The following is a 56745-nucleotide window of genomic DNA, read 5'->3' as shown; positions in this document are numbered from 1 at the left end:
GACCCGGACCCGACCGACCCGGACCCCACTGACCCGCCCGCCGGCACCAACCTCAGCCTCGGCGCGGGCGCCGACGGTTCCTCCAAGGCCTCCGGCACGAGCTACGGCAACGTCGTCGACGGCAGCACGAGCACGTACTGGTCGCCGTCCGGCTCGACCGGCTCCGTCTCGGTCAAGTGGGGCTCCGCCACCAAGGTCTCCAAGATCAACATCCGGCAGGCCTCGGGCTCGGGCACCATCAACTCCTACCGGGTCGTCAACCACGACACGGGCGCCGTCCTGGCCTCCGGCAGCGGAGCGGGCGTCGTCAGCTTCTCCGCGACCTCCCTGAAGAAGATCACCTTCGAGATCACCAGCGCCTCGGGCACCCCGAGGATCGCCGAGTTCGAGACGTACGCGAGCTGACACGTGCCGGGGGCCGTCCTCACGGCGGCCCCCGGCCTCAGTCGGCCTGACGCGCCACGAAGCGGGCCCACGTCGCCGCCGCGAGGGTGAGACGGGGGCCGTCGGGGGTCTTGGAGTCCCGGACGTGGACGGAGCGGGGGGTCACCGCGACCTCGACGCAGTCGCTGGGATTGCTGCTGTCGCTGTAGCTGCTCTTGAACCAAGTCAGTTCGACGTCTTCTCGGCCCGTGTCCTTACGGCTCATGTCTCCCCCAGCACTTGTTCGATGAAGGCCAGCGACTCCCGTGCGGTCAGCGCCTCGGCTCGGATGATGCCATAGCGCAGTTCGAGGATCCGGAGCTGCCGGGGATCGGTGACGGGGCGGCTGCCGAACTCGTCATCGGCTCGGCCCACTGCCGTGCCGTCTCCGAACTTGAGCACTTGGATCCGCCCTCCCGTTCCGGGGTGGTCCCCGCGGTCGGTCGGCATCACCTGGACCTCGACGTGTCGCAACTGTGCCAACTCCAGCAGGTGTTCGAGCTGCCTGCGCAGGACCATCGTGCCACCGACAGGCCGTCTCAGGGTCACCTCCTCCTGTACGAAACTCAACTCCGGGGCGGGGCGCCGGTCGAAGACGGCCTTGCGGGCCGTCCGGGCGCCGACCGCCCTGTCGAGCTCGTCCTCCGACAAGGCCGGCCGTCGCGTGCTCAAAAGCGCTCGGGCGTACTCCTCGGTCTGCAGAAGCCCGTGCAGGTTGTGGCTGCCGTACGAAAGCAGCTCCACGGCCTGGGACTCCAGCTTCGCCAGATCCCGCACCTTCTTCGGGTACCGGACCTTCGCCACGTCCTCCTTCATCGCCGCGAGCAGCCCGCCCGCCCCCAGCACCTCGTCCGCCCTCTCCAGGTACTCGGGCCGGGGGATCCGCTTCCCGCACTCGACCTTGTAGACGAGGTCCTCCCCGTACTTCACCGCCGCCGCGAACTCGGCGACCCGCATCCCCGCGGTCTCCCGGCGCAGCCTCAGCTGCCGCCCCACCGTGGCGACGACCGCCACGCCCCACTCGTCGTCCGGGTCGACCTCCCACCCGGGCTCGTCCGCCCGCGCCTCGTCCCCGAGGCGCACCGCCTCACCGTCCACCGACATCCGCACCCCTTCGCCGTACGCGTCATATCGCGAGGCGCCCCACGGTAGGCGGGCCGACGACGCCGAGTGGGGCGAACGGACCGGCGGCACGCCAAAGGGTGACGCGCGGCCGGCCGGCCCTCGGTGTCCTGGGCCGGGCCGCGGGCCGTGGCGCCCCCGACGCGGTCGCCGGAGCCGTGACCGTGCCGATCAGGAGGGCTTGGCGGGGTACCCGGTGAGCATGTTCTTCTTCTTCAGCAATCGGATCGGCTGCGTCGGGTCGCTGCTCATCAGCGCGGTGGCGACCGTCATCCTGTTCCTGGTCCTCACCCGCTGACCCCGCTGACCGACCGCCGGCCCGGGACCGCTCCGGACGGGACGGAAGGGGTCCTGCTCCGGGCCCGTCCGGGCCCGGAGCAGGACCCCTTCCGCTCGACGCCGTCGGCGTCCGGCCTCAGGCGGGACCGGAGCGCTTCCTGGCCTCGTCCTTGAGGCTGCGGCCGGAGTCCTTGGCCTGGTCGGTGACCTGACCGGCCTGGCCGCGGGCCTCGTCCTGGGTGGTGCGGGCCGCCTGCTGTGCGGTGTCCTTCACCTCGGCGGCCGCGCTCTGCGTGGCCTCCTTGGCGCCCTCCTTCAGGTGCTGCGCCGACTCGGTGGCGGCCTGCTTGACCGGCTCCAGCGCCTCGGCGCCGCGCTCCATCAGCTCGGTCGCCTTCTGCTGCTCCTTCTCGGAAGCGGGGATCATCGAGGCGGCCAGCAGGCCGACGCCGAAGGCGACCAGACCGGCGGCGATCGGGTTGCCCTGCGTCTGGCGGCGGGCCATCTCGGGCGTCTGCTGGATGGCCTCTCCCGCCTGGCCGGCGACCTCGCGTGCCGAGTCGGCCGCGCGCCCGGTGCCTTCCTGCACCGAACCGGCCGCCGAACCCGCCGCCGACTGCACCGAGCCGGCCGCCGACCGGGCGGTGTCCGCCACGCCGTGCGCCGTGTGGGACGCGGTGCCCATGACGCGGTCACGGACGCCCGACACCGTGCGGCGCATCCTCGCCTTGCGACGGCGGGCCATGCGGCGCGGGCTGGCCCGGTCGGCGAGCCGGTCCACGTCCGCGGACAGCTGGTTGCGGGTGGCCGCTATCTCGGCCCTCATTTGGTCGGGTGACGTGCCCATTCCGCGTCCTCCTTCAGCGTCTGGACGGTGTGCTCGGGCTTGGGCGAGACGGTGCGCATCTTCGCGCGGCCCTTCTGGTACAGCACGGCCGCGGCGACGGCCCACAGCGCGGCGATGATCAGCGCGGCCCAGCCGCCGTCCATCACGTTGGCCAGGCCGAACATGGCCGCCAGCGACAGGAACAGCAGGACCATGTAGCCGGCGAAGCCGGCGGCGCCGTACATCCCGGCCGCCTTGCCCGCCTTGGTGCCTTCCTCCTTGACCTCGGCCTTGGCCAGCTCCACCTCCTGGCGGAAGAGGACCTGGAGGTCGGAGGTCACCCGGGAGAGCAGCTCACCCGCAGACCGCTCCCCTTCGTACGGCTCGGCCGAGCGGGCCCGGGACAGTGGCGACAGCGTGGCCATCTCATACCTCCGGGAACGGGCGGCCCGTCGTGCCGAGGTTCGGCGGAGCGGGCGGCGCGGTCCCCGGCGGGGGAGCGGCCGGCAGGGTGCCGGCGGCCGGTGCCGCGGTGACCTGCCGCTGTCCGTCCCCGTCGGTCCGGGACGCCGTCTGCGCCACCTTCGCCAGGCGCCCGACGGCCAGCCCGGCCAGCAGCGCGCCGCCGAGGAAGGCGCCGGGGCGGCGCCGGGCGAAGCCCTGGAGGTCGGCGACGAGGCCTTCGACCCCCTGCCGCTCCAGATAGTCGGCCGCCCGCATCCCCTTGTCGCCCGCGCGGGCCGCCAGGCCGCGGGCGGGCGAGTCGTTCTCCGCGTGGGCGGCCAGACCGGAGAAGTCGTTCGCCCACTGCCGCAGCGTGCCGGCCGCCCGCTTCGTCTGCCCGTCCGCCTCGTCGATCGCGCGGGTGCGCAGGTCCTCGATGACCGTGCCGGCCTGCTGCCGTGCCTCGCCCACGACGGTCCGGGCCTGTTCCGCCGCGGTCCCCGCGACCTGCCCCGCGGCCTGCTTGGCCTGGCCGGCCGTCGCGGAGGTCTCTGCCTTGACCTTGTCTCCGGTGCTCCCGGATCCGGTTCGTACGGACTCACTCATCGGCGACTTCCCCTCATCGGATGTGTGCGTACGGCCCGTGCCCGGTGACCCGGTGTGGGCCGGAACGCGCGCTCCGGACCGCACACGTGGCCGTCCGTCCCAGCCCGAGTGGCCATTTGTCATGGTTTGACACACTGGGCGGGCAATGTGTGTGGCACGGTCGGGCGGCGCCCTGGCTCCAGGGGGCAGGGTGATCCCTGAAGTGCTCACATGATCGTGGTACAGGTCCTGCACCATGACGGTATGGCCCTCAAGCGCACCAACGTCCAAGCCGATGACGGCGACCTGTTCCCGATCAAGGAGGCGGCCGCCCGCCTGGGAGTGTCGGAGGCGGAAATAATTCGCGAGGGTATCCACCGGATCGCCTTGGCGCACCGCGTGTGGGACGAGCCGTTCGTCTCCGACGAGGAGACGTTCGACCTCGGCGGTCCCGTGGACGAGGACGAGATCCGGTCGGCGGTGATCCGGGGCCACGCGGAGCGCGAGCGCCGGAACCGGGGCGACGCGGCGTGATCGCCATCGCCGACACCTCCGGCATCCTCACCCTGTTCAACCGGTCCGACCCGGATCACCATGCTGCCAGGAAGGCCGCGGACCAGTGCGGCTTCCTCGTCGCCAGCCCGCTCGCGCTCACCGAGGTGCACCAGGTGGCCACCAGTCGCGCCGGGCGCGGGGCGGCTGATGGAATCCTTCGCTCCCTCACCGGGCGTGTCCGGCAGATGCGGCTGGTCCTGGCTCCGCCGACGCCGGAGATCATGGATGCCGCGCCGGCCGTCCGGGCACGCTACGCGTCGCTGGACCTGGACCTGGTGGAAGCGGTCAACGTCGCCCTCGCCGCCGAATACGGCACGGACGCCATCCTCACCAGGGACCTCCGGGACTTCCGGGCGCTGCGCCCGGCGGGTGGCGACTTCTCCTGTTTCCGGATCCCTCCCGACGATCTCTGACCGGCGACGGCGGGCCTACCCCTCCGCCGGACCCCCCAGCACCTTGTGCAGCGGCTCCGTCGCCCGCCGCCGGTACTCCTGCACCGCCCAGCCGTTGCCGTCCGGGTCCGTGAAGTACATGAAGGTGGCGCCGTCGGAGTCGGCGTACCGGACCGGGTCGGAGACGTCCAGGCCACGGGCGGTCAGCTCCGCGCGGGCCGCCTCGATGTCGGCGACGCAGAGCTGGAGCCCCTGGTAGGAGCCGGGGGGCGGAGTGGGGCCGGGGGTCGACTTCCACAGGGTGTCGCCGAGGGCGATCGAGCAGCCGGAACCCGGCGGGGTCAGCTGGACGATGCGCATGCCCGGCATGACCTCCTGGTCGATGTCGACGTGGAAGCCGACCTTGTCCCGGTAGAAGTCCCTGGCGCGGTCGATGTCGCTCACGGGGAGGGGGATCACTTCGAGGGTCATGTCCATGGAAATCCGGCTCCTTCGTCGACGTGTCCGCTCCGCGCTCGGCCGGACCGCTCCCGGCCGGCCGGACGGTTTTCCCCACCGAATACGAAAACCGCCCGCCGCGCCACCGAAATGCCGACAGCGGCATACCGCCGCGGGCCGGGCCGGGACGGTGCACTCCCGATAGGCTCGTGGCCGTACGACCCTGATCCGAGGCATGTGCACCAGGCACAGGCGCAAGGCACGAGGGAGGCCGGGGATGACGTCGGCGCCGGGGCGCAGGAGCAGTACCTTCACACGGCTGCTGCGGCACGGCTTCACCGATCCGTCCGCCGCCGAGCGACTGCTCGACAGCGACGGACTGGCGCTCGTGCGCAACGACCCCGTGCTGCTGGACGCCTTCGGCTCCACCGCCGACCCCGATCTGGCGCTGCGGGGACTCGTACGGCTGCTGGAGGCGCAGGACGGGGCCACCGACCGCCAGGAGCTGCTGGACACCCTGATAGCCGCCAAGCCGCTGCGGGACCGGCTGCTCGGGGTGCTCGGCGCGTCCGAGGCGCTCGCCGAGCACCTGGCCCGGCACCCGAGCGACTGGCAGGCCCTCGTCACCTACGAGCCGCACGACCTGCACCCGGGCGTCGAGGAGTTCGAGCGGGGCCTCGCCGGCGCCACCGACCCGGTCTCGCTCCGCGTCGCCTACCGGCGCTGTCTGCTGTCCATCGCCGCCCGTGACGTCTGCGGCACCATCGAGGTCGCCCAGACCGCCGCCGAGCTCGCCGACCTCGCCACCGCCACCCTGCGGGCCGCCCTCGCCCTCGCGGAGGCCGCCGCGCCCGAGGACGCCGCGCTGTGCCGGCTCGCGGTGATCGCGATGGGCAAGTGCGGGGGACACGAGCTGAACTACGTCTCCGACGTCGACGTCATCTTCGTGGGCGAGGCGGCCGACGGGGCCGACGAGGACAAGGCGCTGCGCGCCGCGACCCGGCTCGCCTCGCACCTGATGCGGATCTGCTCCGAGACCACCGTCGAGGGCTCCATCTGGCCCGTCGACGCCAATCTGCGTCCCGAGGGCCGCAACGGGCCGCTCGTGCGCACCCTCGCCTCCCACCTCGCCTACTACCAGCGCTGGGCCAAGACCTGGGAGTTCCAGGCGCTGCTCAAGGCCCGCCCGGTCGCCGGAGACCGGGCGCTCGGCGAGGAGTACGTCGCCGCCCTCCAGCCGCTGGTGTGGCAGGCCGCCGAGCGGGAGAACTTCGTCGCCGACGTGCAGAAGATGCGCCGCCGGGTGGTGGAGAACATCCCCGCCGCCGAGGTCGACCGGCAGCTGAAGCTGGGCCCGGGAGGCCTGCGGGACGTCGAGTTCGCGGTGCAGCTGCTCCAGCTGGTGCACGGCCGCTCCGACGCCTCGCTGCGCAGCGGCACCACCCTCGACGCGCTGAAGGCCCTCGCCGCCGGCGGCTACGTCGGCCGTGCGGACGCCGCCCAGCTCGACGACGCCTACCGCTTCCTGCGCTCCATGGAGCACCGCATCCAGCTCCACCGGCTGCGCCGCACCCACCTCGTCCCCGAGGACGAGGCCGACCTGCGCCGCCTGGGCCGCTCCCTCGACCTGCGCACCGACCCGGTGGCCACCCTGACCCGGGAGTGGAAGCGGCACGCCTCCGTCGTACGGCGGCTGCACGAGAAGCTGTTCTACCGGCCGCTGCTGGACGCCGTCGCCGCGCTCGCCCCCGGCGAGGCCCGGCTCAGCGCCGCGGCCGCGCGGGAGCGGCTGATCGCGCTCGGGTACGCCGATCCGGCCGCCGCGCTGCGCCACCTGGAGGCGCTGGCGTCCGGCGTCACCCGCAAGGCCGCCATCCAGCGCACCCTGCTGCCCGTGCTGCTCGGCTGGTTCGCGGACTCCGCCGACCCGGACGCCGGTCTGCTCACCTTCCGCAAGGTCTCCGACGCGCTCGGCAAGACGCCCTGGTACCTGCGGCTGCTGCGCGACGAGGGCGCCGCCGCCGAGAACCTGGCCCGGGTGCTGTCCGCCGGCCGGCTCGCCCCCGACCTGCTGATGCGCGCCCCCGAGGCGGTGGCCCTGCTCGGCGACGGCGGCGGGGGACTCCGGCCGCGCTCCCGCGCCCACCTGGAGCAGGAGGTCCTCGCCGCCGTCCGCCGCGCCGACAACGCCGTCCAGGGCGTCACCGCCGCCCGCGGGGTGCGCCGCCGCGAGCTGTTCCGCGTGTCCGCCGCCGACATCATCGGCTCCTACGGCACCGAGTCCCGGCCCGCCGAGGCCGACCAGGGCGCCCTGGTGGACCTGGTGGGCGGCGCGGTCTCCGACCTGACGGCCGCCACCCTCTCCGGCACGCTGCGCGCCGTCGTCCGCGAGGGCTGGGGCGACACGCTGCCCACCCGGTTCGCGATCATCGGCATGGGCCGCTTCGGCGGGCACGAGCTGGGCTACGGCTCCGACGCGGACGTCCTGTTCGTGCACGAACCGCGCGACGGCGTGGACGAGCGGGAGGCCGCCGAGGCCGCGGGCAAGGTGGTCGCCGAGATGCGCCGCCTGCTGCAGATCCCCAGCGCCGACCCGCCCCTGATCGTCGACGCCGACCTGCGCCCGGAGGGCAAGTCAGGGCCGCTGGTGCGCACGCTCAAGTCGTACGAGGCGTACTACCGCCGCTGGTCGCTGGTGTGGGAGCGGCACGCGCTGCTGCGCGCCGAGCACGTCGCCGGGGACGAGGACCTGGGCCGCCGCTTCACCGAGCTGATCGACCCGCTGCGCTACCCGGCCGCCGGGCTCGACGAGGAGGCCGTCCGCGAGATCCGGCGGCTGAAGGCCCGCATGGAGTCCGAGCGGCTGCCGCGCGGCGCCGACCCCAAGCTGCACACCAAGCTCGGACCGGGCGGACTGTCCGACGTGGAGTGGACCGTGCAACTGCTCCAGCTGCGGCACGGCGCGCGGGAACCCGGCCTGCGCACGACCCGCACCCGGCAGGCGCTGGCCGCCGCCCGCGCGGCCGGGCTGATCTCCGAGGAGGACGCCGCCACCCTCGACGAGGCGTGGGTGCTCGCCACCCGCGTGCGCAACGCGGTGATGCTGGTCCGGGGCCGGGCCGGGGACACCTTCCCCACCGCGCCCCGGGAGCTGGGCGCCGTCGGCCGTTACCTGGGCTACGGCTCCGGTCACGCCGGCGACATGCTCGACGCGTACCGGCGTACGGCGCGGCGGGCGCGCAGCGTGGTGGAGGAGCTGTTCTACGGGGGGTCGTGATCCCCCGGCGAACCCCGCCGTGCGGGCCCGGCCCCCCAAAGCCGCCCCGGCCCGTCCTCCGGGACCGCGTCGCCCCGTCCCCCCGGCGAAGGCGGCGGTCCGGTCGTCGTCCGGGACAGGGGGCCGAGGCCCCGGGGGAGCGCCGCCCGGTCCTGCCGGGCTAGCCCTGCTTCGGCACCGGGATCCGCTCCGGCCCCCGTTCCCTCCGCTCGGGCACCCGTCTCGGCAGGGCGTGCGGCCGGCGGCCGTACCAGAGCAGCGCGACGCCGTAGCCGAAGGCCAGGCAGAGGACGCCGCCCACCGCGTCCAGCCAGAAGTGGTTGGCGGTGGCGACGATGACCACCAGGGTGGCCACCGGGTACGCCAGGCCCAGCACCCGTGCCCACGGGACGCGGGTCAGGGCGAAGACCGTCAGGCCGGACCAGACCGACCAGCCGATGTGCATCGAGGGCATCGCGGCGTACTGGTTCGACATGTTCTTCAGGTCGCCGGAGGCCATCGAACCCCACGTCTGGTGGACCAGGACGGTGTCGATGAAGTCCTGGCCGTCCATCAGCCGGGGCGGGGCGAGCGGGAACAGGTAGTAGCCGACGAGGGCGATGCCCGTGGTGGTGAAGAGGACCAGGCGGGCCGCCCCGTAACGGCCGGGATGACCACGGTAGAGCCACACCAGGACACCCAGCGTCACCACGAAGTGCAGGGTGGCGTAGTAGTAGTTCATGCCGACGATGAGCCAGGTCACCGAGTTCGCGGCGTGGTTGACGGACTCCTCGAAGGCGAGGCCCAGTTGCCGCTCGAGGCGCCAGATCCAGTCGGCGTTGCGCAGCGCCTCGGCCCGCTGTTCCGGCACGGCGTTGCGGATGAGCGAGTACGTCCAGTAACTCACCGCGATCAGCAGGATCTCGAACCACAGCCGGGGCCGGCGGGGGACGCGCAGACGACGCAGGCGACGTGGGCCCGTCTCCTCCACGACGGGACGCGCTGCGGCCTCTTCCCGGCCTTCCAGCGTTCTCACCGTCGTGTCGTCCATGGGTCCGAAGTCTGCCAGAAAAGACCTCCGCCTCGGATCATCCCCCGGTCGGTCCCGGCCCGCACCTCCTCCTCCGGGGACAGGCCCGTGCCCTCCTACCGCGGTAGTGCGCCGAAGGCCCCTTCCCTCCGACCTAGGGACGATTCCGGTCCCCGGGGGCCGAAGCGGTCGAACCGCGCACCACCAGCTCCGGCATGAACACGAACTCGCTGTGCGGCGCGGGCGTCCCGCCGATCTCCTCCAGCAGGGTGCGCACCGCGGCCTGGCCCATCGCCGGGACCGGCTTGCGGACCGTGGTCAGCGGCGGGTCGGTGAAGGCGATCAGCGGGGAGTCGTCGAAGCCGACCACCGAGATGTCCTTCGGCACGTCCAGACCGCGCTGCCGGGCCGCTCGTATCGCGCCCAGCGCCATCATGTCGCTCGCGCACACCACCGCCGTGCAGTCGCGGTCCATGAGCGCGCTGGCGGCGGCCTGGCCGCCCTCCAGCGTGTACAGCGAGTGCTGGACCAGCTCGGTCTCCACCGTCTCGGCGCTCAGGCCCAGTTGCTCCTGCACGGCGCGCACGAAGCCCTCGATCTTGCGCTGCACCGGAACGAACCGCTTCGGCCCGAGCGCGAGGCCGATCCGGGTGTGCCCGAGGGAGGCGAGGTGGGTGACGGCGAGCGCCATCGCGGCCCGGTCGTCGGGGGAGATGAACGGCGCCTGCACCTTCGGCGAGAAACCGTCCACGAGCACGAACGGCACGCCCTGCGCCCGCAGCCGCTCGTAGCGCTGCATGTCGGCGGTGGTGTCGGCGTGCAGTCCGGAGACGTAGATGATGCCGGCCACCCCGCGGTCCACGAGCATCTCGGTGAGCTCGTCCTCCGTGGACCCGCCCGGCGTCTGGGTGGCGAGCACCGGCGTGTAGCCCTGGCGGGTCAGCGCCTGCCCGATGACCTGGGCCAGCGCCGGGAAGATCGGGTTCTCCAGCTCGGGCGTGATCAGCCCGACCAGGCCCTCGCTGCGCTGCCGCAGCCGCACGGGCCGCTCGTAGCCGAGGACGTCGAGGGCGGCGAGCACGGACTGGCGGGTGGTGGCGGCGACGCCCGGCTTGCCGTTGAGGACGCGGCTGACGGTCGCCTCGCTCACCCCCGCCTGAGCAGCGATGTCGGCGAGGCGTGTGGTCACAGGACTGGACTGTAGCTGCCGCTTCTCCCCTTGCACACCGATCGGACGCCTGGTGCGCGCCGTCGAACGGCCCGCTGCGGGCTGCTGGGTCATCGCGATCCCTCAAGTCGTGGTCGGCGTCCGCTCCGCAAGGGATGATTCCCCCGGCGACAACGGATGGCAAGTGCTTGCAGAGTCTTGCACAACAGTCCGAACCCCTGTCGTACGGGCGGAAACCCGGATTGCCGAGCGGTCGAGAACAGGTCACGACGAGGTAACTCTCGGCGTTGCTTGCAAAACTTTTCTGCAAGGTCTTTCGAAAAGATTCCCGCGCTGTTACGTTCACGTCGCCCGGCGGCTCCATCGGCGCAGTCGGCACGTTTCGCAGGACGGCAGACGGGGCCGCACCTGCACTCACGGGCTTAACCCTCAAGGAGAACTCATGCGGCGTGGCATAGCGGCCACCGCGCTGGTGGCGTCCCTCGCCCTCGCGGCGACGGCCTGCGGCGGGGACAGCGACAGCGGCGACTCGGCCGGCGGCCCGACCACCATCACCTGGTGGGACACCTCCAACGCGACCAACGAGGCGCCGACGTACCAGGCCCTGGTCAAGGAGTTCGAGGCCGCCAACAAGGACATCAAGGTCGAGTTCGTCAACGTCCCCTTCGACCAGGCGCAGAACAAGTTCGACACCGCCGCCGGTTCCAAGGGCGCCCCCGACGTGCTGCGCTCCGAGGTCGGCTGGACCCCCGCCTTCGCCAAGAAGGGCTTCTTCCTGCCGCTGGACGGCACCGAGGCCCTCGCCGAGCAGGACAAGTTCAAGCCCAACCTGATCGAGCAGGCCAAGTACGAGGGCAAGACCTACGGCGTCCCCTTCACCACGGACACCCTCGCCTTCGTCTACAACAAGGAACTGTTCGAGAAGGCCGGCGTCGAGGTCCCCAAGACCTGGGACGACCTGAAGAAGGCCGCCGCCACCATCAAGGACAAGACCGGCGTCGACGGCTACTGGGCCTCCACCGCGGGCTACTACGCCCAGCCGTTCCTCTACGGCGAGGGCACCGACATGGTCGACGTCGACGCCAAGAAGATCACCGTGAAGTCGGCCGCGGCCGAGAAGGCCTACGGCACCTGGCTGGACCTCTTCGACGGCAAGGGCCTGCACAAGGCCGACGTCACCGCCGACGCCTACGCCCACATCCAGGACGCCTTCATCAACGGCAAGGTCGCCTCGATCATCCAGGGCCCGTGGGAGATCACCAACTTCTACAAGGGCTCCGCCTTCAAGGACAAGGACAACCTCGGCGTCGCCACCGTCCCGGCCGGCTCCACCGGCAAGGCGGGCGCCCCCACCGGCGGCCACAACCTCTCCGTCTACGCCGGCTCCAGCAAGGAGAAGCAGGAGGCCGCGCTGAAGTTCGTGAACTTCATGACCTCGGCCAAGGCGCAGGAGACCATCGCGCTGAAGAACTCCACGCTGCCCACGCGTGACGACGCCTACACCGACAAGGTCAAGGCCGACCCGGGCATCGCCGGCTACCAGACGGTCCTCGCCGCCGCCCAGCCGCGCCCGGCCCTGCCCGAGTACAGCTCGCTGTGGGGTCCGCTGGACGACGAGCTCCCGCAGATCGCGAGCGGCAAGGAGTCCCTGGACAAGGGCCTGGGCGACGTGGAGACCGCGTTCGCCAAGCTGGTGCCGGACTTCAGCAAGTAATGCCCGTGCGGCCGCCGGCCCCGCTTCCAGGAGGGGAGGGTCCGGCGGCCGCCGGCCTGTGTGCCGTACTCCTTGATCATCCAGAAGGTGCCGAACCATGACAGTCGCCATCGACCGCGCGACCGGCAAGCGCCGCGGTGACCGCGCGCCCCGCCCCGGCCCGGCCGGCCGCCTGAAGCGCAGTTTCCAGAAGCACTGGTACGCCTACGCCATGATCGCGCCGGTGGTCCTGGTGCTCGGCGTCATCGTGCTGTACCCCCTGGCGTACGGCTTCTACCTCACCCTCACCGACGCGGACAGCCTGAACTCGGCCCGCACCATCGGCGTCAACGAGATCGAGGCCACCTACACGTTCATCGGCATCGACAACTACGCCGACATCCTGTGGGGCGAGACGGCCTACGACCGCTTCTGGTCGCACTTCATCTGGACGATCGTGTGGACGGCCGCCTGCGTCGGCCTGCACTACGGCATCGGCCTGGGCCTCGCCCTGCTGCTCAACCAGAAGCTGCGCGGACGCACCCTCTACCGGCTGATCCTGATCCTGCCGTGGGCCGTGCCGACCTTCGTCACCGTCTTCGGCTGGCGCTTCATGCTCGCCGACGCCGGCATCATCAACACCGCCCTGGACACCCTCGGCCTGCCGACCCCGGCGTGGCTGGAGGACACCTTCTGGCAGCGCGTCGCCGCCATCACGGTCAACACCTGGTGCGGTGTGCCCTTCATGATGATCTCCCTGCTCGGCGGCCTGCAGTCCATCGACGCCAGCCTGTACGAGGCGGCCGAGATGGACGGCGCGAACGCCTGGCAGCGCTTCCGCCACGTCACCCTGCCCGGCCTGCGCTCGGTCAGCTCCACCGTGGTCCTGCTCGGCGTCATCTGGACCTTCAACCAGTTCGCCGTCATCTTCCTGCTGTTCGGCAACACCGCCCCGGACGCACAGATCCTCGTGACCTGGGCCTACTACCTGGGCTTCGGGCAGCAGCCGCGCGAGTTCGCCGAGTCCGCGGCCTACGGCATGCTGCTGCTGGCCATCCTGGTCGTCTTCACCTCCTTCTACCGCCGCTGGCTGAACCGCAATGAGCAGCAGCTCGCGATCTGAGGCAGGAGTCCCCATGAGCACCTCTACCGTCACCACCCCTGCTCCGGCGGACCGGCCCACCGTCGACAAGGCCCCGGCACGCAGGTCGCGCCGGCGCGGCGAGAGCAGTCCGCTGGCCCGCCTCACCACGCACGGCGTGCTGACCGTGGCCAGTCTGATCGCGCTGTTCCCGGTCGCCTGGCTGGTCTTCCTGTCCCTCGGCCCCGACAAGGACGACTACCTGCGTCCCGGCGGCATCTGGGGCAAGATGACGCTGGACAACTACACGTTCGTCCTGGAGAACACGAACTTCTTCCACTGGCTGAAGAGCTCGCTGATCATCTCGCTCGGCACCACGGTCATCGGCGTCCTGGTCGCCGCCACCACCGGCTACGCGGTCTCCCGCATGCGCTTCCCGGGCTATCGGAAGTTCATGTGGGTGCTCCTGCTCACACAGATGTTCCCCGTGGCCGTCCTGATGGTCCCGATGTACCAGATCCTCTCGGATCTGCAGCTCATCGACAGTTACCTTGGACTCATCCTCGTCTACTGCTCGACGGCGGTGCCGTACTGCGCCTGGCTGATGAAGGGCTACTTCGACACCATCCCGTTCGAGATCGACGAGGCGGGACGCGTCGACGGGCTGACCCCCTTCGGCACGTTCGCGCGGCTGATCCTGCCGCTCGCCAAGCCCGGGCTGGCGGTCGCCGCGTTCTACAGCTTCATCACCGCGTTCGGCGAGGTCGCCTTCGCCACGACGTTCATGCTCGACGACGAGAAGTACACCCTCGCCGTCGGTCTGCAGAGCTTCGTCAGCGAGCACGACGCACAGCGCAACCTCATGGCCGCCACCGCGGTCCTGATCGCGATACCGGTCTCCGCGTTCTTCTACCTCGTGCAGAAGAACCTGGTCACCGGCCTCACCGCCGGCGGCACGAAGGGCTGATCCCCTTCGTGCGACGACTCCCGCGCGCCCCGCGCGCGCGGGTAGGCGGCCGCGGTGGCCTCCCCCACTCTCGGCTTCGCTCGAGCGGGGGGATTCCCAGACCCCGCCGCCACCGCGGCCGCCCCGTCTCCCGCCGCCCACCCCCACTCGTCACCCCGACCGCACTCGTATCAAGGACGACATGAGCCAGCAGCACTCCGCCGCCCCGGCCCCGACCCCCACCACCGACGCGGCCGTCGCCACCGTCGCCCGGCGTCGCGACTGGTGGCGGGACGCGGTGATCTACCAGGTGTACCCGCGCAGCTTCGCCGACAGCAATGGCGACGGCATGGGCGACCTGGAAGGCATCCGCTCCCGCCTGCCGTACCTGCGCGACCTCGGCGTGGACGCCGTGTGGCTCAGCCCCTTCTACGCCTCCCCGCAGGCCGACGCCGGCTACGACGTCGCCGACTACCGCGCCGTCGACCCCATGTTCGGCACCCTGCTCGACGCCGACGCGCTGATCCGCGACGCCCATGGACTGGGCCTCAGGATCATCGTCGACCTGGTCCCGAACCACTCCTCCGACCAGCACGAATGGTTCAAGCGCGCCCTCGCCGAGGGCCCCGGCTCGCCCTCGCGCGACCGCTACCACTTCCGCCCCGGCAAGGGCGCGAACGGCGAGCTGCCGCCCAACGACTGGGAGTCCATCTTCGGCGGTCCCGCCTGGACCCGCGTCACCGAGCCCGACGGCACGCCCGGCGAGTGGTACCTGCACCTGTTCGCCCCCGAGCAGCCCGACTTCAACTGGGAGCACCCGGCGGTCGGCGACGAGTTCCGCTCCATCCTGCGCTTCTGGCTCGACATGGGCGTGGACGGTTTCCGCATCGACGTCGCCCACGGCATGGTGAAGGCGGAAGGCCTTCCCGACCTTGGATCCCATGAGCAGCTGAAGCTTCTGGGCAACGATGTCATGCCGTTCTTCGACCAGGACGGCGTCCACGACATCTACCGGCAGTGGCGGCTCATCCTCGACGAGTACTCCGGCGAGCGCATCTTCGTCGCGGAGGCCTGGACCCCGACCGTCGAGCGCACCGCCAACTACGTCCGCCCCGACGAACTGCACCAGGCGTTCAACTTCCAGTACCTGGGAACCCACTGGGACGCCGAGGAGCTGCGCACGGTCATCGACCGCACGCTGGACGCCATGCGCCCGGTCGGCGCCCCCGCCACCTGGGTGCTGTCCAACCACGACGTCACCCGGCACGCCACCCGCTTCGCCAACCCGGCCGGTCTCGGCACCCAGATCCGTCTGGCCGGCGACCGCGAGCTGGGTCTGCGGCGGGCGCGCGCGGCGACGCTGCTGATGCTGGCGCTGCCCGGTTCGGCCTACGTCTACCAGGGCGAGGAGCTCGGCCTGCCCGACGTCGTGGACCTGCCGGACGAGGTGCGCCAGGACCCGGCGTACTTCCGGGGCGCCGGCCAGGACGGCTTCCGGGACGGCTGCCGGGTGCCGATCCCGTGGACCCGCGAGGGCTCCTCGTACGGCTTCGGCGACGGCGGCAGCTGGCTGCCGCAGCCGGCGGAGTGGGGCGAGCTGAGCGTCGAGGCGCAGACCGGCGACCCCGGCTCGACCCTGGAGCTGTACCGGTCCGCGCTCGCCGTCCGCCGGGACCAGGCCGACCTGGGCGCGGGCGACGCGGTGGAGTGGCTGCGCGCCCCCGAGGGCGTCCTCGCCTTCCGGCGCGGGGAGTTCGTGTGCGTCGCCAACACCACGGGGGAGTCGGTGACCACGCCCGTGTACGGCCGTGTCCTGCTCGCCAGCGGTGAGGTGGAGGTGACGGCCGGCGAGGCGAAGGTGCCGGCCGACACCACCGTGTGGTGGACCACGGACTGAGAGACCGGCTCGCGACTTTTTTCATCGAAGTCGGTACGGCCCGCTGCCCTTTCGGGTGGCGGGCCTCTACCATCTGCGGTGCCGCAAGTCCGCTGAAGCTTTCTGCAAGAGGATTCAAGCGGTCACGGCGGTATCCCCACGCCCTTCGATGAAGAAGGTAACCCCACATGGCACGCAGAACCCTCGCCGGGGCCGCCGCTCTCGCGGTCGCCTCGGTTGTCATGGCTCCGACCGGTGCGGAGGCGTCCCCGCCCGGCGGCAAGGACGTCACCGCCGTCCTGTTCGAATGGAACTTCGCCTCGGTCGCCCGCGAGTGCACCACCACCCTCGGCCCCGCCGGGTACGGATACGTCCAGGTCTCCCCGCCCGCCGAGCACATACAGGGCGCGCAGTGGTGGACGTCGTACCAGCCGGTGAGCTACAGGATCGCCGGACGGCTCGGTGACCGCGCCGCGTTCAAGAACATGGTCGACACGTGTCACGCGGCCGGCGTGAAGGTCGTCGCCGACACGGTCATCAACCACATGTCCGCCGGCAGCGGCACCGGCACCGGCGGATCGTCGTACACCAAGTACGACTATCCCGGTCTGTACTCCTCGTACGACTTCGACGACTGCACCGCGCAGATCAGCAACTACGGCGACCGCGGGAACGTCCAGAACTGCGAGCTGGTCGGACTCGCCGACCTCGACACCGGCGAGGAGTACGTCCGCAAGACCATCGCCGGGTACATGAACGACCTGCTCTCCCTCGGTGTGGACGGCTTCCGGATCGACGCCGCCAAGCACATGCCGGCCGCCGACCTGGCCAACATCAAGTCCCGGCTGACCAACCCCTCCGCCTACTGGAAGCAGGAGGCCATCCACGGCGCGGGGGAGGCCGTCCAGCCCACCGAGTACACCGGCAACGGGGACGTCCAGGAGTTCCGGTACGCGTACGACCTCAAGCGGGTCTTCAACAACGAGAACCTCGCCTACCTGAAGAACTACGGCGAGGGCTGGGGCTACATGAACAGCTCCGTCGCCGGCGTCTTCGTCGACAACCACGACACCGAGCGCAACGGCTCCACGCTCAGCTACAAGGACGGCGCCAACTACACCCTGGCCAACGTCTTCATGCTCGCCTGGCCCTACGGCGCCCCGGACGTCAACTCCGGGTACGAGTTCTCCGACCACGACGCCGGACCGCCGGGCGGCGGCCGGGTCGACGCCTGCTGGCAGAACGGCTGGAAGTGCCAGCACAACTGGCCGGAGATCAAGTCCATGGTCGCCTTCCGCAACGCGACCCGCGGCCAGGCGGTCACCAACTGGTGGGACAACGGCAATGACGCGATCGCGTTCGGCCGGGGCGGCAAGGGCTTCGTGGCCATCAACCACGAGTCCGGCTCCCTGACCCGCACCTACCAGACCTCCCTCCCCGCGGGCACGTACTGCAACGTCCAGAACAACACCACGGTGACGGTGAACGGTTCCGGACAGCTGACCGCCACCCTGGGCTCGAACACGGCCCTCGCGGTGTACGCCGGCAAGTCGTCCTGCTGAACGCGCGCGGGCCGCGCAGCCGTCCGCGGGGCGGCGGCGCGGCCCGCGTCCGTGTGCAAGTCCTTACCGTTACTTTCACACCCCTTGCTGTAAAGCTTTCAACGGCGATACGGTCACGCCGACGCTCCGGTGACGTGGCCGAAACAGGCCGTGCCGCGGCGTATGGGGTCGGACCCGAATCGAGCCGTAAGCGCAAGGAGTTCACTGCCTTGATACCCAGATGGCCCACGCCCCCGGGGCGCCGCACCGCGCGGGGCCGACGTGTCGCCGCCGTCACCGTGGCCGCGCTCGCCGCGGCGCTGGTGCAGCCGCTCGCCGCCCGCGCCGCCACTCCGCCCGCGCCGCCCTCGGACGCGAAGCTCGCGAAGTCCCCGGCGCGGCACGATCTGACCCGCGAGCAGTTCTACTTCGTCCTGCCGGACCGCTTCGCCAACGGCGACCCGGGGAACGACCGCGGCGGACTGACCGGTTCGCGCCTCAGCACCGGGTACGACCCCACCGACAAGGGCTTCTACCAGGGCGGCGACCTCAAGGGCCTGACGAAGAGGCTCGACTACATCAAGGGGCTCGGCACCACCGCCATTTGGATGGCGCCCCTCTTCAAGAACCAGCCCGTGCAGGGGACGGGCAAGGACGCCTCCGCCGGCTACCACGGCTACTGGATCACCGACTTCACCCAGGTCGACCCGCACTTCGGCACCAACGAGGACCTCGAGGAGTTGATCGACAAGGCCCATTCCAAGGGCATGAAGGTCTTCTTCGACGTCATCACCAACCACACCGCCGACGTCGTCGACTACGAGGAGAAGTCCTACGGCTACCTCTCCAAGGGCGCCTTCCCGTACCTGACGAAGGACGGCGAGCCCTTCGACGACGCCGACTACGCCGACGGGTCCCGGAAGTTCCCGCGGGTCGACGGCGGTTCCTTCCCGCGCACCCCCGTCGTGCCGGACGCCAAGAAGCGGGTCAAGGTCCCGTCCTGGCTCAACGACCCGCGGATGTACCACAATCGGGGCGACTCCACCTTCGCCGGCGAGTCCGGCGAGCACGGCGACTTCTCCGGGCTCGACGACCTGTGGACCGAGCGTCCCGAGGTCGTCGACGGCATGGAGAAGATCTACCAGCGGTGGGTGAAGGACTTCGACATCGACGGCTTCCGGATCGACACCGTGAAGCACGTCAACATGGAGTTCTGGACCCAGTGGGCCACCGCCCTGGACGCCTACGCGGCCAAGAAGGGCCGGGACGACTTCTTCATGTTCGGCGAGGTCTACTCCGCCGACACCAACGTCACCGCCCCGTACGTCACCCGGGGCCGCCTCGACGCCACGCTCGACTTCCCCTTCCAGGAGGCGGCACGGCAGTACGCCTCCCAGGGCGGCAGCGCGAGGAAGCTGGCGGCCGTCTTCGGCGACGACTACAAGTACACGACCGACAAGGCCAACGCCTACGAGCAGGTCACCTTCCTCGGCAACCACGACATGGGCCGCTTCGGGACGTTCCTGAAGCAGGACAACCCGCACGCGTCCGACGCGGAGCTGCTGAAGAAGGACATGCTCGCCAACGAGCTGATGTTCCTCAGCCGCGGCAACCCGGTCGTCTACTACGGCGACGAGCAGGGCTTCACCGGCGCCGGCGGCGACAAGGACGCCCGCCAGACCCTGTTCGCCTCCCGCACGGCCGACTACCTCGACGACGACCTGATCGGCACCGACCGCACCCACGCCGAGGACGCCTACGACACGCGGGCACCGCTCTACAAGCAGATCAGTGCTCTCGCCGAGCTCCGCAAGGCCCACCCCGCCCTCACCGACGGCGTCCAGCAGGAGCGGTACGCGGCCGACGGCGCGGGCGTCTACGCCTTCTCCCGCACCGGCACGGGCAAGGACACCACCGAGTACGTCGTCGCCTTCAACAACTCCGGCGAGGCCCGGAAGGCCACCTTCGCGACCGGCTCCGCCCGGATGACGTACAGGGGCCTCCACGGCACCGACGCCACCGTCACCAGCGACGCCGACAAGAAGATCACCGTCACCGTCCCGGCCGGCTCGGCGATCGTCCTCAAGGCCGCCGGCCCGCTCGCCAAGCCGGCTGCCAAGCCCACGCTCACCCTCAAGGCTCCCGAGGCGGGCGCCACCGGCACCGTCGAGGTCACCGCCGACGTCGACGGCGGACAGCTCAACCGGGTCGTCTTCGCCGCCCAGACCGGCGACGGCAAGTGGCGGACCCTCGGCTCCGCCGACCACGCCCCCTACAAGGTCACCCACACCATCGGCGAGGACGTCCCCGCCGGCACCGCCCTGCGCTACAAGGCCGTCGTGATCGACTCGGCCGGCCGCACCGCGAGCGCCCTGGCCGCCTCCACCACCGGCACCCCGCCCGTGGCGGAGCCGCCCGCCGCCGCCTCCCGCGACTACGCGATCGTCCACTACAAGCGCACGGACGGCGACTACGACGACTGGGGCCTGTACGCCTGGGGCGACCTGGCGGACGGCGAGGCCACCGAGTGGCCGGACAGCCACCCCTTCACCGGCCGTGACGCCTACGGCGCCTTCGCCTACGTCAAGCTCAAGCCGGGCGCCTCCGACGTCGGCTTCCTCGTCATCGACAAGGACGGCGACAAGGACGTCGCCACCGACCGCACCATCGACGTCACCCAGCACGGCGAGATCTGGATCGAGCAGGGCGAGGAGACCGTCACCACCGAACGGCCCGAGTACCCGGACCAGGACACCGCCAAGGCCGTACTGCACTACAAGCGCGCCGACGGGAACTACGACGGCTGGGGTCTGCACACCTGGACCGGTGCCGCGCACCCCACCGACTGGTCGAACCCCCTGGAGCCGGTGAAGACTGATGCCTATGGCGCTGTCTTCGAGGTGCCGCTCGCCGAGGGTGCCACCAGCCTCAGCTACATCGTCCACAAGGGCGACGAGAAGGACCTGCCCACCGACCGGTCGCTGGACCTCAAGGCCGACGGCCACGAGGTGTGGCTGTTGAGCGGTCAGGAGAAGCACCTGCTGCCGCAGCCGGCCGGCTCCGCGGCGGCACTCGACCCGACCACCTCCAAGGCGGTCTGGATCGACCGGGACACCCTCGTCTGGGACGGCTCCGAGGCCGCCGCCTCCACCCAGCTCCTCGCTTCCCGCACCGGCTCCATCACGGTGCAGGACGGTGCGCTGACCGGCGAGGACGCGCGCTGGATCCGGCTGACGAAGTCGGCCCTCACCGACGCGCAGAAGACGAAGTTCCCGCACCTGAAGGACGGCACCGCCTGGTCCGTCGACCCGCGCGACCGGGACCGTGTCCGCGAGGCCCTGCGCGGCCAGGTGGTCGCGGCCCAGCACGCCGCGAGCGGCGCCGTGCTCGCGGCGACCGGCGTGCAGATCGCGGGCGTGCTCGACGACCTCTACGCCGACCGCGCCGTGAAGGCGGACCTCGGCCCGGTCTTCCGCGACGGCCGGCCCACCCTCTCCGTCTGGGCGCCGACCGCGCAGGACGTCTCGCTGGAGATCGGCGACCGCACCGTCCGGATGCGCCGGGACGGCGACACGGGCGTCTGGTCCGTCACCGGCCCGCGCTCCTGGGAGGGCGAGGAGTACCGGTACAAGGTGAAGGTGTGGGCGCCCGGCGCCGGTGAGGTGGTCACCAACAAGGTCACCGACCCCTACTCGGTCGCCCTGACCACCGACTCCGAGCGCAGCCTCGTCGTCGACCTGGCCGATCGCAGGCTCACTCCGCGTGGCTGGGACAGCTATGACAAGCCGAAGGCCGTGCCGCTCAAGGACGCCCAGGTCCAGGAGCTGCACATCCGCGACTTCTCCGTGGCGGACCGCACGGCGAAGAACCCCGGCACCTACCTCGCCTTCACCGACGAGGACAGCGACGGCAGCAGGCACCTGCGCGAGCTGGCCGAGGCCGGCACCTCGTACGTGCACCTGCTGCCCGCGTTCGACATCGCCACCATCCCCGAGAAGAAGTCCGACCAGCAGACCCCCGGCTGCGACCTCGCCGCCTACCCGGCCGACTCCGACAAGCAGCAGGAGTGCGTGGCGAAGGCCGCCGCCAAGGACGCCTACAACTGGGGCTACGACCCGTACCACTACACGGTCCCCGAGGGCTCCTACGCCACCGACCCGGACGGCACCGAGCGCACCGTCGAGTTCCGCGAGATGGTCAAGGCGCTCAACGAGGACGGCCTGCGGGTCGTGATGGACGTCGTCTACAACCACACCGCCGCGAGCGGCCAGGCCAAGACCTCCGTCCTGGACCGGATCGTCCCCGGCTACTACCAGCGGCTCCTCGCCGACGGCTCGGTCGCCAACAGCACCTGCTGCGCCAACACGGCCACCGAGAACGCCATGATGGGCAAGCTCGTCGTCGACTCGGTCGTCACCTGGGCCAAGGAGTACAAGGTCGACGGGTTCCGCTTCGACCTCATGGGCCACCACCCGAAGGCCAACATCCTCGCGGTCAGGAAGGCGCTGGACGAGCTGACCCTCGCCAGGGACGGCGTCGACGGCAAGAAGATCATCCTGTACGGCGAGGGCTGGAACTTCGGCGAGATCGCCGACGACGCCCGCTTCGAGCAGGCCACGCAGAAGAACATGGCCGGCACCGGCATCGCCACCTTCTCCGACCGGGCCCGTGACGCCGTGCGCGGCGGCGGCCCCTTCGACGAGGACCCCGGCGTGCAGGGTTTCGCCTCCGGCCTCTACACCGACCCCAACTCCTCGAAGGACAACGGCACCGAGGCCGAGCAGAAGGCCCGCCTGCTGCACTACCAGGACCTCATCAAGGTGGGCCTGAGCGGCAACCTCGCCGACTACACCTTCACCGACACCAGCGGCAAGGAGGTCAAGGGCTCCCAGGTCGACTACAACGGCGCCCCCGCCGGCTACGCCGCCGCCCCCGGCGACGCCCTCGCCTACGCCGACGCGCACGACAACGAGACCCTGTTCGACGCCCTCGCCTTCAAACTCCCCGCGGACACCTCCGCCGACGACCGGGCCCGCATGCAGGTCCTCGCCATGGCCACGGCCACCCTCTCCCAGGGACCGGCCCTCTCCCAGGCGGGCACCGACCTGCTGCGCTCCAAGTCCCTGGACCGCAACTCCTACGACAGCGGCGACTGGTTCAACGCGATCCACTGGAACTGCGCGGACGGCAACGGCTTCGGCCGGGGCCTGCCGCCGGCCGCCGACAACCAGGACAAGTGGCCCTACGCCAAGCCCCTGCTGGGCGCGATCGAGGTCGGCTGCCCGCAGATCGAGGGCGCCTCGGCCGCCTACCGGGACCTGCTGAAGATCCGTACGACGGAGAAGGTCTTCTCCCTCGACACGGCCGCCCAGGTGCAGTCCCGGCTCTCCTTCCCGCTCTCCGGCAAGGACGAGACACCCGGCGTGATCACGATGGCCCTCGGTGACCTGGTCGTCGTCTTCAACGCCACGCCGGAGCGGCAGGAGCAGCGCGTCGCCGCCCTCGCCGGGACCGACCACCGCCTGCACCCGGTGCAGGCGGCGGGCGGGGACGCGGTCGTGAAGACCTCGTCGTACGCGAAGGGGTCCGGCACGTTCACCGTTCCGGCGCGCACGGTCGCGGTGTTCACCACCGCCGGCTGACCCCGTGAGGAGCTGCGGCTAATGTGAGCCCTCCTGACCAGGAACAGGAGGGCTCATGCCGCAGATCACCGTCGACTACTCCGGGCCGCTCGCGGACGGCTTCGACCGGCCCGCCTTCGCGCGGGACCTGCACACCGCCGTGGTGGACATCGCGGCCGCCAAGCCGCCGGCGTGCAAGACGCGGTTCCGGCCCACCGAGGACGTCGTGGTCGGCCCCGACACCGACGGGCACGCCCTCGTGCACGTCCACATCGCCCTGCTGGCCGGCCGCAGCGACGAGACCAAGGCCCGGCTCACCGAGGCCGTCCTGGAACTGCTGCGGCAGCACGTCAAGCCGGCCGAAGGGCTGGTGCTGCACGCCTCCGCCGAGGTCCGCGACCTGGACCCCTCGTACCGGAAGTTCGAGGGCGAGTAGGCCTCACGACAGGTCGCGGCGGCCCAGCCACGACGGCAGCACCGGCACCCCGTCCGCGTCCAGCTCGGCCGGCTGCTCCGCCGTCGGGCGAGGAGGAGCGGGAGACGGCGCCTCGACGACGGGTTCCGGCGCGGCGGGCGCCGCGGAGTCCTCCAGCAGTTCCGCCACCGTGAACCGGGTGACGAACGAGCTCCACGCTCCGTCGACGACGAGGAGGAACCCGTCGCCGCTCCTGAGGAGGCGACGGCGCTTGTGGTGCAGCGGATGGGCGGGCACATGACTCCGCGCCCGCCGCTCCAGCTCCGCGAGCGCCTCCTCCCGCGTCCCCTCGACGTGCGCCACCACGTGGGCCTCCGTGTGCTTGCGGTCGGCGGCGCCCACGGTCGTCTCGACGACCAGGCCCCACGTCGCCACGGCGCTCACCGGGCCGCCAGCGAGATCAGCCGGGTGGCGAGGTCGGTGAAGGGCCCGTCGCCCGGTTCGTTCTCGAGCAGGTCACGGAGCAGCGCGGCCAGTTCCTCGTCGCGGGCGGCGGCGACGGCGGCCAGTGCGGCGAAGTCCTGCACCAGCTGGGCCTCCAGCTCCTCGCGCGGCACCCGCCGCCCGTCCAGCCAGATCAGCGCCGTCGACTCGACGAGGGAGATCCAGGACCGGACGACCAGGTCCAGCCGCGCCGGCGCCGGACCCACCACGCCCAGGTGCGCCAGCATCTGGCCGTACGCGGCCTGCCGCACGGAGTCGATCAGCGCGTTCGCGGCCGAGGAGCCGACTGCCGGGCCGCCGCGCATCAGGGCGGCGAAACCGGGCCCGTGCTCGTCGACGAAGTCGAAGAAGCGGGCCATCACCCGGCGCAGCCGCGACCCCAGCGGGCCCTTCCGCGGCTCCTCGAACCGGGACGCCAGGTCCTCCGCCGCCCGCCTCAACGCGGCCTCGTACAGGCTGAGTTTGCCGGGGAAGTAGTGGTAGACCAGCGGGCGGGAGATACCCGCCCGCGACGCTATCTCGTCGATGGAGACCTCGTCGGGGGAACGCCGGCTGAACAGTTCGAGGGCCACGCCGATCAACTGCTGCCGCCGCTCCTCCACGCCCATCCTGCGCCGTACCCCGGTAGTCATGCGAACACCTTACCGATCGATTCAGGCCTCGAACGGTCCTGATCGGACAGCGGTGTTCGCCCGGCTAGCGCAGTCCGCCGACCGCCCGCCCGTCCTCCAGCCGGCCCTCGAGGTCCGCCCGGGCGCCGGCCTCGGCGCGGAGGGCCAGCAGGCGGCCCCGTGCCGAACCCTCGACACCGCCCGTCGCCCTGACGGACTCCGTGCCGCGGCTGCCGGCGGCCAGCAGGTACCAGTCACCGGTCCCGGACCTCCACAACACCCCGGCGAGCACCCGCGGCTCCCGCTCCCCGCACGCCGGTACGTCCTCGGCCCTCGCCGCCACCACCCCGAACCGCCCGCCCGGCGTGTGGAACTGCGCCAGCACCCGCGTCCCGCCGCCCCGCCAGGTCTCCGCCCGCGTGCACACCCACGCCGCCTCCCCGCTCCCGCCGGGCAGCGGCTGCCCGGCGAACGCCCAGGCGTTCACGCTCCGCACCCCCGCCGAGCGCACCGCGCCCAGCGAGCAGGCGTACGGCGCCCAGGTGCGCAGGGCCTTCGCACCGGAGACCTCACGCACCCGGCCCGGCCGCCCGGCGGTGAGGTGGGCCGGGACCAGCTCGCCGAGGTCGGTCATCAGCCGGGTGCCGGTGCCGTCGGTCAGTTCCAGCACGTTCCAGGAGGTGCACGGCCCCGGCCGCGCGGCGGGGCCGGCCAGCGGCGGGGTCACCCCGCCGGCGAGGTCGAGGTCCCTCGCGGCGGAGCCCGGCCTGCGCAGGTCCCGCTCGCCCGCCCCGCGCACCCAGGGAGCGGTCAGATAACGGACGTTGCCGTCGGCCCGGCTCAGCACCACCGCACCCGAACCGGCCCGCCCGGCGCCGTCGACCCGGGCGAAGTCGAGCACGGCGCCCCGTGTGCCGTCCTTCGGCTCGGCGTACCTGGCCACGCGCAGACCGTCGTACAGGACCACCACGTGCGCGGTGTCGACCGTCCCCGCGTACAGCAGCTGGGGCGGGCCGGCGGGGCCGCCGGACGGGGTGCCCGGGGTCGCCGCCACCTGGACGTCCTTCCCGGGCCGGGCCCAGACGGCGAGGGCGCGGCGCAGCAGGGCCCGGTCGCCGGTGCGGTCGCCGCGCGCCGGCCACACGGAGAAGTCGGTGCGCGCGGAGGTCCGCCACGCGGTGGGGGAGACCCGGGACAGCTTCCCCGGGTCCAGCGCGTCCTGCGCGGCCGGATCGCGCGCGTACGGGGGCGCGGCGGCGCCGTCGGGGCCCCAGCCGTCGCCCGGCAGCCCGAGCAGCGTCCCGCACACCGCCAGCGCCGCCCCGGCGACCAGCGCGGCCTTCAGACGCCGGCGGCGGCGCAGCAGATCGGTCGGCCGGACCTGCAGCACGCAGGGGTCGAACCCCGGGGAGCCGAGCAGCCGGTACGGGTCGGGGATCCGGCCGGCCTCCTCCAGCGCGGCGTCCGCGTCGGCGACGCCCGCGGCCCGGAGCACCTCCCGCACGTCCCCGTCCGGGAGCCGCTCCAGGCCGCGCAGGGCGTGGGCCGCGCGGGCCGGTCCGGACAGCGCGGACAACCGCTGGTCCAGGGCGAGTTCGTCGGCGCCGCCCGAGCGCGGGAACAGCTTCAGACCCCACACCCGCGGGAGCGGCGGCGGCAGCCCCGCCCCGCGCCCCAGCGCCGTACGCAGCACCTGGAGGCGGATCAGCGCGTACCCGGGGCCGCCGTCACGGCCGGCCCGCTGGGCGGGGATCGACGGCGCGGGGGTGCGGCTCCGGGGCAGTGCCCGCTGGACCAGGGAGTGCGCGGTGAGCACCCGCCTGCTCCGGCCCCCGCCGGACGGCAGCACCAGGTAGGCGAGCCGGACGAGCCGCGGGTAGTGCTCGACGAGCGCGGCCTCGGCCTGTTCGACGTCCACGGCCGGACCGGCCGCGAGGGAGGCGGGGGAGGGCGGGCCGGCATCCTGTGACTGCACGTCCAGCGCAACGAGCGAACCGGCGGATGGTCACCTGACCCGCGCGGCCGTTGAGCGCCGCGGCCGTCGCGGCCGTATCCAAGGCCGAGGGCCCCCGAGCCGGGGCCCCGTACGGCGTGCCGCCGTCACGATGTCGCCGTCGACGACCGGAGGAACACATGAGGGTGACCCGACCGATGCTCGCGCTGACCGGCGCGGTGGCGGTCCTGGCGCTGGCGGGCTGCGGGTCCGGCGGCGGCGAGGAGCAGGCGCCGCCCACCGCGACCGGCAGCCTGGAGCGCCTGGCCGCCGAGGCGAAGTGCGAGCCGGACATGCAGACCGACGCCGACACCATCCGCCAGGCGCTGTGCGGGAAGGGCGAGGAGAAGTACGTCCTCGCCACCTTCGCCACCGACCGCGGCCAGCGCGAATGGCTCGACACGGCGAAGGACTACGGCGGTTACTACCTCGTCGGCCGCAAGTGGGTGGCCGTCGGCGAGGAGAGGACCGTCACGGCCCTGCGCGGCATGCTCGGCGGGACCATGGAGGAGGGGTCCGAGCACATGAACCCCGGCGGCAGCCACAACCGGGGCGGCCACCACGGCTGACCCGCGGCCCGCGGACGGACGAAGGGGCCGGCGGCGGGATCTCCCACCGCCGGCCCCTTCCCGTCACCGGGTCACGGGGCTGCCGGACTACTGGCAGTCCTGGCCGCTGTTGATGCACTCGACCATCCGGTCCATCAGGTCCTCGTCGAAGAAGTTGATGAAGTCGTTGTGGTCGGTGACCGGCTTGTGCAGCTGCTCGGGGAAGGTGTCCACCGCGTACGGGTTCACGAGCTGCCCGTTGTCGATCCGGGGGGCCGGGATGTTGTCGTAGACCAGGCGGACCTGGAGCTGGGGGATGGCCTGGAAGCCGTTCGAGCAGGTGCCGTCCGCCTCGACGAAGTCGACGTGCGTGCGGTGGTTGGCGCTGTCGGTGTTCTGGCCGTCCCAACAGCTCTGGAAGGCGGACGTCCGGACCACGCCGCTGCCCTCGGGGCAGACCGGGTACTTGTCCGTCACCTGACGGTCCTCGAATCCGGTGCAGCTCCAGGCGGTGTTGGCGTTGTTCAGGCCGTTGGTGAAGGCCTTCGCGTCACCGGTGATGATGCGCAGTGCCCTGGGCATCGCGACGACGTCGCTCGTCCGGTTGCCGACGAACTTCAGCTCCACGTCGGTGGGCGCGACGATCTTGCCGACGTTGCCGTCCCGGCCGCCGCCCGGCTGGTCCTGGTCGATGTCCTGCGTGCCGTCCTGGATGCGCAGGACCGGCCAGAAGTACGACGACCGGTCGCCCTGGTTCTGGCAGGACGTGCCGCCGTTCGCCAGGTCCTCGTCGCTCGCGAAGGCGGTGTTGGCCTGGTTGCCGACGTAGTCGTGCTGGTGCTGGGCGCCGTTGCTGACGCCGGGAGCGACGATCACGTTGTCCGAGTTGCGCAGCGCGTTCTCGTTGGTGCCGCACTCGGTGGTGAAGCTGCCCGTCGAACCGCCGTCGCCGTTCGCGGCCAGACCGTTCGGCAGGTCGCGGGAGTTCGGCCGGACGTCCTCGATGTCGATGAAGTCGTCCGCGACGGGCCCGTTCCGGGCCTGTCCGCCGTTGCCCTGCTCGCCCCCGTTGCCCTGCTCGCCTCCGTCGCCCTGGCCGCCTCCGTCGCCCTGGCCGCCTCCGTCGCCCGGGCGGCCGACGGGGACGCCCTGGCAGCGGGCGAGGCGGCCGAGGTCGCGCGGCGCCGTGCCGCCCGCCCGGTCGATGTTGATGCCGATCCGGTCCAGGGTGGCCGTCCGCTTGGACTTCAGCGGCCCGAGGATGGCGTTGTCGACGTAGCTCGCGTCGCCCGCCTGGGCCTGGCGCGTCTCCGCGAGGCGCGTGTAGGCGTCCGTGATCTGGCGGTCCAGCAGGGCCAGTTCCCTCGCCACGCCCCTGCGTGCCTTCCTCGGCACCTTCGTCAGCTTCTGGCCGACGTCGGGGCAGTTGATCGTGGCGACCTGCGCCCCCCTCGACTTCGTCCGGTTGTGGCCTCCGTCCTCGTGGGCCGAGGCGTGGAAATTGGCCCAGACCAGCCCGCCCCCACCGAGCGCCAGGGCCGCCGCCCCGGCTGTCACCTTGGTGGCCAGCGGCATACGGCGCTTTCTTGTGTTGCGTCCCATGGAACTCCTCTTGACCTTCCTTACGGGGGGCATCCCATTGCGGGGCATCGAGCGGCCCGACAGGAGTGAAGCGGCTCCCTTGAGTACGGGAGCCGCCCCGGGGATGTTCACCCGTCCCGGAAATCGATGAGAAGTCCGTACGCCCACGTCGGCTTCGACAGCACCTGGAACACCGGCAGTCGTCGATCCCCCACCGGGAGTCAAGAGGTGGGCCCGGTTTCACCGGCCGTGGTCGAGATAGGCGAGTACCGCCAGCACGCGCCGGTTGTCGTCGTCCGAGACCTCGAGTCCCAGCTTGGCGAAGATGTTCGCGGTGTGCTTCGCGATCGCCCGTTCCGTCACCACCAGCCGGGCCGCGATCGCCGCGTTGGTCCGCCCCTGCGCCATCAGCTCCAGCACCTCCAGCTCCCGGGGCGTCAGCCGCGCCAGCGGCCGGTCGCTGCCCGACTGCCGCGCCAGCAGCTGCTGGATCACCTGCGGGTCCATCGCCGTGCCTCCCCGCGCCACCCTCCGCACGGCGTCCACGAACTGCTCCGCGTCGAACACCCGGTCCTTCAGCAGATACCCCACCCCGCCGCTGCCGTCGGCCAGCAGCTCCCGCGCGTACAGCTGCTCCACGTGCTGCGAGAGCACCAGCACCGGCAGCCCCGGCCGTTCGCGCCGTGCCTCCAGCGCGCACTGCAGCCCCTCGTCGGTGTGGGTCGGCGGCAGCCGTACGTCGACCACGGCGACGTCGGGCTCCAGCTCGGCCAGCGCCCGGGCCAGTTCGGGCCCGGACTCCACGGCCGCCGCGATCTCGAAGTCGTGCGCCTCGAGGAGCCGCACGAGTCCGTCGCGCAGCAGGAAGAGGTCTTCGGCTAGGACAACGCGCAAGGGATCTCCAGGGTCACCAGGGTGGGGCCGCCGGCGGGGCTGCTGACGGCGAGGACGCCGTCGAATGTACCCAGCCGGCGCTCCACCCCGGTCAGTCCCGAACCGGCCCCGATCACCGCGCCGCCCCTGCCGTTGTCGGTGACCGTCACCCGCAGGTGGCCGTCGGCGTGGTGCAGGTCGATCCAGACCCGGTCCGCCCCGGAGTGCTTCACCGCGTTGGTGAGCACCTCGCTCACCGCGAAGTACGCGGCCGACTCCACCGGCGCCTCGGCCCGGCCGGGCAGCTCCACGGTCACCTCCGTGGCCACCGGCAGCCGCAGCGCCAGCGCCCGCACCGCGTCACCGAGTCCGCGCTCGGCGAGCACCGGCGGATGGATGCCGCGCACCAGCTCCCGCAGCTCGGTCAGCGCCTCGGCGGAGGACCGCCGGGCCTGTGCCAGCAGTTCACGCGCCTTCGCCGGATCCCTCTCGATCAGCGCCTCGACCGTCCCCAGATCCATGCCCATGGCGACCAGCCGCGCCTGCGCCCCGTCGTGCAGGTCCCGCTCGATGCGCCGCAGTTCGGCGGCGGAGGTGTCCACGGCGTCCCGCCGGGTCTCGGTCAGCACCCGCACGCGCTCGGTCAGCTCGCCCCGGCCGGAGCCGAGCACCGCCCGGGTGAGCCGGAAGTGGACGTCCAGCAGGCGCGGGGTGACGAAGTGCGCGAAGAACAGCAGGACGAGGGCGAGCACACCGGCGCCCAGCGCGGACGTCTGGTCGGAGACCGGCACGAAGCCGTACCAGTACCCGTCGGGCATCACCCGCCACAGTCCGACCGCCAGCGCGAACCCCTCCAGCGGGTAGAGCAGCAGCGCGGCCGGCAGCAGCGCGGTGGTGAAGCCCGCGGTCATGTCGACGAGCAGCCACCGCAGGTCCCGCCAAGTCGCCGGGTCGCGCAGCATTTCGAACGTCCGCCCCCACGGGTTGGCGTCCTCCGGTACCGGCCGGTACGACGGAGGGATCCGCACCCCGCCCCACTCGGCCGCCAGCACCCGCCGCCAGTTCGCGTACGTCCGCACGGCGGTGAGCACGTACGGGGTGGTGACGATGCCGACCCCGATCGGGATCAGCGAGACGGACACCGCGGACAGCACGAAGCACAGCACCGAGGCGGGCAGCGACACCAGCGCCAGTCCCAGGGCCCGCGCCGCCCCCTTCGCCGTGCCCCTCATGTGCCGCTCCCGCTGCCCGTCGCGGCTCTTCGTGTCGATGGTCATGGAGAGGATTCTGGTGGAGCGGGACGCGCCGGTCACTGGGCCGGTCCCCCCGGTCGCGGGGTGGTGCTGCCTACACCCCCGGGGTGTCCGCGAGCACCTTCGCCTCCACCTCCGGATCGAGCCCCTTGACCGTCCGGTCCGGACGCTGCGGGGCAGTGCCGCCGATCCCCCGCAGCCAGGCCCAGGTGTCGGCCACGGTCTCGGCGACCGGGCGGCAGCGCAGTCCCGCCGCGACCGCCCGGGAGACGTCCGCCGAGTGCAGCGCGTCGTGCAGGTCGCTGCCCGGCGGCACCCACACCGGCAGCTGCGTCCACGGCTCGATGCCCGCCCCGAGGATCACCTCCGGCGCGGTCCACCGCAGTTCGGCCCGGTCCCCGGTCACCCGGGCGCACGCCTCCAGCAGTTCGCCCATGGTGGTGTGCCCCTGCGGCGACATCAGGTTGTACGGACCGCTCAGCTCCCGCTCCGCCGCCCCGAGGATCCACTCCGCGAGGTCGCGGACGTCGACGTACTGGAGCGGCAGGTCGCGCGGGCCCGGCGCGAGGACCGGCCCGCCGCGCGCCGTCCGGCCCAGCCACCAGGGCAGCCGGCCCACGTTCTCGTACGGCCCGAGGATCAGTCCCGCCCGCACCAGCAGCGACCGGTCCGCGCCGAAGGCGTCCACGGCGGCCAGCTCGCCGCCCCGCTTGTCCCGCGCGTAGTCCGTGGGGCCGGCGTCGGCACGGGCGCCCGCCACCACGGGCGCCCGCTCGGTGTACCCGGCGGGCGGGGCCCAGTCGTACACCGAGCAGCTCGACACGTACACGTACCTCCCGGCGCGGCCCCGCAGCAGCCGCGCCGCGTCCCGCACCGCGTTCGGTGCGGCCGACCAGGTGTCGACGACGACGTCCCACTTTCCGGGGTCCTCGTCGAGCGCGGCCAGACCGCCCGGCGCGGTGCGGTCGCCCAGCAGCGTCCGCGCGCCCCCGGGGGCCTCGTGCCGTCCCCGGTGGAAGACGGTCACCTCCCAGCCCCGCCCGAGGGCCGCCTCGACGACGGCCCGTCCCGCGAACTCCGTACCGCCCAGCATCAGAAGTCTCATGCCGGTGACTCTGCCCGGCCGGGCGGTCCGGGGGAACGGGAATCTGCTGTCGGCAGACCGGCCGCAGGCGGCTCAGCGCCCGGCCGGCGGAACGTACTTGTAGCCGACCCGGCGCACCGTGTGGATCGTGTCCCGGTGCCCGGCGCCCAGTTTGCGGCGCAGCCGGGCGATGTGGACGTCGACGGTACGGCCGTCGCCGACATGGCCGTAGCCCCACACCGTGCCGACCAGGTGGTCCCGGGTGTGCACCCGGCCCGGGTGCGCCACGAGATGGGCGAGCAGTTCGAACTCCAGGTAGGTGAGGTCGAGTCGGCGTCCGTCGACGTGGGCGGTGCGCTGCACGGTGTCGACCCGGATCAGCGGGTCGTCGGTGGCCCCGGGGCCGGGGGAGCCGGCCTGGTCAGGCACCGGGAACGGCGGCTGCTGGTCGGCGGGGACCAGCACCAGGTAGCCGACCATCGGGGGGCGGCCGGGCAGGACGGGCAGGGCGTGCTGCGGCGCGGGCAGCCAGGTGGCGCCCGGCGGCAGCAGGTCCGCGACGGTCACCACCTCGTCCCGGTCGACGGCACGCAGCCGGGGGTGAGCGTGGGCGGTGGGGGAGACGGAGGACACGGAGGACAGGGAACGGGTGGTCGCCATGAGTCGTCAGCTCTTTCGCGCGAAGGGGTTCGTCGAGGACGTACGCGGTTCGCGCCGGCCGAAGGCCGCCGGGTGTCGGGGCTTTAGAGGGCCGGCGCGTTCGTCGCGCGACGACACACCCGGTCGAAGTCGTGGTGCTGACGGGAGGGCCAGAACGGCTCGAGGTCACGGCGACCTGTCGCGTCGTACTTACGGAAGCTGGCCATGCCCCCATTGAAGCAGACACCCGCGCCCGGCAGGAGCCCCCTCTCACCGCTCGGACGACGCGCGGGGGCGCCCACCCCGACGGTGGACGCCCCCGCGCGGACCGCGGTGCGGATCAGACCTGGCCCGCCTTCTCCAGCGCGGTGCAGCACGTGTCGACCAGCAGACGGGTCACCACGTAGGGGTCGACGTTGGCGTTCGGACGGCGGTCCTCGATGTAGCCCTTGCCGTCCTTCTCGACCTGCCACGGGATGCGGACCGAGGCGCCGCGGTCGGAGACGCCGTAGGAGTACTCGTTCCACGGGGCGGTCTCGTGCAGACCGGTGAGACGGTCGTCGATGCCGGCGCCGTAGTTCTTCACGTGGTCCAGCGGCTTGGACCCCTCACCGAGCGACTCGCACGCGGTGATGATCGCGTCGTAACCCTCGCGCATCGCCTTGGTGGAGAAGTTGGTGTGTGCGCCGGCGCCGTTCCAGTCGCCCTTGACCGGCTTGGGGTCGAGGGTGGCGGAGACGTCGAAGTCCTCGGCCGTGCGGTAGAGCAGCCAGCGGGCCACCCACAGCTGGTCGGAGACCTCCAGCGGGGCCAGCGGGCCGACCTGGAACTCCCACTGTCCTGGCATGACCTCGGCGTTGATGCCGGAGATGCCCAGGCCCGCCTTCAGGCAGTTCTCCAGGTGCGCCTCGACGACGTCCCGGCCGAAGATCTCGTCCGAGCCGACACCGCAGTAGTAGCCGCCCTGCGCGGCCGGGAAGCCGCCCACGGGGAAGCCGAGCGGGCGGGAGCCCTGGAAGAAGGTGTACTCCTGCTCGATGCCGAAGACCGGCTCCTGTGCGGTGAACTTCTCGGCGACCTCGGCCAGCGCGGCACGGGTGTTGGTCGCGTGCGGCGTCATGTCCGTGTTCAGGACCTCGCACAGCACCAGGACGTCGTCGCCGCCGCGGATGGGGTCCGGGCAGACGAAGACCGGCTTGAGGACGCAGTCGGAGGAGCGGCCCTCGGCCTGGTTGGTGGAGGAACCGTCGAAGCCCCAGATCGGCAGCTCCGCGCCCTTGGCGTCGTCGGCCAGGATCTTCGTCTTGGAACGCAGCTTGGCGGTCGGCTCGGTGCCGTCGATCCAGATGTACTCGGCCTTGAAGCTCACGGTCCACATCCTTCTGGGGTGGGTCTGGGCGCTTGTGCGGGTGCTGCGGCGCTGCGGCACTGGGGCGCCGCCGTCGATGTCACGCAGCTTGTCAACAGGCGATTTCCCGGCCATTGCCCGTGTGTGAACCCCGTGTTACCCGCTCCCACCGTGTCCGTCCCCACCGTGTGAGCACGCGCGCGGAGAGGGCCCGGCCGCGCGGGGGGCACGGGCGGGCCCGCCGCCCCGGCGGGGGAGCGGCGGGCCCTGGGAATCCGCGACGAACCCCGGCCTCACCCCACCTTCTCGATCACCGCACGGCGGATCAGGAACTTGCCCGCCTCGCGGACCTGCTCGAAGGCCGCGTTGTTGAGCAGCACGCAGCTGCCGGACACCGAGGTGACCTCCACCGTCGTGGACCTGTCGTTGTCCAGGTTGGTGACCTTCAGCTTCGTGCCGGCCGGGAACCGGTCGCTGGACGCGGCCGGGGCGCCGTCCTCGCCGGAGAGGGTGACGGTCGACCCGTTGCACACCCGCTCACCGGAGGCCTGTCCGCCCTGTCCGGCCTGCCCGGCCTGGTCACCCGCGGCCGGCTGCGAGGGGGCGGGCTGCTGCGGCTGCGCGGCCTGGGAGTCCTGAGCCGACTCCCCCACCGTGCACCCGGACGCCTCCTGCTGGCGCCGGATCTGGGCGATGACCGCCTCGCGGTTGGCGATCCGCGCCTCGGACCGCGCGTCCGGGGCGGCCCGCTGGCCCTCGATGAACTCCTGGTTGTCGCCGAGCGCCGTGGCGAGCCCCTGGCAGACGGTCGAGTCCGCCGCCGACTTGGTGGCGGCCGCGGGCGGGCCGGCGTTCGACGTGGTCGCCATGGCGAAGGCCCCGCCTCCCGCCACCGTCGCGGCGCTCAGCAACAGCGCGAGCTTCTTCCTCGGGCCGGGGGTTCTCCTGCGCGACATGCGCGCCTCCTGAAGCGGTAGGGGAGCGTACGCCGCTATGTACGAGATACCGAACAGGGTTGCTCAGCGGTTGGGTCGGGCAGCCGAAGTGGCGTGCATCACAAGGGCGTCGAGCTGTCGCGTGCCGTAAAGCCGGGAGCCCGGCCCCCGCGAGGTGATCGCGGGGGCCGGGCCCGGTTCGTACGGTCCGCGGGTGGGTCACACCCAGACGTAGAGGTCGTACAGGCCGCCGGCGTTCCGGACGCACTTGGCGGCACCGGCGTAGGAGTCCCGCAGGTCGTAGCACGTCGAGCGGCTGAACTCGCCGATGTACTCGTAGCCCGAGGCCGCCGCGGGCGTCAGGGAGGCGGGTGCGGAACCGGCCGTGCCCGATGTCGTGGCGGCCGAGGCTCCGACCGCCGCCATCATGACGACGGCCGCGCTGGTGGTGAGCGTGGCGATGGCCCGCTGTGGGGTGACGGTCAGGCCGAGCTTGCGCATCATGGAAGATCCTTTCCGTGGGATCACCGGCGGGCGCCGGCGACCGTTCGTGGTTCGGTCAGAACAGGTTCGTGCAGTTCAGCCAGCTGCCGGCCGAGTTGTAGTCGCAGACCCAGGCCCGGATGTTCGCCTTGTCGTTGAACGACCAGGAGGTGGTTCCGTGGGCGCCCTTGCGGGAGATGTACTTGCCGACGTGACTCCACGCGCCGTTCTTCCACTCGTCGTACTCGAGCACGAGGGCGGAACCCAGGCCGTTCCCCGATATGGCGTCACGCAGCGTGACATCGGTGAACGTGCCGTCGTACTTGGCCTTGCCTCCCGCAGTGCCGTCCCCCCAGTACTCGTAGTAGCCGGAGACGGAGCTGTTTCCGGAGGAACTGGAGCCGGAGAGCCGGATGGTGGTGGCAGCCTGGGCGCTGGTGGCGGTGGTCACCGCCAGGGCAGCGGCGACGGGCAGAGCGGCAAGGGCGTGACGGAGTCTCATCGCGTGGCCTTTCTTGTCTCTGGGCTTCGGCCGGCTTGCGGGCTTCACGCTGCCCGAGCCGCCGTGAACGAACCTGGAGCGGATCTGGAAGTGGCCGGTGAGGGCACACCTGGTGGTTGATCCGGAGGCCGGGATTCCTGAGCCGGGGAAGCCTCGGCAGGGCCGGTGACGGCTCATGACGGAGCCAGGGCGGTGCCTGCCCGGGGGACGTCCGTGGGATCGCGTGAGCCAGCCGCCCGGGTTTCCCCGGCGCCGCTGCCCGTGGATCACGCTTTCCGGGGGCGGTGCGCGCGGCGGCCGCCCGGCAGGGCACTGGACGGCGTTCGGTCCAGTGCGCCGCAGCGGCCGGAAGTCATCCCGCGTCCGAACCCGCGCCCGCCGGACGGGACGCGGCGTTCATGGGGCCGTGCCCCGCTACGGGCCGGACACGGTGGTCACCGCCACCGGCGCGTGCCGCTCCCAGGATGCCGAGTGCCTGGTCGAGCAGTGGCCGGTAGCCGGATTCGCGGGCCAGGGAACAGGCCTGGGCGGCGTACTGCCCGGCCTGGCCGGACCGGCCGTGTCGCAGGTGGACGCGTGCCATGCCGAGGAGCGCGCCGATGGCCGTCTGGCGGCTCCGGGTGCGCTGCGCCAGGCGGTGGGAGCGGCGGTAGTGCAGGAGGGCGATGCCGTCCTGGTCGGCCGAGTGCCGCACGGTGGCGAGGGCGTTGAGTACGCTCGACTCGGCGTACGGGTCTCCCACGCGGCGTACCAGGGCCAGTGCCCGCTGGGCGTGCCCGAGGGCCACGCCGGGCCGTCCCGCGTCGGCCTCGACCTCGGCGAGATGGGCCAGCGCGGCGCACTCTCCGTCGAGGTGGCCGAGTCCGGCGTCGAGTTCGCGGGCGCGGCTCAGGCACAGACGGGCGGAGTCGAGGTCCCCGCTCTGGTGGTGGGCGACGCCGAGGTTGATGAGGGCGGCTGCCTGGCCGCGGTCCCTGCCCGCCGCGCGGTGCAGTTCCTGGGCTTGACGCAGGTGGGCGATGGCCAGGTCCAGCCGGCCGGTGAGGGTGTGGAGGGTGCCGAGGTTGCTGAGATTGACGGCCATGGTCGCCTCGAGGCCGAGAGCACGGTCGATCCGCAGTGCCCGCTCCCAGCAGGCGACCGCCTCCTTGGTGCGCCCCTGGATCGAATGGGCCACTCCCATGGCGGTGAGCGCCGCCGACTGACAGTGCGCCCAGCCCGACCGCTCGGCCAGGGCGCGGGCGCGCCGGTGCTGGTCGACACTGAGGTCGTAGTCCCCCCGGCACTGGTGGGCAAGCGCGAGGCTGAGCCGGCAGATCGCCTGGGCCCTGAGATCGCCTGCGGCCTCGGCGGCGGCGATGCCGGCGGTGGCGATGTCGATCCACTCCGCGGTGGTCCGTCGGGCCAGGTAGTGTCCGCGCAGCGCGTCCACGAGCAGCCAGGCCGCCTCGGGAACCCCTGACTCCTGTGCCGTCCTGACGGCGGTCACCAGATGGGGCAGTTCCGTCGCCAGCCACTCGGCCGCCGCCGCGACCGTCGGGAAGGTGGTGCCGCCGCTCTTCGGCGGGGCCAGCCTGACCAGTTGGGGGAACATGAGGCGCGCCGCGCTGTCCGCCCGCCGCGTGTACCAGTGGTACGCGCGGCGCAGTGCGGCGGTCCGCTCGGCGGGGGAGTCCTCGGCGCGGGCCCGTTCGTCCGCGAACAGGCGGATCAGGTCGTGGAACGCGAACCGCTCCGCGGACGGCTGTTCCACCAGGTGAGCGTCGGCGAGCTGGTGCAGCAGCGCCTCTGTCTCGTCGCGCGGGGCGTCGAGCAGGGCGACGGCGAGATCAGCGGAGAACGTCGCGAACGGAAGCGTCCCGAGCAGCCGGAAGAGCGCACGCTGCCTGGCTCCGAGGCAGGTGTAGGAGTATTGGAACGCGGTGCGCACGGTACCTTGCGCGTCTTCCCGGATGCTCAGCTCCGCGAGCCTGGAGCGGTTCGTCATCCGGTGGACGAGCGCGCCGATGTCGGTCTCCGGGGAGGAGGCGAGCTGCGCCGCGGCGATGCGGATGGCCAGCGGGAGCCGGCCGCAGCACTGGGCCAGGCCGGTCACGTCCCGCTGCCGGCCGCTGGTCCGGGACGGCCCGAGGACATGGACGATCAGGGCGGCGGCGTCGTCGCCGCCGAGGAGGCCCAGAGGCAACAGCCGGGCGCCGTCGAGGGCGACGAGGCCGGTGAGCCGCGTTCGGCTGGTCACCACGACGCTGATGCCGGGTGCCCCGGGCAGCAGCGGGCGTATCTGGTCGGTCGAGCGGGCGTTGTCGAGGACGATGAGCAGGCGCCGTCCCGTCACGGCCGACCGGAAGAGCGACGCCGCCTGCTGGAGATCGCCGGGGATGTCGGACGCGGTGAATCCCAGCGCGCCGAGCAGCAGGGCGAGGGATTCCAGGGGGACCAGCGGCTGCCCCGGACCGTGTCCGCGAAGGTCCACGTACAGCTGGCCGTCGGGGAAGCGGGCGGCGGCGAGCCGGGCCCAGTGGACGGCCAGGGCGGTCTTTCCCACTCCCGCCATGCCGGTGACGAGGACGATCGTCGGCTCGTCCGTCCGCACCGCCGCGTCCAGTGCGGCCAGTTCCTCGGAGCGGCCCACCAGGCCCGTGCCGTAGTGCGGGAGTTGCCGAGGCGTGGGACGAGGGGCCGACGGAGACGGGGCGGAGGCCGCCCGGGAGCGTGCGGCGGGAAGATCGAGGGCCTTGTCGGAGGTGAGGATCGCCCGGTGCAACTGCCGAAGCTCCCGGCTGGGGTCGGTACCCAGTTCGTCGGCGAGTTCCTGGCGTATCGATTCATAATGCCGCAACGCCTCGGAGGGCTGCCCGCAGCGGTACAACGCCAGCATCAGCTGCCCGGCCACCCGCTCGTCCATGGGGTGAGCGGCGGCGCAGGCCCGTAGCGCGGGAACCAGCGCATCGTGCCGTCCGCGCCTCAGCTCGACATCGTGCAGGTCCAGTTCGGCCGCGTGTCGCCGGTTCTGCAGATCGCTCCGCAGTTCCTCGAACCAGGGGGACGTCAGACCGGCGCACGGGGTCCCGCGCCAGAGGGACAGCGCTTCCCGTAACCGGGCCGCGGCGTCGTCGTCGCGCGCCGCCGACCGTGCCAGGCCGACCAGTTCGATGAAGGAACTGGCGTCCACCGACACGGCGCCGCGGGGAACGCGGTAACCACCCGAGGTGCGCTCGATGGTGACGCCCGTGGGCCGCAGCGTCTTCCGGAGACGGGAGATGTAGTTGTAGAGCGACCCCTGGCCGGGGCGGTGGGCATCGGCCCCCCAGAGACGCCGCACGAGACGGTCCACCGACACCGTGGACTCGGACTCGGGCCCGGCGAGGAGCGCGGCGAGGACGCCGCGCTGGAGCGTGTGGCCCAGAGCCAGGGATTCACCGTTGTGCCACGCCTCGACCGGCCCCAGTACCCCGAGTCTGATCCCCATGGGCCCTGTCTACTAGAGAACCCTTTCCTCCACAGTCGGATAAGAGCCATTCCGGCTGGCGAGGCGCGCTGTTGGCCGGGTTCTGCTGGTCCGCGGGTCTCCCGGCCGGAATGCTAGCGGGACAGGGCGTCCCGTACGGCGTCCTCCGTGCGGCCCACGACCGCCGTGCCGTCGTCCGCCGTGATGATCGGCCGCTGGATCAGCTTGGGGTGCGAGGCGAGCGCCGCGATCCAGCGGTCCCGCGTCCCGGCCTCCCGCGCCCACTCCTCGAGGCCCAGCTCCGTCGCGACGGCCTCCTGGGTCCGGGTGATGTCCCACGGCTCCAGCCCGAGGCGCTCCAGCAGCGCCCGGATCTCGTCCTCGCCCGGCACGTCCTCCAGGTAGCGGCGGACGGTGTAGTCGGCCCCCTCGGCGTCGAGCAGGCTGAGGGCGCTACGGCATTTGGAACAGGCGGGATTGATCCAGATCTCCATGCCGCCCACGGTACGCCGCCTCGCCTTTGTTCGAATTTTCCGCCCCGTGCGCGTGTCTCGCGGGGCCCGTGTGACGCTCCGCTGAAACCCGTGCTCACCAGGGCATTTATTGGCTCCTTCGGGTCTGCTGATTGTCGGTGGCGGGCAGTAGAATGGAAGCAGTGTTCGAGGGTGGTGCCGGGGTCGTCGGGGACCTCGGCGGGCCGCCCCGACCGCGACAGGAGGATGCCCGTGCCCGCTGCCGCACTCAAGCCGAAGCCCCTGCCCACCCAGTCCACCGCGAAGCGTCCCGTGCCGCTCGAACTGCCCTGCGCCCCGGTGGAGAAGAGCCCGCTCCCGGCGGGCCGCCCGCGCGAGTGGTACGTCACGCACAACCGCCGCCTCAAGGCGATGCGGCTCGCCATCGCCCTGCTCGACTCCGGCGTCTACCTGCCCGCCCAGGCCCGCAACGAGAGGATCCGCACCACGGCGCGGCTGATCGGCGTCCACCCGCCGTCGGACACCACGTGCCACATGGTGCGCGCGTTCATGCGCCACAACCGCTGAGCTCCGGACCGGTGCCGGGCGGCCCCTCGCGCGGGGCGCCCGGCACCGCCGTGCCGCGCTGAGGCAGTATGGGCGGGCGAGGGGAACTCCCCCGCCCCGAAGTCGCCGCGGTCCGGCGTCACTTGTGCCGGCAGGCCGCGCGGTCGCACCCCTGCCGGAGGAGAAAGGTACGACGGTTGGCTGAGGAGAGGACGGTCCCGGTCCCGTCGTCCTGGATGACGCCGTCCGGCCGGTACGGACGCGCCGTCGCCCGGGCGTGCGACATCGGTGTCGCGCTGGTGGTCCTGATGGCGGCGGAGTACTACGGCGGCGACTACGACCTGCTCCTGGGCGGGCTGATGGCGCTGAGCCTGCTGCCCCGCAGACGGTTCCCCGGCACGGTGCTGGCGGTCGTCCTGGCGCTGAGCGTCGTCCAGTTCGCCCTGTACGACCTGCCCGAACTCCCGCTGGCGTCGGCGCCCGCCTCCTACGACGTGGCCGTGCTGTTCGCCATGATGTCGGTCGTCCACCACTCCCGGACCACCTGGATGCCGTACCTCGCGGGCGCCGTGGTGTTGCTGGCCCCACTGGCCGGGACGGTGGGGATCCCGGCCCTCGGCATCGAGCCGTTCGCCGATCCCGAGACGCTCCTGATCTACTGGGGACTGACGCTGACGGTCTGGCTGACGGCCTTCGCCCTGCACACGCGGCGCCTCTACGCCGAGAGCCAGGCGGCCCGCGCCCGGCACGCCGAGCGGGAACAGGAGCAGCGCGTCCGGCTGGCCGCGGCCCGGGAGCGGGCCGAGATCGCCCGTGAACTGCACGACGTGGTGGCGCACAGCCTGGCCGTGATGATCCTCCAGGCCGACGGCGCCGGGGCCGTGCTGCGCAAGTCGCCGGACATGGCGGAGTCCGCGCTGAAGACGATCGCCGCCACGGGCCGGGACGCGATCGACGACATGCACCGCATCGTCCGGGTGCTGCGCGAGGGGAAACCGGACTCCGCCGACCCCGACTCCGCCGACGGCGGCCCGCCACGGCGCCTGGTCACCCTCGACGAGATCGAGGTCGTCGCCGAACGCGCACGGGCCGCCGGGCTGAGCGTGGACGCGTCGGTCGAGGTCGGCGAGGGACGGTTGTCGCCGGCGGAGGAGATGACGGCCTTCCGCATCGTCCAGGAGTGCCTCACCAACGTGCTCCGCCACGCCGGGGCCGGGGCAGGGGTCGACATCCGGCTCAGGGAGGAGCAGGGCACACTGCTGATCGACGTGACCGACGACGGAGCGGGCGCCCTCGCCGGCCGCGGCGCCGCCGGCCGCTCCGGAGGGAACGGACTGGTGGGGATGCGGGAGCGGGTGGAGCTCGCCGGCGGCACCTTCGAGGCCGGCCCCCGGCTCGGCAGCGGATGGCACGTACGTGCCTCGATTCCTACAAGGACGAAGTGATGACGCGGGCGGACAGGACGATCCGGGTGGCCGTGGTGGACGACCAGCCGCTGATCCGGGCCGGTTTCTCCATGGTGCTGGCAGGTCAGGACGACATCGAGGTCGTCGGTGAGGCGGAGAACGGGGCGGACGCCCTCGACCTGCTGCGGAAAGTCGAGGCGGACGTCGTCATCATGGACATCCGCATGCCCGTCATGGACGGCATCCAGGCCACGGAGCAGCTGATGCGGCTGGACGATCCGCCCGGTGTGCTGGTGCTGACCACCTTCGACAACGACGAGGACGCGTTCGCGGCGCTGCGCGCCGGAGCCGGCGGCTTCCTGCTGAAGAACGCCCCCGCCGCGGAGGTGGTGAACGCCATCCGGGTCCTGGCCGCGGGGGAGTCGGTGGTGGCGCCGCGCATCACCCGGCTGCTCCTCGACCGGGTCTCGGACCGGCTGGCGCCGACGAACGGACAGGCCGAACGGCTGGACGTCCTCACCGCGCGCGAGCGGGACGTGCTCGCCCTGGTCGCCCGGGGACTGTCCAACGCCGAGATCGCGGCGGAGCTGTACGTCGCGGAGGCCACGGTGAAGACACACCTGGGCAACCTCATGGCGAAGCTGCACCTGCGGGACCGCGCCCAGGCCGTCGTGTTCGCCTACGAGTCCGGGCTGGTCCGTCCCTCCCCCTGAGGGTGCGCCCCTCCCCCTGAGGGTGCAGGGGCGCCCCCGGGTCCTGCCCCCTCAGGCGCAGGAGCCGCCCCGTCCGGTGTGCCGGATCCGCCGCGTCCGATCTCGGATTCCTGGCCGATGTCCGGCGGGCCGCCGGACTCCAGACTTCTCACTGTCGCCGAACGCGGCCGAGAAGACACCGGAGGACTCGATGAACACCACGCCCACCCCGCGCAACCGCAAGCGCAGCCGTCTCGTCATCGGTGCGGCCACGGCCGTGATCGCCGCCGCCCTGGCCGCCGGGGCGGGGTACTGGTGGCTGGACCGCGACGAGCTCAGCCAGGCGTCCGCCGAGGACTGCCGGCTGGCGCAGCGCATCGTCACCGAGGCCGCGGAGGTCTCCACCGGCCCCGCGCCGGACGCGGAGAAGTGGTGGCGGAAGACCGGCGACGAGCGCCGCGCGCAGATGGAGGACGGCTACCTCGGAGCCAAGATCTCCCGGTACGAGGGATGGGCGCTGGCGACCGCCCAGAAGTCCCCCGAAGCGCCGTCCGCGAAAGACGTGAAGGGGCTCCAGGAGGAGGCGCGGGGCCACTGCTCGGACTCCGGCGTCACCCTCACCATGCCGCCGCTCGGCTCCTGACCCGGACTGCGGGAACCGTCCCCATGGCTGTCCACACCGCCGCCCGCGACCGCGCACCGGACGACGTCATCACCGCCACCGCCCTGGTGAAGACCTACCGTCAGGGAACCGCCGAGGTACGGGCCCTCGACGAGGTGTCCGTCGGCATCCGGCGCGCCCGGTTCACCGCCGTCGTCGGCCCCTCCGGATCGGGCAAGTCGACCCTGATGCACTGCGCCGCCGGACTCGACACCGTCACCTCCGGCAGCATCGTCCTGGACGGAACGGAGATCACCGGACTGTCCGACCGGCAGCTGACCCAGATGCGCCGGAAGCGGATCGGCTTCGTCTTCCAGTCGTTCAACCTGCTGCCGCAGCTGACGGCCTACGAGAACATCGTGCTGCCCGTCAGCATGTCCGGCGGGCGCCCGGACCGCGAGCTGGTGGACCACCTCTGCGACGTCCTCGGCATCGCCCACCGGCTCTCGCACCGCCCCGCCGAGCTGTCCGGGGGCCAGCAGCAGCGGGTCGCCGTGGCCCGGGCCCTGGTGGCCCGGCCGGCCGTGGTCTTCGCCGACGAACCCACCGGCAACCTCGACTCCCGGGCCGGCGCCGAAGTACTCACCATGCTGCGCCGGTCCGTCGACGAGCTCGGCCAGACGGTCGTGATGGTCACCCACGACCCCGCGGCGGCGCGGTACGCGGACCGGGTACTGACCCTCGCGGACGGCCGCGTCGTCGAGGACGAGCACCCCACCCCCTCCGTACGCGCCGCCGCCGTCCCGGGGAGGCGGCGATGAGGGCCCCGTGGCGCGCGACCGTCCTGGGCTCCCAGGTGGCGGAACTCCTGAGACGTCCCGGCCGGTTCGCGGCGACCGGACTGTCGCTGCTGATCGCGGCCTTCGTCGTCTTCGGGGCCGTCATGGCCCAGCAGATCATCACCGCGACCGTCGTCGGGAAGTTCCGCGGAACGCCCGAGGCGGCGTCGATCGTGGTCACGCCCGGCAACGACGGGGAGGACATCGGCGAGGCCCGCCTGAGCGAGATCCGGAAGACGCCCGGAGTCACCGAGGCCGTCGGCCGGATCGACGGCGGCAGCCCGCTGGGCGGCAGCGCCGTCGAACGCTACCTCGAACTGTCCGCGGACCCGGGCGCCGGCGCCCTGGCGGAAGTTCGGCTGCTCGACGGCACGTACCCTTCCGGCCCGGGCCGGCTCGCCGTCAACACGCAGGCCGCGAGGGAACACGACCTCGCTCCGGGGTCGTCGCTCACCCTGCTGCAGCCCGCATCCGACGGCGACGGCACCCGGCGGGTGACGGTCGAGGTCAGCGGCATCGTCCGCAGCACCGCCACGAACGACGCGGAGCCCACCGGGTACGCCCCCGGCCCCCAGCTCGGGGAGCTGCTCGGCGTGTCGGGCTATACCCGCATCGACATCCGCACCGACACCGCGCCCACCGCGTCCGGTTCCGCGGAGCTGACGGAGCTGACGCAGCGGATCCGGCAGGTGGTGCCCGGAGCGCAGGTACGGCCCGGGGACGAGGTGCGGGACCAGGAGGCCCGCGAGGCGGTGACGGAGGCGAAGGACACCCTGGAGCTGGTCACCGTCTTCCTCGCCGTCGCCGTCGGCGCGGCCGTGCTCGTCGCGACCTCCACCTTCCGCATCGTCTTCGCGCGGCGCGTACGCCAGCTGGCGCTGCTGCGCGCCATCGGGGCGACCTCGCGACGGCTCGCCGCCGCACTCGTCGCCGAAGGAGCGGTGGTCGGCCTGCTGGCCGGCGTGACCGGTGTGCTGGCGGCCTGGGGCTGCGGGCAGCTCGTCCCCTCGGTCGCCGGGCGGTTCGGGCACGACCTGTCCGCCCCCTCCCACCTCCCGCTGACGCAGGCCGCTCTCACCGTCCTCGGCACCGGTCTGCTGGCGGTCCTGGCGGTCCTGGCCCCGTCCCTGACCGCCTCACGGGTCTCCCCGCTGCAAGCCCTGCGCAGCGCGGCGTCCGGGGAGGGCACGGCGAGCGGCATCGGCCGGACCCTGCTGGGCCTGCTGTGCGCGGCGGGCGCCGCGCTCCTCGCCCGGCAGCAGTACGGCGGGCTGCCCCAGCCGGGAGACACGGGGTACGACCGGTTCGCGGCGCTGACCGTCGTGGTGCTCTCGGGCGGGCTGGCCTTCCTGGCCCTGATCGCCCTAGGCCCCCTTCTGGTCCGGCCGGTGCTGTCGGCCGTCGCCGTGCCACTGCGCCGCACCGGTGCGGCCGGCCGACTCGCGGTCGCGGGCGTCGGGGGAGCGCCGGGCAGGGCGGCCTCGGTCTCGGTCGTCGTGGCCCTCGGCGTCTGCCTGGTCGGTTCGACCCTGACCTGTCTCGCCTCCCTGAACGCCTACGAGCGGTACCGGCAGGCGGTGGAGACGCCCGCCGACTTCCACCTGTACGGGAGGGACAGCGAGTCGCTGGACCGGTCGCTGGCCGCCGATCTGGACTCTCACCCCGAACTGACCGACGTGACGGCGTTCCGCACGGCGGAGGTCATCGAGGGCACCCGCAGCGCGACGATCTCCGACCTCGACCTCGGCACCGTCCGCTCCGGCGTGGGCCTGACCGCCCGCACCGGCTCCCTCGACCACCTCGACCCCGCCCACGTCGTCGTGGACGCCGACCACGCCCACCTGCTCGGCGTCCAAGCGGGCGACCGGGTGACGCTGAAGTTCAGGGACCGCCCCGTCCACCTCACCGTGGCGGCGACGCTGCCCGGAGCCGGCCCCTACGGAGGGAACTTCTTCGTCCCCGCCGCGGATCTCACCCGCATGGGAGCGGACACCGCGCCCACCACGGTCACCGCCAACGCCTCGGAGGACAGCGCTCAGGGGCGGATACGGGCGCAGCGGGCCATCACCGACACGTTGACCGGCCCGGAGCGCGGCGACGGCCGCGTCACCGCCGAGACCTCGGCCGGACGGAACGGCGGATCGGACGACCTGCGGACGACGGCCACGACGGTGATCATGGTCCTGGGCCTGACCGTCCTGGTGGCGGTCGCCGGCGTCGCGACCACGGCGAGTCTCACCGTCGTCGAACGCAGCCGTGAGTTCGGGCTGTTGCGGGCCCTGGGCCTCAGCGGAGCGGCCGTGCACCGCATGGTCACGGTGGAATGCGCGCTCTACGGCGCACTGGGCGGAGTCCTCGGTCTGGCCCTCGGCCTGCCGTACTCCTGGCTGGTGGTCCGTGTCGCCGAGACGAGCGCCCCGTTCAGCGTCCCGGCGGGACGACTCGCGGCGGTCTTCACCGCCCTGGTCCTGGTGACCGCCGCCGCGGGAACGCTGCCCGCCCTCCGCGCCTCCCGGACCCCGCCGACGGTCGCCGTCGCCCGGAACGACTAGCCGGGATCAGTACGGGCGGAAGTCGGCGTAGCCGAGCAGCAGGATCACCGCGACGACGCAGCCGAGCACCACGGCCGTCGACACCCACGAGGAGCGGCCGGACGATCCCCGGTACTCCGGTTCGCCGCGGAACGGGACCGGTCCGGGCGGGTTGTCCTTCCAGCGCGCGGCGAGCATGCGGGCCCGCGCCGACGGCTCCTTGTGCTCGGCGCCGTCCGCCCACGTGAGGTCGAACTCCCGCTCCTCGTCGTCCCTCTCGGGCATCCCCGTGACCCTCTCTCGAACGGCAGTGTCAGATCAAGCTTCCCTCTCCGCGCGCGGAGAGGGAAGCTTTCCGGACACACGACGGCAGCGGGGAGGCGGAGGGCTCACGGCTCCGTTCCGTTCCCGGGACGGGCGTCCGGCAGGGTGCGGGGCCGGGTTCGCCGTCGGTCCCGCAGGCGTCGTGTCAGGGCGGGCAGCCAGGGCAGGACGCCGAACAGCGTCAGGAGCGACAGCAGCGGGACGCGCCACCACGCCGGAACGGCCGCAGGCGGCGGGGACGGCGTCCGGGCCACCCACGGCCGGGCGGTCTTCGACCAGGCCAGGAACGCGTCGCCGACCGGGAGCAGACCGAAGGCGTACCGCTTGGTCCACGGAGTGCCGACCGGGACGCCCGCCAGTTCGCTGACGCCCGCGAGCGCGCCGGCGAGCCGGGCGTCGCCGTGGACCTGGGCCGCGCCGATGGTGACGACGCTCGCCGACAGGCTCACCCCGAGCGGAAGCGGACCGGAGTCGACGTCGGCCGGTCCGTCCGTGCCGTCCGGGTACTCCCGCACCGCCGGCCCGAGACCGAGCGGTGTGGTGAGGTACAGGTCGCGGAAGCGGGAGTACTGTCCGGCGGCGAAGGCGGGGTCGATGTCGAGCAGGAAGCGCTGGATGAGGCTCTGCGAGGTGCCCCGGGCCACTTCGGCCGGCTCCCCGGTGACCGGGTCGGCCCGGTGCGGCAGCAGTCCGGTGCGCGGATCGAGCCGCTCGCGCGACTCCCGCAACCACCGCCGGACGGTGGGGCCGAACCGGTCCGGCAGCAGACGGTCGTGCAGCCGCAGCGACGCGACCGCCACGGTCGAGTCCACCGGCCACGCCTGACCGGGGTACGCCTCCAGGTACGGCGAGGACGAGGCGTCGAACGCCGCGCCGAGCTCGGCCGAGTCGCGGGCGAACCGGCGCGCCTCGACGGCATCGCGCTGCCCGGCCGGCTGGAGGCCCAGCACCCCGCCGCGCAGCCAGTTGCTCCATCCGCGGTGGAAGACGCCGTACGGCGGGGTGAGCTCCGGGCTGAAGGGGGCCCGGCCCGCCGGGGAGTCCAGTTGCCGAAGCGCCCACCGGGCCTCCCGCAGTGCCGTCGACCGCTCGTCGGCGGGGGCGCGCATGCCGAGCTCGACCCAGCTCAGGCCGTAGAGCACGTGCAGGAAGAAGTGGCCCTCGGGGAACACGGCCTGCGCCTCGTCACCGGCCCCGTCGTCCAGCGCCTCCCGCAGGAACGCCAACTGCCTCTCGACCCCGGGTGGTTCGGTGTCCGGTCCCGCGGTGGCGGGCGAGACCAGCCGCACCGCCCCCAGCAGGGCGCAGAGGCTCACCAGTACGGCCGCGAGCCGGCGCAGCCGGCGCAGCCTCCGGCGTCCCCGCGGCACGCCACGGCCCTCGACGCCGTCCGTCCCGCCGTCCGTCCCGGAACGGACCACGGCCGTCTCCTCACCGGTGTCCGACACACCGACCTCCTCGCCCGGATCCCCGGTCAGCGGCTGTACGTCAGCCGGACACGGTCGAAGCGCCGTGCCGACAGGTCGTCGCGGTTGATGATCCAGCCCAGCGTGCCGTCGCCCGTGCCGAGGATGTCGCCCTCGGCGAGCTCCATGAGGTTCAGCCAGGGGCCTCCCTCCTTGGCCGAAGCCTCCGCCATGGCCCGGGCGTACAGTTCCTCGAACCTCTCGGGGGCGTCCCGGCAGACGACCACGGCCTCTTCGCACTTTCTCAGGAACTCCGCGTCGTAGAAGGCCCGGTCGTCCGGATTGAACTCCACCCCGCGCAGCCCGCCGTTGCGCCGCACGCGCGGGACGGTCCCGGTCCGCTCGGCGTACTCCCGGACAGCGGCCACGACGGGGCCGATCCGTTCCCTCTCGCCGTCGTCGAGGCCGTCCGGCAGGGACGGCAACCGGTCCGCTGCCTCGGGACCCTCCTCCTCGGGGTCCTCGGGGTCCTCGGGGTCCCACATCCAGCCGAGCACGTCCCACGACGTGCCGGGTTCGCAGGTCAGCACCCGCCGCTTCAGCGGCTCCAGCTCGTACCGTTCGCCGTCCAACCCCTCCCCCACGGGCACCGGGCGCACGGCCGTCTCGGTGCCCGACGGGACGTGGAGCACCTGCACGTCGTGTTCCCCGTGCTCGTGGAAGTGCGTGAAGCCGTAGTCGGCGGAGGCGAAGAACAGCAGGTGCCCCTCGCGCGGGAGGCCGTCGTCCAGCGGCTGCCTCGGCAGCGCGGAGAGGTCGAGATCCGCGACGAAGCAGTGTCCCGGATCCCACTCGGCGTCCGGGGGCAGCTCCGGCAGTCCGCCCACGTAACCCACTACGAGGTCCTCGGGCTCGACCATGTCGTCATCGGCCGGGTACACGTGGAAGGACGGCTGCATGATCCACATGATCCGGGTGATGGCGTCACTGGAGACGCCGTGCCGGGAGGCGAAGGCGCGGAACGCGTCGGTGTATGACATGGCGTCATTGTGCGGTGCCCCGCTGACAGCCCCCCGGCCGGACCGCCGCCGGGGGAACGGCGAAGGCCGTCACCCCGGACCCGGGGTGACGGCCTTCGCCGTCGCGACCTCGCTCTTTACACGTCGAAGTAGAGCTCGAACTCGTGCGGGTGCGGGCGGAGCTGGAGCGGGGCGATCTCGTTCTGGCGCTTGAAGTCGATCCACGTCTCGATCAGGTCCGGCGTGAAGACGTCGCCCTGGAGGAGGAACTCGTGGTCGGCCTCGAGGCGGTCGAGGACCGCGCCGAGGGAGGTCGGGACCTGGGCCACGTTCGCGTGCTCCTCGGGAGCCAGCTCGTAGAGGTCCTTGTCGATCGGCTCGGCCGGCTCGATCTTGTTCTTGACGCCGTCCAGACCGGCCAGCAGCAGCGCCGAGAAGGCCAGGTACGGGTTGCCGGAGGCGTCCGGGGCGCGGAACTCGACGCGCTTGGCCTTCGGGTTGGAGCCGGTGATCGGGATGCGCATCGCGGCGGAACGGTTGCGCTGCGAGTACACCAGGTTCACCGGGGCCTCGAAGCCCGGCACCAGGCGGTGGTACGAGTTCACCGTCGGGTTGGTGAAGGCCAGCAGCGACGGGGCGTGCTTGAGGATGCCGCCGATGTAGTAGCGGGCCGTGTCCGACAGGCCGGCGTAGCCCTGCTCGTCGTAGAAGAGCGGCTCGCCGCCCGCCCACAGCGACTGGTGGACGTGCATGCCGGAGCCGTTGTCACCGAAGATCGGCTTCGGCATGAAGGTCGCGGTCTTGCCGTTGCGCCAGGCGACGTTCTTCACGATGTACTTGAAGAGCTGCAGGTCGTCCGCGGCGGCGAGCAGGGTGTTGAACCTGTAGTTGATCTCGGCCTGGCCGGCGGTGCCCACCTCGTGGTGCTGGCGCTCGACCTTCAGGCCGGCCTTGGCCAGCTCCAGGGACATCTCGGCGCGCAGGTCGGCGAAGTGGTCGACCGGCGGGACCGGGAAGTAGCCGCCCTTGTAGCGGACCTTGTAACCGCGGTTGTCCTCCAGCGCACCGGTGTTCCAGGCGCCCGCCTCGGAGTCGATGTGGTAGAAGGACTCGTTCTCGGAGGTCTTGAAGCGGACGCTGTCGAAGACGTAGAACTCGGCCTCGGGGCCGAAGTACGCGGTGTCCGCGATCCCGGTGGAGGCCAGGTACGCCTCGGCCTTCCTGGCCACGTTGCGCGGGTCGCGGGAGTACTGCTCGCCCGTGATCGGGTCGTGGATGAAGAAGTTGATGTTCAGCGTCTTGTCACGGCGGAACGGGTCGATCCGGGCGGTCGACAGGTCCGCGCGCAGCGACATGTCGGACTCGTGGATGGCCTGGAAGCCGCGGATCGACGATCCGTCGAACGCCAGCTCCTCGTCCGGGTCGAACGCCTCGGCAGGGATCGTGACGTGCTGCATCACACCCGGGAGGTCGCAGAACCGGACGTCGATGAACTTGACGTCCTCGTCCGCGAGGTACTTCTTGGCGTCGTCGGCGTTCTGGAACATCCAGCTCCTCCTACTCCCGACCGTCCCGCCGGGGTGGTAGACCGTTCGTGTGGCCAGTGCGGGTGGCACACGCTCGCCTCGACCCTAGGGACGGGTCATTTCTCCGGCGTGACCCATTTGTTTCGCACAAGTTAACCGGGCCCCCTCCCACGGTAGCCCCGACGCACCCCTCCGTCCTGTGGTCATATCCGGGCGCAGTACCGTGGACGGGTGGACAACAGGCAAGCAATCGGATCATGGCTCTCCGGGCCCCGCGCGGCCCTGGAGGACGCCGGTGCCGAGTTCGGCTACCGGGGTGAGCAGCTGGGGCTGCCGGAGGACGGACCGGGATCGATCGCACGCCCCGGCCGCAGGCTCGGCGCCCTCGCCGTGGACTGGGGCCTGTGCGTCCTGATCGCATACGGCCTGATCACCGAGGGCTACCGGGGACAGACGACCGGCAACTGGGCGCTGCTGGTGTTCCTCGTGCTGAGCGTCCTCACCGTCGGCACGGTCGGCTCCACGCCCGGCAAGCGCCTGTTCGGGCTGCGGGTGGTCGCCCTCGGGACCGGCCGGGTCCAGCCGCTGCGCGCCCTGGTGCGCTCCGTGCTGCTGTGCCTCGCCGTCCCCGCCCTCGTCTGGGACCGCGACGGCCGCGGTCTGCACGACCGGCTGGCCCGCACGGTCGAGGTGCGCATCTGACACCCGCCCCGAGGGGCGACGGGAGACGACGACGGGGCGCCGGAAGTGATTCCGGCGCCCCGTCGTCGTAGTGGAAGGAGCGGGTCAGCGGCCCCTGGGCCCGCCGCCCTTCGGCAGTCGCATGCCCTTGGGCATGGGCCCCTTCGGCAGCGGCATGTTGCTCATCAGGTCGCCCAGGGCGCGCAGTCGGTCGTTGGTCGCGGTGACCTGCGGGCCGGTGAGCACGCGGGGAAGCTTGAGCATGGTCGTGCGGACCTTCTTCAGCTCGACCTGGCCCTCGCCGGTGCCCACGATCAGGTCGTGCACCGGGACGTCCGCGACGATGCGGTTCATCTTCTTCTTCTCGGCGGCCAGCAGGCTCTTCACCCGGTTCGGGTTGCCCTCGGCGACCAGCACGATGCCGGCCTTGCCGACCGCGCGGTGCACCACGTCCTGGTTGCGGTTCATCGCCACCGCGGGGGTCGTCGTCCAGCCCCGGCCGATGTTGTCGAGCACGGCCGCGGCGGCGCCCGGCTGTCCCTCCATCTGCCCGAAGGCGGCCCGCTCGGCCCGGCGCCCGAACACGATCGCCGTCGCGAGGAAGGCGAGCAGGAAGCCCAGGATGCCGAGATAGATGGGGTGCCCGATCAAGAAACCGATCGCGAGGAAGACACCGAAGGTGACGATTCCGACAGCCGCGAGTACAAGACCGATCTTCTTGTCGGCCCTGCGGGTCATCTTGTAGGTCAGGGCGATCTGCTTCAGTCGCCCGGGGTTCGCAGCGTCCGCTGCGGTTTCCTTCCTCGCCATGCCATGAAGTCTACGTGTCCCCGCCGGGGGCGATGGGTCAGGGGCGGATCGTCAGGGAAGGAGCGGTCAGGGTCTGGTCGAGGACGCGCTGAGCCTCGATCCGGTCCTTGGCGCGGCGGCGGTCCTCCAGTACCGAGGTCCAGGCGTTGCGGCGGGCGGTGCGCTGGCCCCCGCTCATCAGCAGCGACTCGACGGCGCGCAGTGCGGTGGTGAAGGACGGGATGGCGGTGGCGCGGACGGGCGCGGCCTGCATGGTGGAGGTCTCCCTCGGTGCCGACGGGTAGGGGGGTACGTGCTGTGATTCCAGGCTCACTGACTGGTGTTACCAGGACGTGACCGACCGGTCAAACAGGCATGAAGCCTCGGCGGGAGGGGCCGGAACGCCGACGCGGCCCCGACCTGTGCCCTCATCTGCGAGGACGGTCGGGACCGCGTCGTCTCGGCCACTACCGGCAGGTAGGGCCTTGTGCGTGAATTCACACGCCGTCGGCGGTGTGCCGCCGGACGGCTCCGGGCGAGGTCAGACGGCCTGGGAGGCCACGTACGCGCCGCCCCGCTGCGGAGCAGCTGATTCACGCAGCTCGACCGCCATCCGGTAGAGGCGGCCGGCGCGGTAGGAGGAGCGGACCAGCGGGCCGGACATCACACCGGAGAAGCCGATCTGCTCGGCCTCCTCCTTCAGCTCCACGAACTCCTGCGGCTTCACCCAGCGCTCCACGGGGTGGTGGCGCACGGAGGGCCGCAGGTACTGCGTGATGGTGACCAGCTCGCAGCCGGCGTCGTGCAGTTGCCGCAGCGCCTCGCTGACCTCCTCGCGGGTCTCGCCCATGCCGAGGATCAGGTTGGACTTGGTGACCAGACCGTGGTCGCGGGCGTCGGTGATGACCTTCAGGGAGCGGTCGTAGCGGAAGCCGGGGCGGATCCGCTTGAAGATCCGGGGCACCGTCTCGACGTTGTGCGCGAACACCTCGGGGCGGGAGGAGAAGACCTCCTCCAGCTGCTCGGGGACCGCGTTGAAGTCGGGGGCGAGCAGTTCGACCTTGGTGCGGCCGTCCGCGCGGTCCGCCGTCTGCGCGTGGATCTGGCGCACGGTCTCGGCGTACAGCCAGGCGCCGCCGTCCTCCAGGTCGTCGCGGGCGACGCCGGTGATGGTGGCGTAGTTCAGGTCCATGGTGACGACCGACTCGCCCACGCGGCGCGGCTCGTCACGGTCGAGGGCCTCGGGCTTGCCGGTGTCGATCTGGCAGAAGTCGCAGCGCCGGGTGCACTGGTCGCCGCCGATGAGGAAGGTCGCCTCGCGGTCCTCCCAGCACTCGTAGATGTTGGGACAGCCGGCTTCCTGGCAGACCGTGTGCAGACCCTCGCTCTTGACGAGGTTCTGCATCTTGGAGTATTCGGGGCCCATTTTCGCCCGGGTCTTGATCCACTCGGGCTTGCGCTCGATGGGGGTCTGGCTGTTGCGGACCTCCAGGCGCAGCATCTTGCGTCCGTCGGGTGCGACTGCGGACACGACCGGCTCCCTAGCGATTGATTCTTCGGCGTTCTTCAGGGTACGCCCGTTGATTTGTTGGTCGGCGTCGGTGCTGGCCTTGCCGGGGGCGGCTGCCCTCGGGTCCTCACGCGCCGGACCGGCTGGTGCTACGCCGGCGTCTTCTCGATGACCCGGGGCCTCAGGTCCGCGTTCTCCAGGACGTCCCGGAGGTGGCGCTCCACGACGGGGAGCACCTCGGCGATCGTGATGTCGCGGCCCAGCTCGTTGGCCAGGGAGGCGACGCCGGCGTCGCGGATGCCGCACGGGATGATCTTGTCGAACCACTTGTTGTCGGGGTTCACGTTCAGCGCGAAGCCGTGCATCGTGACCCCCTTGGCCACTCGGATGCCGATCGCGGCGATCTTGCGGTCCTCGCGGCGCTGGCCGGCGTTGGAGGGCGCGTACTCCGGGCCGTCGAGGCGGGGGTCGAACTCGTCGTCGGTGAGCCGGGGGTCGAAGTCCAGGGAGAGTCCGCCGAGCGCGGGGCGCCGCTCCACCGGGTCGCCGAGGACCCAGACGCCGCTGCGGCCCTCGACCCGGGTGGTCTCCAGGCCGAACTCCGCGCAGGCGCGGATCAGGGCCTCCTCCAGGCGCCGCACGTGCGCGACCACGTCCACCGGGCGGGGCAGCTTCTGGATCGGGTAGCCCACCAGCTGGCCGGGGCCGTGCCAGGTGATCTTTCCGCCGCGGTCCACGTCGATGACCGGGGTGCCGTCGAGGGGGCGCTCGCTGTCCGCGGTGCGGCGGCCGGCCGTGTAGACCGGGGGGTGCTCCAGGAGGATCACGGTGTCGGGCACCTCGTCGGCGAACCGCGCCGCGTGCACCCGGCGTTGCTCGTCCCAGGCCACCCGGTAGTCCACGGCCTCGGCCCCGAAGCCCATCCGCACGAACCGCAACTCGCTCACGGCAAGCGCCTCCCTAGAAGGTCGTCAGGCGCGAAACGCGCCCACGCCACTGTACGACCGTTCGAGACGGTCCCGGTCGGCGGCCGTCCGGCCGGAACCGGTCGTCAGCTTTCGGGCAATCCTCACACGATCGGATGAATGCTCGGGGAAGCCTGCGACCGGGTGCTTACTCTCCGCTACATTCACGCCGTCCGTGTGTCCATAAGGGCTGCTCACCGGCAGTCCGGGCACCTCGCCCAGCCGGAAGGCAGGAGACCGCACCGCAGATGACGGAACGACCCGCGCAGCGCACTCCCAACCGACAGCTCGCCGCGCTCATCGCAGAAGCGGGGTTCTCCAACGCGGGGCTCGCCCGGCGCGTGGACCAACTGGGTCTCGAACACGGGCTCGACCTGAGATACGACAAGACGTCCGTCACCCGCTGGCTGCGCGGACAGCAGCCCCGGGGTACGACGCCGGCGTTGATCGCCGAGGTCTTCACCCGGCGTCTGGGCCGCCGCCTGACCGCCCAGGACCTGGGGCTGGACGCCTGCGCGCCGGTCTACGCGGGGCTGGAGTTCGCGGCCACCCCCGAGGAGGCCGTCGACATCGTCAGCGGGCTGTGGCGCAAGGACTCCGGCAGCCACGCCGAGCTGCGGAAGATCGCCTTCACCTCGGCGGGGCTGGTCGTGCCGAGCCGGGACTGGCTGATCGGGCGGGCGGACGAGAAGGTGGCCCGGGCGGAGCCGCCGGTACGGGTTCCGGCGCAGGGCCGGTCGCAGGGCCGGCCGGCCGAACTGCTCGCGCGCCGGCGCGTCACGGCCGAACGCGGTCCGGGGCACCGGGTCACCGGCGGCGACATCGCGGCGCTGCGGTCGGTCGGCGAGCTGTTCCGCACGCTCGACGACGCGTACGGCGGCGGACACGCCCGCCAGGCCCTCGTGCGGTACCTGGAGCACGAGTGCGAGCCGATGCTGCGCGGCACGTACGGCGAGCAGACCGGGCGCCGGCTGTTCGCGGCCGCCGCGGATCTGACCCGGCTGGCCGGATGGACGTCGTACGACATCGCCGCGCACGGGCTCGCGCAGCGGTACTTCGTGCAGGCGCTCCGGCTGGCGCAGGCGGCCGGGGACCGGCCCTACGGTGCGTACGTCCTGGTCACCATGAGCCGGCAGGCCGTCTACCTCGGGCACGGACGCGAGGCCGTACAGCTCGCGCGGGTCGCCCAGCAGGGGGCGGGCGGGGCCGGCCCGCCGGTCGTGCAGGCCCTGCTGCACGCGGCCGAGGCGCGGGGCCACGGGGTGCTGGGGGAGGTGCGGGCCTGCACGGCGGCGCTGGTGCGCGCGGAGCGGGCGCTGGAGGCCGCGCGGCCGGGGGACGAGGTCCCGCACTGGGCGCGCTTCTTCGACGAGGCGCAGCTCGCCGACGAGTTCGGGCACTGCCACCGGGATCTGCAGCAGTTCCGGGCCGCCGCGCAGCACGCGGAGCGGTCGCTGCAGTTGCGGGCGCCGGGGTACGCCCGGAGCCGGCTCTTCTGCCGGGTGGTGCTGGCGACCGCCCGGCTCGGTCTGGGGGAGCTGGACCAGGCGTGCCAGCTGGCCGCCGAGGCGGCAGGGCAGGCCGCGGAGATGCGGTCGGTGCGGGCCGTCGAGTACGTCCGCGACTTCGAGCGCAGACTGGAGCCGTACCGGGACGCCGCCCCCGTCCGCACGTACCGCGACAAGGTCGCGGCGTACGGCTGAACCGGTCGGTGCCCGCGGGGGCGCCCGCGGCGCGGGGTCCGGTCCGGTGGGGGTGCGGGCGTGGCGCCCGCGGCGCGGGGTGGGTGGGATGCCTGCGGCGCCTGTGCGGCTTCGGTGGGGGCGGCGGAGCGCCTGCGGTGGGCGGGTGGGTGGGCCGGGGGTGTCCGTCCTCGGACCGGCGCGGATCCCGTGTCCTGGGAAGGCGAGGGCGCGGACGCGCCGGCCGCTGCGGGCGATCACC

At 72.2% G+C, this 56745-nt stretch carries 50 protein-coding genes (1 of these 50 only partly in view); 20 read left to right on the top strand and 30 right to left on the bottom strand.

The features are described 5' to 3' along the window. Positions 1 to 405: the final stretch of a pectate lyase family protein gene (locus ACZ8ZB_RS10025; protein ID WP_470737355.1), read on the top strand. 1146 nt of this gene lie to the left of the window's left edge; only the last 405 of its 1551 coding nucleotides appear in the window; the start codon falls outside the window, past its left edge; its stop codon occupies positions 403 to 405. Between the two features lie 37 nt (positions 406 to 442). Here the strand turns inward: ACZ8ZB_RS10025 and ACZ8ZB_RS10020 are convergent, their stop codons facing one another. The 5 genes from ACZ8ZB_RS10020 to ACZ8ZB_RS10000 all read right to left on the bottom strand — a co-directional run bounded on the left by ACZ8ZB_RS10020 (position 443) and on the right by ACZ8ZB_RS10000 (position 3700). After that, positions 443 to 649: a DUF397 domain-containing protein gene (locus tag ACZ8ZB_RS10020; RefSeq protein ID WP_470737354.1), complete on the bottom strand. Its 207-nt coding sequence runs from the start codon at positions 647 to 649 to the stop codon at positions 443 to 445. Beyond that, a complete protein-coding gene (locus ACZ8ZB_RS10015; RefSeq protein WP_470737353.1) occupies positions 646 to 1527 on the bottom strand; it encodes a helix-turn-helix domain-containing protein in 882 nt (293 codons plus the stop codon). Before ACZ8ZB_RS10015 ends, ACZ8ZB_RS10020 begins: the two co-directional genes overlap by 4 nt. Positions 1528 to 1960: 433 nt before the next feature. Then, positions 1961 to 2671, bottom strand: coding sequence for a DUF3618 domain-containing protein (locus ACZ8ZB_RS10010; protein ID WP_470737352.1), 711 nt, complete (start codon positions 2669 to 2671; stop codon positions 1961 to 1963). Next, positions 2647 to 3075 carry a phage holin family protein gene (locus tag ACZ8ZB_RS10005; RefSeq protein WP_470737351.1) on the bottom strand — a complete coding sequence of 143 codons (429 nt, stop codon included), beginning with the start codon at positions 3073 to 3075 and terminating at the stop codon, positions 2647 to 2649. Before ACZ8ZB_RS10005 ends, ACZ8ZB_RS10010 begins: the two co-directional genes overlap by 25 nt. 1 nt (position 3076) lies before the next feature. After that, complete coding sequence (locus ACZ8ZB_RS10000; protein WP_470737350.1) at positions 3077 to 3700, bottom strand: hypothetical protein; 624 nt, start codon at positions 3698 to 3700, stop codon at positions 3077 to 3079. Positions 3701 to 3943: 243 nt separating this feature from the next. Here ACZ8ZB_RS10000 and ACZ8ZB_RS09995 point away from each other — a divergent pair, with 243 nt between their 5' ends. After that, on the top strand, positions 3944 to 4213 hold the full coding sequence (locus tag ACZ8ZB_RS09995) for a hypothetical protein (RefSeq protein ID WP_470741454.1): 270 nt from the start codon (positions 3944 to 3946) through the stop codon (positions 4211 to 4213). Continuing rightward, positions 4210 to 4647 (top strand): type II toxin-antitoxin system VapC family toxin, encoded by a 438-nt coding sequence (locus ACZ8ZB_RS09990; RefSeq protein WP_470737349.1) that lies wholly within the window; start codon positions 4210 to 4212, stop codon positions 4645 to 4647. Before ACZ8ZB_RS09995 ends, ACZ8ZB_RS09990 begins: the two co-directional genes overlap by 4 nt. Before the next feature lie 15 nt (positions 4648 to 4662). Here ACZ8ZB_RS09990 and ACZ8ZB_RS09985 read toward each other — a convergent pair whose 3' ends face one another. Then, entirely contained in the window at positions 4663 to 5103 is a 441-nt protein-coding gene (locus ACZ8ZB_RS09985) for a VOC family protein (RefSeq protein WP_470737348.1), read from the bottom strand. A gap of 238 nt (positions 5104 to 5341) precedes the next feature. Between ACZ8ZB_RS09985 and ACZ8ZB_RS09980 the strand changes: the two genes are divergently transcribed. After that, complete coding sequence (locus ACZ8ZB_RS09980) at positions 5342 to 8341, top strand: bifunctional [glutamine synthetase] adenylyltransferase/[glutamine synthetase]-adenylyl-L-tyrosine phosphorylase (protein WP_470737347.1); 3000 nt, start codon at positions 5342 to 5344, stop codon at positions 8339 to 8341. Between the two features lie 160 nt (positions 8342 to 8501). Here ACZ8ZB_RS09980 and ACZ8ZB_RS09975 read toward each other — a convergent pair whose 3' ends face one another. Both ACZ8ZB_RS09975 and ACZ8ZB_RS09970 read right to left on the bottom strand, forming a co-directional pair. Beyond that, positions 8502 to 9371, bottom strand: coding sequence for a phosphatase PAP2 family protein (locus ACZ8ZB_RS09975; protein WP_470737346.1), 870 nt, complete (start codon positions 9369 to 9371; stop codon positions 8502 to 8504). 133 nt (positions 9372 to 9504) lie between these two features. Next, the gene (locus tag ACZ8ZB_RS09970) at positions 9505 to 10539 is read right to left on the bottom strand and encodes a LacI family DNA-binding transcriptional regulator (RefSeq protein ID WP_030836445.1); all 1035 of its coding nucleotides are present in this window, start codon (positions 10537 to 10539) and stop codon (positions 9505 to 9507) included. A 421-nt stretch (positions 10540 to 10960) separates the two neighbouring features. Here ACZ8ZB_RS09970 and ACZ8ZB_RS09965 point away from each other — a divergent pair, with 421 nt between their 5' ends. The 7 genes from ACZ8ZB_RS09965 (at position 10961) to ACZ8ZB_RS09935 (ending at position 23712) form a co-directional block, all read left to right on the top strand. Further along, on the top strand, positions 10961 to 12232 hold the full coding sequence (locus tag ACZ8ZB_RS09965) for an extracellular solute-binding protein (protein WP_470737345.1): 1272 nt from the start codon (positions 10961 to 10963) through the stop codon (positions 12230 to 12232). A 97-nt stretch (positions 12233 to 12329) separates the two neighbouring features. Then, positions 12330 to 13334, top strand: coding sequence for a carbohydrate ABC transporter permease (locus tag ACZ8ZB_RS09960; protein ID WP_470737344.1), 1005 nt, complete (start codon positions 12330 to 12332; stop codon positions 13332 to 13334). A 13-nt stretch (positions 13335 to 13347) separates the two neighbouring features. Next, entirely contained in the window at positions 13348 to 14259 is a 912-nt protein-coding gene (locus ACZ8ZB_RS09955; protein ID WP_470737343.1) for a sugar ABC transporter permease, read from the top strand. A 181-nt stretch (positions 14260 to 14440) separates the two neighbouring features. Then, entirely contained in the window at positions 14441 to 16135 is a 1695-nt protein-coding gene (locus tag ACZ8ZB_RS09950; protein WP_470737342.1) for a glycoside hydrolase family 13 protein, read from the top strand. A gap of 167 nt (positions 16136 to 16302) precedes the next feature. Further along, complete coding sequence (locus tag ACZ8ZB_RS09945; protein ID WP_470737341.1) at positions 16303 to 17676, top strand: alpha-amylase; 1374 nt, start codon at positions 16303 to 16305, stop codon at positions 17674 to 17676. Positions 17677 to 17885: 209 nt separating this feature from the next. Beyond that, complete coding sequence (pulA, locus tag ACZ8ZB_RS09940; protein WP_470737340.1) at positions 17886 to 23297, top strand: pullulanase-type alpha-1,6-glucosidase; 5412 nt, start codon at positions 17886 to 17888, stop codon at positions 23295 to 23297. A 55-nt stretch (positions 23298 to 23352) separates the two neighbouring features. After that, positions 23353 to 23712: a 5-carboxymethyl-2-hydroxymuconate Delta-isomerase gene (locus ACZ8ZB_RS09935; protein ID WP_470737339.1), complete on the top strand. Its 360-nt coding sequence runs from the start codon at positions 23353 to 23355 to the stop codon at positions 23710 to 23712. A 3-nt stretch (positions 23713 to 23715) separates the two neighbouring features. Here the strand turns inward: ACZ8ZB_RS09935 and ACZ8ZB_RS09930 are convergent, their stop codons facing one another. The 3 genes from ACZ8ZB_RS09930 to ACZ8ZB_RS09920 form a co-directional block, all read right to left on the bottom strand. Beyond that, positions 23716 to 24135: a hypothetical protein gene (locus ACZ8ZB_RS09930; RefSeq protein WP_470737338.1), complete on the bottom strand. Its 420-nt coding sequence runs from the start codon at positions 24133 to 24135 to the stop codon at positions 23716 to 23718. Next, positions 24132 to 24827, bottom strand: a complete 696-nt coding sequence (locus tag ACZ8ZB_RS09925) for a TetR/AcrR family transcriptional regulator (protein ID WP_470737337.1) — start codon at positions 24825 to 24827, stop codon at positions 24132 to 24134. The genes ACZ8ZB_RS09930 and ACZ8ZB_RS09925 overlap by 4 nt, the downstream gene beginning before the upstream one ends. Before the next feature lie 64 nt (positions 24828 to 24891). Beyond that, on the bottom strand, positions 24892 to 26781 hold the full coding sequence (locus ACZ8ZB_RS09920; protein ID WP_470737336.1) for a hypothetical protein: 1890 nt from the start codon (positions 26779 to 26781) through the stop codon (positions 24892 to 24894). 158 nt (positions 26782 to 26939) lie between these two features. Here ACZ8ZB_RS09920 and ACZ8ZB_RS09915 point away from each other — a divergent pair, with 158 nt between their 5' ends. Then, complete coding sequence (locus ACZ8ZB_RS09915; protein ID WP_470737335.1) at positions 26940 to 27368, top strand: hypothetical protein; 429 nt, start codon at positions 26940 to 26942, stop codon at positions 27366 to 27368. Positions 27369 to 27455: 87 nt separating this feature from the next. Here the strand turns inward: ACZ8ZB_RS09915 and ACZ8ZB_RS09910 are convergent, their stop codons facing one another. The 11 genes from ACZ8ZB_RS09910 to ACZ8ZB_RS09860 all read right to left on the bottom strand — a co-directional run bounded on the left by ACZ8ZB_RS09910 (position 27456) and on the right by ACZ8ZB_RS09860 (position 39987). Continuing rightward, a complete protein-coding gene (locus ACZ8ZB_RS09910; RefSeq protein ID WP_470737334.1) occupies positions 27456 to 28949 on the bottom strand; it encodes a DUF1996 domain-containing protein in 1494 nt (497 codons plus the stop codon). 219 nt (positions 28950 to 29168) lie between these two features. After that, positions 29169 to 29822, bottom strand: coding sequence for a response regulator transcription factor (locus tag ACZ8ZB_RS09905; RefSeq protein WP_470737333.1), 654 nt, complete (start codon positions 29820 to 29822; stop codon positions 29169 to 29171). Beyond that, positions 29807 to 31078 (bottom strand): sensor histidine kinase, encoded by a 1272-nt coding sequence (locus ACZ8ZB_RS09900; protein WP_470737332.1) that lies wholly within the window; start codon positions 31076 to 31078, stop codon positions 29807 to 29809. Before ACZ8ZB_RS09900 ends, ACZ8ZB_RS09905 begins: the two co-directional genes overlap by 16 nt. Positions 31079 to 31148: 70 nt before the next feature. Then, positions 31149 to 32159 (bottom strand): NAD-dependent epimerase/dehydratase family protein, encoded by a 1011-nt coding sequence (locus tag ACZ8ZB_RS09895; protein ID WP_470737331.1) that lies wholly within the window; start codon positions 32157 to 32159, stop codon positions 31149 to 31151. 72 nt (positions 32160 to 32231) lie between these two features. Next, positions 32232 to 32798, bottom strand: coding sequence for a winged helix-turn-helix domain-containing protein (locus tag ACZ8ZB_RS09890; protein ID WP_470737330.1), 567 nt, complete (start codon positions 32796 to 32798; stop codon positions 32232 to 32234). Between the two features lie 319 nt (positions 32799 to 33117). Further along, positions 33118 to 34146 (bottom strand): glutamine synthetase, encoded by a 1029-nt coding sequence (gene glnII, locus ACZ8ZB_RS09885; protein ID WP_470737329.1) that lies wholly within the window; start codon positions 34144 to 34146, stop codon positions 33118 to 33120. A 272-nt stretch (positions 34147 to 34418) separates the two neighbouring features. Next, positions 34419 to 35081, bottom strand: a complete 663-nt coding sequence (locus ACZ8ZB_RS09880; protein ID WP_470737328.1) for an RlpA-like double-psi beta-barrel domain-containing protein — start codon at positions 35079 to 35081, stop codon at positions 34419 to 34421. A 198-nt stretch (positions 35082 to 35279) separates the two neighbouring features. Then, a complete protein-coding gene (locus ACZ8ZB_RS09875) occupies positions 35280 to 35564 on the bottom strand; it encodes a hypothetical protein (RefSeq protein ID WP_470737327.1) in 285 nt (94 codons plus the stop codon). 55 nt (positions 35565 to 35619) lie between these two features. Then, positions 35620 to 36045: a hypothetical protein gene (locus ACZ8ZB_RS09870; RefSeq protein ID WP_470737326.1), complete on the bottom strand. Its 426-nt coding sequence runs from the start codon at positions 36043 to 36045 to the stop codon at positions 35620 to 35622. A gap of 352 nt (positions 36046 to 36397) precedes the next feature. After that, positions 36398 to 39514, bottom strand: coding sequence for an AfsR/SARP family transcriptional regulator (locus ACZ8ZB_RS09865; protein ID WP_470737325.1), 3117 nt, complete (start codon positions 39512 to 39514; stop codon positions 36398 to 36400). Positions 39515 to 39627: 113 nt separating this feature from the next. Then, on the bottom strand, positions 39628 to 39987 hold the full coding sequence (locus ACZ8ZB_RS09860; RefSeq protein WP_470737324.1) for an arsenate reductase family protein: 360 nt from the start codon (positions 39985 to 39987) through the stop codon (positions 39628 to 39630). A gap of 231 nt (positions 39988 to 40218) precedes the next feature. On the opposite strand from ACZ8ZB_RS09860, the gene ACZ8ZB_RS09855 reads away from it, so the two are divergent. The 6 genes from ACZ8ZB_RS09855 (at position 40219) to ACZ8ZB_RS09830 (ending at position 46602) form a co-directional block, all read left to right on the top strand. Continuing rightward, positions 40219 to 40533: a hypothetical protein gene (locus ACZ8ZB_RS09855; protein WP_470737323.1), complete on the top strand. Its 315-nt coding sequence runs from the start codon at positions 40219 to 40221 to the stop codon at positions 40531 to 40533. A gap of 176 nt (positions 40534 to 40709) precedes the next feature. After that, positions 40710 to 41957, top strand: coding sequence for a sensor histidine kinase (locus ACZ8ZB_RS09850; protein WP_470737322.1), 1248 nt, complete (start codon positions 40710 to 40712; stop codon positions 41955 to 41957). After that, entirely contained in the window at positions 41957 to 42631 is a 675-nt protein-coding gene (locus ACZ8ZB_RS09845; protein WP_470737321.1) for a response regulator, read from the top strand. The genes ACZ8ZB_RS09850 and ACZ8ZB_RS09845 overlap by 1 nt, the downstream gene beginning before the upstream one ends. Positions 42632 to 42821: 190 nt before the next feature. Beyond that, on the top strand, positions 42822 to 43253 hold the full coding sequence (locus ACZ8ZB_RS09840; protein ID WP_470737320.1) for a hypothetical protein: 432 nt from the start codon (positions 42822 to 42824) through the stop codon (positions 43251 to 43253). A gap of 23 nt (positions 43254 to 43276) precedes the next feature. Then, a complete protein-coding gene (locus tag ACZ8ZB_RS09835) occupies positions 43277 to 44032 on the top strand; it encodes an ABC transporter ATP-binding protein (protein WP_470737319.1) in 756 nt (251 codons plus the stop codon). After that, the gene (locus ACZ8ZB_RS09830; protein WP_470737318.1) at positions 44029 to 46602 is read left to right on the top strand and encodes an ABC transporter permease; all 2574 of its coding nucleotides are present in this window, start codon (positions 44029 to 44031) and stop codon (positions 46600 to 46602) included. The genes ACZ8ZB_RS09835 and ACZ8ZB_RS09830 overlap by 4 nt, the downstream gene beginning before the upstream one ends. Positions 46603 to 46608: 6 nt before the next feature. On the opposite strand, the gene ACZ8ZB_RS09825 is transcribed toward ACZ8ZB_RS09830, so the two are convergent. The 4 genes from ACZ8ZB_RS09825 to glnA form a co-directional block, all read right to left on the bottom strand. Further along, a complete protein-coding gene (locus ACZ8ZB_RS09825; protein WP_470737317.1) occupies positions 46609 to 46866 on the bottom strand; it encodes an SCO2583/SCO2584 N-terminal domain-containing protein in 258 nt (85 codons plus the stop codon). 104 nt (positions 46867 to 46970) lie between these two features. After that, positions 46971 to 48353: a hypothetical protein gene (locus tag ACZ8ZB_RS09820; RefSeq protein WP_470737316.1), complete on the bottom strand. Its 1383-nt coding sequence runs from the start codon at positions 48351 to 48353 to the stop codon at positions 46971 to 46973. A 26-nt stretch (positions 48354 to 48379) separates the two neighbouring features. Beyond that, positions 48380 to 49351, bottom strand: a complete 972-nt coding sequence (locus ACZ8ZB_RS09815) for a DUF1963 domain-containing protein (RefSeq protein WP_470737315.1) — start codon at positions 49349 to 49351, stop codon at positions 48380 to 48382. Between the two features lie 116 nt (positions 49352 to 49467). Then, on the bottom strand, positions 49468 to 50877 hold the full coding sequence (gene glnA / locus ACZ8ZB_RS09810; RefSeq protein WP_470737314.1) for a type I glutamate--ammonia ligase: 1410 nt from the start codon (positions 50875 to 50877) through the stop codon (positions 49468 to 49470). 210 nt (positions 50878 to 51087) lie between these two features. Here glnA and ACZ8ZB_RS09805 point away from each other — a divergent pair, with 210 nt between their 5' ends. Then, a complete protein-coding gene (locus tag ACZ8ZB_RS09805) occupies positions 51088 to 51558 on the top strand; it encodes an RDD family protein (protein WP_470737313.1) in 471 nt (156 codons plus the stop codon). Positions 51559 to 51642: 84 nt separating this feature from the next. On the opposite strand, the gene ACZ8ZB_RS09800 is transcribed toward ACZ8ZB_RS09805, so the two are convergent. The 4 genes from ACZ8ZB_RS09800 to lipB form a co-directional block, all read right to left on the bottom strand. Then, positions 51643 to 52347 carry a DUF4191 domain-containing protein gene (locus ACZ8ZB_RS09800; protein WP_351999195.1) on the bottom strand — a complete coding sequence of 235 codons (705 nt, stop codon included), beginning with the start codon at positions 52345 to 52347 and terminating at the stop codon, positions 51643 to 51645. Between the two features lie 37 nt (positions 52348 to 52384). After that, on the bottom strand, positions 52385 to 52600 hold the full coding sequence (locus ACZ8ZB_RS09795; protein ID WP_470737312.1) for an SCO2195 family GlnR-regulated protein: 216 nt from the start codon (positions 52598 to 52600) through the stop codon (positions 52385 to 52387). Positions 52601 to 52867: 267 nt separating this feature from the next. After that, the gene (gene lipA / locus ACZ8ZB_RS09790; protein ID WP_470737311.1) at positions 52868 to 53857 is read right to left on the bottom strand and encodes a lipoyl synthase; all 990 of its coding nucleotides are present in this window, start codon (positions 53855 to 53857) and stop codon (positions 52868 to 52870) included. Between the two features lie 128 nt (positions 53858 to 53985). Further along, positions 53986 to 54783, bottom strand: a complete 798-nt coding sequence (lipB, locus tag ACZ8ZB_RS09785; RefSeq protein ID WP_470737310.1) for a lipoyl(octanoyl) transferase LipB — start codon at positions 54781 to 54783, stop codon at positions 53986 to 53988. Between the two features lie 266 nt (positions 54784 to 55049). Here lipB and ACZ8ZB_RS09780 point away from each other — a divergent pair, with 266 nt between their 5' ends. Continuing rightward, on the top strand, positions 55050 to 56504 hold the full coding sequence (locus ACZ8ZB_RS09780; protein WP_470737309.1) for a regulator: 1455 nt from the start codon (positions 55050 to 55052) through the stop codon (positions 56502 to 56504). Positions 56505 to 56745 lie beyond the last annotated feature (241 nt).

It is taken from the genome of Streptomyces sp. 12E, from assembly GCF_055633275.1.
The sequence above is the reverse complement of the archived record's forward strand: the minus strand, read 5'-3'. Positions and strand labels throughout refer to the sequence as shown.

What these genes read in the sequence shown, in the direction of transcription:
- ACZ8ZB_RS09860 (WP_470737324.1), bottom strand. Translation starts at nt 39,987, where the DNA reads ATGGAGATCTGGATCAATCCCGCCTGTTCCAAATGCCGTAGCGCCCTC.
- ACZ8ZB_RS10020 (WP_470737354.1), bottom strand. Translation starts at nt 649, where the DNA reads ATGAGCCGTAAGGACACGGGCCGAGAAGACGTCGAACTGACTTGGTTC.
- ACZ8ZB_RS09830 (WP_470737318.1), top strand. Translation starts at nt 44,029, where the DNA reads ATGAGGGCCCCGTGGCGCGCGACCGTCCTGGGCTCCCAGGTGGCGGAA.
- ACZ8ZB_RS09815 (WP_470737315.1), bottom strand. Translation starts at nt 49,351, where the DNA reads ATGTCATACACCGACGCGTTCCGCGCCTTCGCCTCCCGGCACGGCGTC.
- ACZ8ZB_RS09945 (WP_470737341.1), top strand. Translation starts at nt 16,303, where the DNA reads ATGGCACGCAGAACCCTCGCCGGGGCCGCCGCTCTCGCGGTCGCCTCG.
- ACZ8ZB_RS09875 (WP_470737327.1), bottom strand. Translation starts at nt 35,564, where the DNA reads ATGATGCGCAAGCTCGGCCTGACCGTCACCCCACAGCGGGCCATCGCC.
- ACZ8ZB_RS09825 (WP_470737317.1), bottom strand. Translation starts at nt 46,866, where the DNA reads ATGCCCGAGAGGGACGACGAGGAGCGGGAGTTCGACCTCACGTGGGCG.
- ACZ8ZB_RS10000 (WP_470737350.1), bottom strand. Translation starts at nt 3,700, where the DNA reads ATGAGTGAGTCCGTACGAACCGGATCCGGGAGCACCGGAGACAAGGTC.
- ACZ8ZB_RS09935 (WP_470737339.1), top strand. Translation starts at nt 23,353, where the DNA reads ATGCCGCAGATCACCGTCGACTACTCCGGGCCGCTCGCGGACGGCTTC.
- ACZ8ZB_RS09900 (WP_470737332.1), bottom strand. Translation starts at nt 31,078, where the DNA reads ATGACCATCGACACGAAGAGCCGCGACGGGCAGCGGGAGCGGCACATG.
- ACZ8ZB_RS10010 (WP_470737352.1), bottom strand. Translation starts at nt 2,671, where the DNA reads ATGGGCACGTCACCCGACCAAATGAGGGCCGAGATAGCGGCCACCCGC.
- ACZ8ZB_RS09985 (WP_470737348.1), bottom strand. Translation starts at nt 5,103, where the DNA reads ATGGACATGACCCTCGAAGTGATCCCCCTCCCCGTGAGCGACATCGAC.
- glnA (WP_470737314.1), bottom strand. Translation starts at nt 50,877, where the DNA reads ATGTTCCAGAACGCCGACGACGCCAAGAAGTACCTCGCGGACGAGGAC.
- ACZ8ZB_RS10005 (WP_470737351.1), bottom strand. Translation starts at nt 3,075, where the DNA reads ATGGCCACGCTGTCGCCACTGTCCCGGGCCCGCTCGGCCGAGCCGTAC.
- ACZ8ZB_RS09925 (WP_470737337.1), bottom strand. Translation starts at nt 24,827, where the DNA reads ATGACTACCGGGGTACGGCGCAGGATGGGCGTGGAGGAGCGGCGGCAG.
- ACZ8ZB_RS09870 (WP_470737326.1), bottom strand. Translation starts at nt 36,045, where the DNA reads ATGAGACTCCGTCACGCCCTTGCCGCTCTGCCCGTCGCCGCTGCCCTG.
- ACZ8ZB_RS09915 (WP_470737335.1), top strand. Translation starts at nt 26,940, where the DNA reads ATGAGGGTGACCCGACCGATGCTCGCGCTGACCGGCGCGGTGGCGGTC.
- ACZ8ZB_RS09975 (WP_470737346.1), bottom strand. Translation starts at nt 9,371, where the DNA reads ATGGACGACACGACGGTGAGAACGCTGGAAGGCCGGGAAGAGGCCGCA.
- ACZ8ZB_RS09795 (WP_470737312.1), bottom strand. Translation starts at nt 52,600, where the DNA reads ATGCAGGCCGCGCCCGTCCGCGCCACCGCCATCCCGTCCTTCACCACC.
- ACZ8ZB_RS09910 (WP_470737334.1), bottom strand. Translation starts at nt 28,949, where the DNA reads ATGGGACGCAACACAAGAAAGCGCCGTATGCCGCTGGCCACCAAGGTG.
- ACZ8ZB_RS09865 (WP_470737325.1), bottom strand. Translation starts at nt 39,514, where the DNA reads ATGGGGATCAGACTCGGGGTACTGGGGCCGGTCGAGGCGTGGCACAAC.
- ACZ8ZB_RS09800 (WP_351999195.1), bottom strand. Translation starts at nt 52,347, where the DNA reads ATGGCGAGGAAGGAAACCGCAGCGGACGCTGCGAACCCCGGGCGACTG.
- ACZ8ZB_RS09895 (WP_470737331.1), bottom strand. Translation starts at nt 32,159, where the DNA reads ATGAGACTTCTGATGCTGGGCGGTACGGAGTTCGCGGGACGGGCCGTC.
- ACZ8ZB_RS09890 (WP_470737330.1), bottom strand. Translation starts at nt 32,798, where the DNA reads ATGGCGACCACCCGTTCCCTGTCCTCCGTGTCCTCCGTCTCCCCCACC.
- ACZ8ZB_RS09995 (WP_470741454.1), top strand. Translation starts at nt 3,944, where the DNA reads ATGGCCCTCAAGCGCACCAACGTCCAAGCCGATGACGGCGACCTGTTC.
- ACZ8ZB_RS09965 (WP_470737345.1), top strand. Translation starts at nt 10,961, where the DNA reads ATGCGGCGTGGCATAGCGGCCACCGCGCTGGTGGCGTCCCTCGCCCTC.
- ACZ8ZB_RS09845 (WP_470737321.1), top strand. Translation starts at nt 41,957, where the DNA reads ATGACGCGGGCGGACAGGACGATCCGGGTGGCCGTGGTGGACGACCAG.
- ACZ8ZB_RS09955 (WP_470737343.1), top strand. Translation starts at nt 13,348, where the DNA reads ATGAGCACCTCTACCGTCACCACCCCTGCTCCGGCGGACCGGCCCACC.
- ACZ8ZB_RS09950 (WP_470737342.1), top strand. Translation starts at nt 14,441, where the DNA reads ATGAGCCAGCAGCACTCCGCCGCCCCGGCCCCGACCCCCACCACCGAC.
- ACZ8ZB_RS09840 (WP_470737320.1), top strand. Translation starts at nt 42,822, where the DNA reads ATGAACACCACGCCCACCCCGCGCAACCGCAAGCGCAGCCGTCTCGTC.
- ACZ8ZB_RS10015 (WP_470737353.1), bottom strand. Translation starts at nt 1,527, where the DNA reads ATGTCGGTGGACGGTGAGGCGGTGCGCCTCGGGGACGAGGCGCGGGCG.
- ACZ8ZB_RS09835 (WP_470737319.1), top strand. Translation starts at nt 43,277, where the DNA reads ATGGCTGTCCACACCGCCGCCCGCGACCGCGCACCGGACGACGTCATC.
- ACZ8ZB_RS09880 (WP_470737328.1), bottom strand. Translation starts at nt 35,081, where the DNA reads ATGTCGCGCAGGAGAACCCCCGGCCCGAGGAAGAAGCTCGCGCTGTTG.
- ACZ8ZB_RS09980 (WP_470737347.1), top strand. Translation starts at nt 5,342, where the DNA reads ATGACGTCGGCGCCGGGGCGCAGGAGCAGTACCTTCACACGGCTGCTG.
- ACZ8ZB_RS09780 (WP_470737309.1), top strand. Translation starts at nt 55,050, where the DNA reads ATGACGGAACGACCCGCGCAGCGCACTCCCAACCGACAGCTCGCCGCG.
- ACZ8ZB_RS09960 (WP_470737344.1), top strand. Translation starts at nt 12,330, where the DNA reads ATGACAGTCGCCATCGACCGCGCGACCGGCAAGCGCCGCGGTGACCGC.